The 57,671-nt window shown below is 69.8% G+C and carries 46 protein-coding genes (1 of these 46 running past the window's edge); 28 read left to right on the forward strand and 18 right to left on the reverse strand.

From position 1 onward, the window contains the following. Positions 1-142: 142 nt before the first annotated feature. A complete protein-coding gene (locus IZR01_RS07410) occupies positions 143-1,552 on the reverse strand; it encodes a helix-turn-helix domain-containing protein (protein ID WP_194896413.1) in 1,410 nt (469 codons plus the stop codon). A 206-nt stretch (positions 1,553-1,758) separates the two neighbouring features. Here IZR01_RS07410 and IZR01_RS07415 point away from each other — a divergent pair, with 206 nt between their 5' ends. From IZR01_RS07415 to IZR01_RS07435, 5 genes are all read left to right on the forward strand, one after another. Further along, positions 1,759-3,054, forward strand: coding sequence for an alpha/beta fold hydrolase (locus tag IZR01_RS07415; RefSeq protein WP_194896412.1), 1,296 nt, complete (start codon positions 1,759-1,761; stop codon positions 3,052-3,054). A 133-nt stretch (positions 3,055-3,187) separates the two neighbouring features. Next, positions 3,188-3,991, forward strand: a complete 804-nt coding sequence (locus IZR01_RS07420; protein ID WP_194896411.1) for a neprosin family prolyl endopeptidase — start codon at positions 3,188-3,190, stop codon at positions 3,989-3,991. Then, positions 3,981-4,817, forward strand: coding sequence for a neprosin family prolyl endopeptidase (locus tag IZR01_RS07425; RefSeq protein ID WP_194896410.1), 837 nt, complete (start codon positions 3,981-3,983; stop codon positions 4,815-4,817). Before IZR01_RS07420 ends, IZR01_RS07425 begins: the two co-directional genes overlap by 11 nt. Positions 4,818-4,916: 99 nt before the next feature. Beyond that, positions 4,917-5,831, forward strand: coding sequence for a hypothetical protein (locus IZR01_RS07430; protein ID WP_194923377.1), 915 nt, complete (start codon positions 4,917-4,919; stop codon positions 5,829-5,831). A gap of 115 nt (positions 5,832-5,946) precedes the next feature. After that, positions 5,947-6,420, forward strand: coding sequence for a DUF6884 domain-containing protein (locus tag IZR01_RS07435; RefSeq protein ID WP_194896408.1), 474 nt, complete (start codon positions 5,947-5,949; stop codon positions 6,418-6,420). 43 nt (positions 6,421-6,463) lie between these two features. Here IZR01_RS07435 and IZR01_RS07440 read toward each other — a convergent pair whose 3' ends face one another. Further along, on the reverse strand, positions 6,464-7,216 hold the full coding sequence (locus IZR01_RS07440) for a TetR/AcrR family transcriptional regulator (protein ID WP_194896407.1): 753 nt from the start codon (positions 7,214-7,216) through the stop codon (positions 6,464-6,466). Between the two features lie 160 nt (positions 7,217-7,376). Here IZR01_RS07440 and IZR01_RS07445 point away from each other — a divergent pair, with 160 nt between their 5' ends. The 3 genes from IZR01_RS07445 (at position 7,377) to IZR01_RS07455 (ending at position 12,380) form a co-directional block, all read left to right on the forward strand. Continuing rightward, on the forward strand, positions 7,377-8,897 hold the full coding sequence (locus IZR01_RS07445; RefSeq protein ID WP_194896406.1) for an MFS transporter: 1,521 nt from the start codon (positions 7,377-7,379) through the stop codon (positions 8,895-8,897). Positions 8,898-9,257: 360 nt separating this feature from the next. Next, entirely contained in the window at positions 9,258-11,363 is a 2,106-nt protein-coding gene (locus tag IZR01_RS50120; protein WP_228555160.1) for a glycosyltransferase family protein, read from the forward strand. Positions 11,364-11,516: 153 nt separating this feature from the next. Further along, entirely contained in the window at positions 11,517-12,380 is an 864-nt protein-coding gene (locus tag IZR01_RS07455; protein WP_194896405.1) for a hypothetical protein, read from the forward strand. A gap of 60 nt (positions 12,381-12,440) precedes the next feature. Here IZR01_RS07455 and IZR01_RS07460 read toward each other — a convergent pair whose 3' ends face one another. Both IZR01_RS07460 and IZR01_RS07465 read right to left on the reverse strand, forming a co-directional pair. Next, a complete protein-coding gene (locus tag IZR01_RS07460) occupies positions 12,441-12,887 on the reverse strand; it encodes a nitroreductase family deazaflavin-dependent oxidoreductase (RefSeq protein ID WP_194896404.1) in 447 nt (148 codons plus the stop codon). 243 nt (positions 12,888-13,130) lie between these two features. After that, complete coding sequence (locus IZR01_RS07465) at positions 13,131-14,084, reverse strand: serine hydrolase domain-containing protein (RefSeq protein WP_194896403.1); 954 nt, start codon at positions 14,082-14,084, stop codon at positions 13,131-13,133. Positions 14,085-14,181: 97 nt separating this feature from the next. Between IZR01_RS07465 and IZR01_RS07470 the strand changes: the two genes are divergently transcribed. Further along, positions 14,182-14,646, forward strand: a complete 465-nt coding sequence (locus IZR01_RS07470; RefSeq protein ID WP_194896402.1) for a DUF8821 family protein — start codon at positions 14,182-14,184, stop codon at positions 14,644-14,646. Between the two features lie 116 nt (positions 14,647-14,762). Here IZR01_RS07470 and IZR01_RS07475 read toward each other — a convergent pair whose 3' ends face one another. Genes IZR01_RS07475 through IZR01_RS07485 form a run of 3 tightly spaced genes read right to left on the reverse strand, consistent with a single transcriptional unit; the run spans position 14,763 to position 18,933 of the window. Next, positions 14,763-17,546, reverse strand: a complete 2,784-nt coding sequence (locus IZR01_RS07475; RefSeq protein WP_194923378.1) for an ABC transporter permease — start codon at positions 17,544-17,546, stop codon at positions 14,763-14,765. Beyond that, the gene (locus IZR01_RS07480) at positions 17,543-18,277 is read right to left on the reverse strand and encodes an ABC transporter ATP-binding protein (protein ID WP_194896400.1); all 735 of its coding nucleotides are present in this window, start codon (positions 18,275-18,277) and stop codon (positions 17,543-17,545) included. Before IZR01_RS07480 ends, IZR01_RS07475 begins: the two co-directional genes overlap by 4 nt. Beyond that, positions 18,274-18,933, reverse strand: a complete 660-nt coding sequence (locus IZR01_RS07485; RefSeq protein ID WP_228555159.1) for a PadR family transcriptional regulator — start codon at positions 18,931-18,933, stop codon at positions 18,274-18,276. Before IZR01_RS07485 ends, IZR01_RS07480 begins: the two co-directional genes overlap by 4 nt. 199 nt (positions 18,934-19,132) lie before the next feature. Between IZR01_RS07485 and IZR01_RS07490 the strand changes: the two genes are divergently transcribed. Continuing rightward, a complete protein-coding gene (locus IZR01_RS07490) occupies positions 19,133-19,606 on the forward strand; it encodes a fluoride efflux transporter FluC (protein ID WP_194896399.1) in 474 nt (157 codons plus the stop codon). Positions 19,607-19,611: 5 nt separating this feature from the next. Then, positions 19,612-19,974 carry a fluoride efflux transporter CrcB gene (gene crcB, locus IZR01_RS07495; protein WP_228559017.1) on the forward strand — a complete coding sequence of 121 codons (363 nt, stop codon included), beginning with the start codon at positions 19,612-19,614 and terminating at the stop codon, positions 19,972-19,974. A gap of 319 nt (positions 19,975-20,293) precedes the next feature. Here crcB and IZR01_RS07500 read toward each other — a convergent pair whose 3' ends face one another. Next, complete coding sequence (locus IZR01_RS07500) at positions 20,294-21,091, reverse strand: class I SAM-dependent methyltransferase (RefSeq protein ID WP_194896397.1); 798 nt, start codon at positions 21,089-21,091, stop codon at positions 20,294-20,296. A 390-nt stretch (positions 21,092-21,481) separates the two neighbouring features. On the opposite strand from IZR01_RS07500, the gene IZR01_RS07505 reads away from it, so the two are divergent. Continuing rightward, the gene (locus tag IZR01_RS07505; protein WP_194896396.1) at positions 21,482-21,880 is read left to right on the forward strand and encodes a hypothetical protein; all 399 of its coding nucleotides are present in this window, start codon (positions 21,482-21,484) and stop codon (positions 21,878-21,880) included. Between the two features lie 112 nt (positions 21,881-21,992). Here the strand turns inward: IZR01_RS07505 and IZR01_RS07510 are convergent, their stop codons facing one another. After that, positions 21,993-24,119 (reverse strand): putative Ig domain-containing protein, encoded by a 2,127-nt coding sequence (locus IZR01_RS07510; protein WP_194923379.1) that lies wholly within the window; start codon positions 24,117-24,119, stop codon positions 21,993-21,995. A 272-nt stretch (positions 24,120-24,391) separates the two neighbouring features. Then, the gene (locus IZR01_RS07515) at positions 24,392-24,784 is read right to left on the reverse strand and encodes a BlaI/MecI/CopY family transcriptional regulator (protein ID WP_323746132.1); all 393 of its coding nucleotides are present in this window, start codon (positions 24,782-24,784) and stop codon (positions 24,392-24,394) included. A gap of 102 nt (positions 24,785-24,886) precedes the next feature. On the opposite strand from IZR01_RS07515, the gene IZR01_RS07520 reads away from it, so the two are divergent. Both IZR01_RS07520 and IZR01_RS07525 read left to right on the forward strand, forming a co-directional pair. Next, a complete protein-coding gene (locus IZR01_RS07520) occupies positions 24,887-26,239 on the forward strand; it encodes a recombinase family protein (RefSeq protein WP_228553936.1) in 1,353 nt (450 codons plus the stop codon). Positions 26,240-26,293: 54 nt separating this feature from the next. After that, entirely contained in the window at positions 26,294-27,253 is a 960-nt protein-coding gene (locus IZR01_RS07525) for a hypothetical protein (protein ID WP_194892045.1), read from the forward strand. Between the two features lie 74 nt (positions 27,254-27,327). On the opposite strand, the gene IZR01_RS07530 is transcribed toward IZR01_RS07525, so the two are convergent. Both IZR01_RS07530 and IZR01_RS07535 read right to left on the reverse strand, forming a co-directional pair. Next, positions 27,328-29,469 carry a putative Ig domain-containing protein gene (locus IZR01_RS07530; protein ID WP_194892044.1) on the reverse strand — a complete coding sequence of 714 codons (2,142 nt, stop codon included), beginning with the start codon at positions 29,467-29,469 and terminating at the stop codon, positions 27,328-27,330. Between the two features lie 372 nt (positions 29,470-29,841). Next, on the reverse strand, positions 29,842-30,792 hold the full coding sequence (locus IZR01_RS07535; RefSeq protein WP_323746130.1) for an Lrp/AsnC family transcriptional regulator: 951 nt from the start codon (positions 30,790-30,792) through the stop codon (positions 29,842-29,844). Between the two features lie 140 nt (positions 30,793-30,932). On the opposite strand from IZR01_RS07535, the gene IZR01_RS07540 reads away from it, so the two are divergent. Then, positions 30,933-31,994, forward strand: coding sequence for an MDR family NADP-dependent oxidoreductase (locus IZR01_RS07540; RefSeq protein WP_194923380.1), 1,062 nt, complete (start codon positions 30,933-30,935; stop codon positions 31,992-31,994). Positions 31,995-32,056: 62 nt separating this feature from the next. Here the strand turns inward: IZR01_RS07540 and IZR01_RS07545 are convergent, their stop codons facing one another. Next, positions 32,057-33,100, reverse strand: a complete 1,044-nt coding sequence (locus IZR01_RS07545; protein ID WP_194923381.1) for a TolB-like translocation protein — start codon at positions 33,098-33,100, stop codon at positions 32,057-32,059. A 214-nt stretch (positions 33,101-33,314) separates the two neighbouring features. Here IZR01_RS07545 and efeU point away from each other — a divergent pair, with 214 nt between their 5' ends. Then, positions 33,315-35,465: an iron uptake transporter permease EfeU gene (gene efeU, locus IZR01_RS07550; protein WP_194923382.1), complete on the forward strand. Its 2,151-nt coding sequence runs from the start codon at positions 33,315-33,317 to the stop codon at positions 35,463-35,465. A 53-nt stretch (positions 35,466-35,518) separates the two neighbouring features. Further along, complete coding sequence (efeB, locus tag IZR01_RS07555; protein WP_194892040.1) at positions 35,519-36,769, forward strand: iron uptake transporter deferrochelatase/peroxidase subunit; 1,251 nt, start codon at positions 35,519-35,521, stop codon at positions 36,767-36,769. A gap of 25 nt (positions 36,770-36,794) precedes the next feature. Here efeB and IZR01_RS07560 read toward each other — a convergent pair whose 3' ends face one another. Then, complete coding sequence (locus tag IZR01_RS07560) at positions 36,795-37,007, reverse strand: hypothetical protein (RefSeq protein ID WP_194923383.1); 213 nt, start codon at positions 37,005-37,007, stop codon at positions 36,795-36,797. Between the two features lie 270 nt (positions 37,008-37,277). On the opposite strand from IZR01_RS07560, the gene IZR01_RS07565 reads away from it, so the two are divergent. The 6 genes from IZR01_RS07565 to IZR01_RS07590 all read left to right on the forward strand — a co-directional run bounded on the left by IZR01_RS07565 (position 37,278) and on the right by IZR01_RS07590 (position 45,039). Further along, positions 37,278-38,132, forward strand: a complete 855-nt coding sequence (locus IZR01_RS07565) for a C40 family peptidase (RefSeq protein ID WP_194923384.1) — start codon at positions 37,278-37,280, stop codon at positions 38,130-38,132. A 76-nt stretch (positions 38,133-38,208) separates the two neighbouring features. Next, positions 38,209-38,991, forward strand: coding sequence for a peptidoglycan-binding domain-containing protein (locus IZR01_RS07570; protein WP_194923385.1), 783 nt, complete (start codon positions 38,209-38,211; stop codon positions 38,989-38,991). A gap of 340 nt (positions 38,992-39,331) precedes the next feature. Further along, complete coding sequence (locus tag IZR01_RS07575; protein ID WP_194923386.1) at positions 39,332-40,309, forward strand: hypothetical protein; 978 nt, start codon at positions 39,332-39,334, stop codon at positions 40,307-40,309. 207 nt (positions 40,310-40,516) lie between these two features. Next, the gene (locus IZR01_RS07580; RefSeq protein WP_228559018.1) at positions 40,517-42,277 is read left to right on the forward strand and encodes a ricin-type beta-trefoil lectin domain protein; all 1,761 of its coding nucleotides are present in this window, start codon (positions 40,517-40,519) and stop codon (positions 42,275-42,277) included. A 196-nt stretch (positions 42,278-42,473) separates the two neighbouring features. After that, a complete protein-coding gene (locus IZR01_RS07585) occupies positions 42,474-44,738 on the forward strand; it encodes a hypothetical protein (protein ID WP_194923387.1) in 2,265 nt (754 codons plus the stop codon). Positions 44,739-44,883: 145 nt separating this feature from the next. Then, the gene (locus IZR01_RS07590; protein WP_194892055.1) at positions 44,884-45,039 is read left to right on the forward strand and encodes a hypothetical protein; all 156 of its coding nucleotides are present in this window, start codon (positions 44,884-44,886) and stop codon (positions 45,037-45,039) included. Between the two features lie 184 nt (positions 45,040-45,223). Here the strand turns inward: IZR01_RS07590 and IZR01_RS07595 are convergent, their stop codons facing one another. Then, entirely contained in the window at positions 45,224-46,309 is a 1,086-nt protein-coding gene (locus IZR01_RS07595) for a sugar ABC transporter substrate-binding protein (protein ID WP_194892034.1), read from the reverse strand. Between the two features lie 521 nt (positions 46,310-46,830). On the opposite strand from IZR01_RS07595, the gene IZR01_RS07600 reads away from it, so the two are divergent. Beyond that, positions 46,831-47,835: a hypothetical protein gene (locus tag IZR01_RS07600; RefSeq protein WP_194923388.1), complete on the forward strand. Its 1,005-nt coding sequence runs from the start codon at positions 46,831-46,833 to the stop codon at positions 47,833-47,835. Positions 47,836-47,911: 76 nt separating this feature from the next. Beyond that, positions 47,912-50,287, forward strand: coding sequence for a tetratricopeptide repeat protein (locus IZR01_RS07605; RefSeq protein WP_194923389.1), 2,376 nt, complete (start codon positions 47,912-47,914; stop codon positions 50,285-50,287). A gap of 64 nt (positions 50,288-50,351) precedes the next feature. Here the strand turns inward: IZR01_RS07605 and IZR01_RS07610 are convergent, their stop codons facing one another. After that, complete coding sequence (locus IZR01_RS07610) at positions 50,352-51,479, reverse strand: FAD-dependent oxidoreductase (RefSeq protein ID WP_194923390.1); 1,128 nt, start codon at positions 51,477-51,479, stop codon at positions 50,352-50,354. Positions 51,480-51,576: 97 nt separating this feature from the next. Between IZR01_RS07610 and IZR01_RS07615 the strand changes: the two genes are divergently transcribed. Then, positions 51,577-52,248, forward strand: coding sequence for a TetR/AcrR family transcriptional regulator (locus IZR01_RS07615; protein ID WP_194892030.1), 672 nt, complete (start codon positions 51,577-51,579; stop codon positions 52,246-52,248). Positions 52,249-52,476: 228 nt separating this feature from the next. Beyond that, positions 52,477-53,910 carry a S8/S53 family peptidase gene (locus tag IZR01_RS07620; RefSeq protein WP_194923391.1) on the forward strand — a complete coding sequence of 478 codons (1,434 nt, stop codon included), beginning with the start codon at positions 52,477-52,479 and terminating at the stop codon, positions 53,908-53,910. A gap of 306 nt (positions 53,911-54,216) precedes the next feature. Here the strand turns inward: IZR01_RS07620 and IZR01_RS07625 are convergent, their stop codons facing one another. Then, entirely contained in the window at positions 54,217-54,501 is a 285-nt protein-coding gene (locus tag IZR01_RS07625) for a hypothetical protein (RefSeq protein WP_194923392.1), read from the reverse strand. A 616-nt stretch (positions 54,502-55,117) separates the two neighbouring features. On the opposite strand from IZR01_RS07625, the gene IZR01_RS07630 reads away from it, so the two are divergent. Next, positions 55,118-57,139: a cell wall-binding repeat-containing protein gene (locus tag IZR01_RS07630; protein WP_194923393.1), complete on the forward strand. Its 2,022-nt coding sequence runs from the start codon at positions 55,118-55,120 to the stop codon at positions 57,137-57,139. Between the two features lie 113 nt (positions 57,140-57,252). Here the strand turns inward: IZR01_RS07630 and IZR01_RS07635 are convergent, their stop codons facing one another. Beyond that, on the reverse strand, positions 57,253-57,671 hold the end of the coding sequence (locus IZR01_RS07635; RefSeq protein ID WP_194892026.1) for a hypothetical protein. 1,090 nt of this gene lie beyond the right edge of the window; the window shows 419 of its 1,509 coding nt (coding positions 1,091-1,509); its start codon lies off the right edge, out of view; the stop codon is at positions 57,253-57,255.

The following is a 57,671-nucleotide window of genomic DNA, read 5'->3' on the forward strand; positions in this document are numbered from 1 at the left end:
ATGAGCGCCTTCCGGAGAATCACGAGGCGATGGTCACGATCAGCATGATCATGTTGATGGCGCGTCGCCTCGCCAGGCCACGCACGGTGCTATCACGCGCAGCCTGACGGGATCTCGGACAGCCTCTCAGTCGCTCAACCGCTCAGCCCTGGCTCGTCGCACCGTGCACAGCCCGATGCACCGGATCCAGGGCCGGAATCACCGGCGGCGGAAGCGGCGCGGCGCCGAGCGTCGTCGTACCCGGCCGCGCCGTCCCCATCAGCCCATTGCGATACGCCGCCACCGCCTCGCGCGTCCGCCCCTGCCGGTCGAGCAGATCGCCGAGCAGGCGCGAGGTGTCGGCCAGGTCGCCGGTGACATCGGCATCCTGCTGAAGCTCGATCGCCGTGCGATAGTGCCGCTCCGCCGCCGCCGCGTCCTCGGCGCCCTCGCTGATCAGGCCCAGCAGCCGATGCGCCGCGGCGGCGTGCACCGCGCCGTGCCCCGGACCGAGGTCGGCCACCAGCCGGGTCAGCAGCTCCCCGGCTTCGGCGGCGTGCCCCAGGCGCCAGCGGACGTCCGCTAGCTCGACCTCGACCTGCACGGCGTAGAACGCGGCGTCCGCGGCGCGCAGCATGTTCGCGGCCGTACGCAGCTCGATCTCGGCGTCCGCGAGGCGTTCGTGCTGGGCGTACAGGTAGCCGCGCATCCAATGGCACTGCGCGAGTTCGGCGCGTATCTCCCACTGCTGATACACGTCCTGCGCCTTGACCAGCGCGGCCTCGGCCTCGTCGAACCGGCCGCCGGCGGCCAGGGTCCGGGCGACCGAGCGGTGCAGCGTGGCGACCGCGACCGGATCGGCGACGCGGGCCGCCAGATCCAGGGCGAGCGTCGCGGCCTTCGTGGCCCGCTCCAGCGCGCCCAACTCCAGGTAGGGGCCGATGACCGCGGCGTACAGCAGCACCAGCGAAGCCGGATCCGGCAGCCCGCCGCCGTTCAGCTCGCTGATAGTGCTCTCCAGTAGATAGCAGGAGTAGCGGACGTCGCCTTCGAGGTAGTGCGCGGTCGCGCGGCCGCGGATGGCGCGCACCCGCGACAACAGCGGCTGATCGGCCAACAGCGCCTCGGCCTGCTCGAACTGGTCCCGGCCGGCGGTCAGCTCGCCCCGGCGGAGCAGGAACGAGCCGAGCGTGACGCGTACCTCGGCGACCAGATCGGGGACGTCGTTGCGCGCGGCCCGATCCAGCAGGTCGGCCAACAGCGCCTCGGCTTCGGCGGCACGGCCGTCGTCGGCCGCCGCGTTCGCCTCCACCAAGCCCTCGCGGATCTCCGCCCGCAGCCCCGCGGGTATGCCGGTCGCCAGTTCCTCATAGCTGACCGCCAATCGCTCGGCGAAGTAGCGCAGCGCCGCCTCCGACGCACGGGCCTTGCCGGCTTCCAACGTGGAGACATAGGCCGCGGTGTATCCGGGTTCCGCCAAAGCACGCTGGGTCAGGCCGCGCCGCGTGCGCAGTTCCTGAAGGCGGGTCCCGATCTGGCCTTGCGTCTGTTGGCCGTCGCCGGACAGGGGCATCGTGCCGCTCCCCCTCTTCCTTCTCTCAGATCCTGACGGCTCACCTGACTGCGAACCACTACAAACCCGGCTGCTCAACGGACTCCTACCACGCACTCCCTACCACGAAGCGGTAGCGGGGGTCTTGCGGCATCCGGCTGAGTGCCCTAGCTTAACCATCACTCTAAATGGAGTTACTGCTTCATTTAACTAGGGGGTGAGGCACTATGCCATCGGGGATCCGGCTGACCGACCACCTGTTCACGGTTCCGCTGCACCACGACCGTCCGGGCGGGGAACAGATCGAGGTCTACGCCCGCGAGGTCACCGCGGACGAGACGCGGCCGTGGCTGGTGTATCTCCAGGGCGGGCCCGGGCACCGTTCGCCTCGGCCACTCCCGGCCGACTTGGCGAGCGGCTGGATCAGCCGCGCGCTGAAGGACTACCGGGTGCTGCTGCTCGACCAGCGCGGCACCGGGCGTTCCACGCCGGCCACGCGCCAGACGCTGCCGTCGCGCGGGGACGCACGTCAGCAGGCTGAGTACCTCGCGGCGTTCCGGGCGGACTCGATCGTGCGGGACGCGGAGTTCATCCGGCGGCGGTTGACCGGCGGCGCTCCTTGGAGCGTGCTGGGGCAGAGCTTCGGCGGATTCTGTGCGGTCAGCTATCTTTCGACGGCTCCCGAAGGGCTCGCAGAGGTCTTCATCACCGGCGGACTGCCGACGCTAGAAGGGGACGCGGACGACGTCTACCGCGCCGCCTATCCGCGGATGGAGGACAAGAACGCGTTGTTCTACCACCGGCATCCGGAGGATGTGCAGACGGCGCGCGCGATCGCCGAGCATCTGCGGGAGCACGAGACGGTGCTGCCGGACGGGACGCTGCTGACGGTCGAGGCGTTTCAGTCGCTCGGGATCGTGCTCGGGACCACCGATGGTGTGGAGAAGCTGCACTATCTGCTGGAAGACGCGTTCGTGCGGGCGTCGGCCGCGGCGCACCGGCCGGAGCTTTCGGACCGCTTTCAGCAGCAGGTCCAGACGGCGCTGTCGTTTGCCGAACGGCCTCTGTACGCGGTGATGCACGAGGCCATTTACGCGCAGGGCTCGGTGGCCACGGCTTGGGCCGCAAGCCGGGTGCGTAAGGAGTTCCCGCGCTTCGATGCCGAGAAGGTGCTGGTGGAGACCGCGGCTCCGGTGCTGTTCACCGGCGAGACGATCCACCCTTGGCACTTCCGGACGGATCCGGCGTTGCGGCCGCTGCGGGACGTGGCCGAGGTGATTGCCGGGCGCGAGGATTGGGGGCCGCTATATGACGTCGGCGTGTTGGCGGGGAACAACGTGCCGGTGTTCGCGACGGTCTATACGGACGATCTGTACGTCGACACCAAGCATTCGCTCGCGACCGCCGGCGCGATTCGGGGGCTGACTACCCGCGTGACCGATGAGCACGAGCATGACGGCCTCACGACCAGTGGCACGGATGTGCTCGATCGGTTGCTGGGGATGGCGCGCGAGGCGCGTTGAGCGTTCGCTTCGCGGGCTGACTGTTCGCTGCACGCTTGCACTTCACACTTGCACTTCACACTCGCGCTGCGCAATTCGCCTCATAGCTCGCTTCACACTTCGCTCCCCATCGACTTCGTTTCGAGGTAAACGCATGCCTTCTGGAGCTTTTCGCGGCAATCTCAGAACCCGAATAGGCGCGGTCAGCGCGGCCGCCGCCGTGACCGTGGTGGCTGCTGGCGCTGCTGTCGTGCTGCCCGCCGGCAGTGCTCAGGCGGCGCAGTGTTGGTACGGGTCCTGCTTCAGCTATGTCACCGGTCGGCAGGACACGAATACGACCGGTGCTTCAGTGACGATGGCGCAGGAAGCGCCTGGGGGCGTCGCGGCCGACGGCCATTCCCTACAAGAGCTTGCTCTACAGACCTCTGGCGGTACGGCTTCCGGGGACACCGTCGAGATCGGGTGGAGTGTCGATCCGGAGACCAACGGGGACTATCAGCCGCATCTGTTCGTCTATCACTGGATCAACGGTCAGTCGACTTGTTACAACGGCTGCGGATTCGTACAGGTGTCTTCCACGGTCCGGGCCGGAATGGCTTTGACCCCGGGTACGAGTGGGGCGTTCGCGCTTCGGTACTACGAGGGCAACTGGTGGGCGTACTACAACGACGTCGCCTTCGGCTATTTCCCCGGCTCTGAGTGGGGCGGTTCCTTCACCAGCGCCCAGATCGTGTCGGCGTTCGGCGAGGTGGCCGCGGACAAGGCGCCCAGCTGCACGCAGATGGGCGACGGCGTCTTCGGCAGCCAGGGCGCGGCGGCGTCGTCGATCTCCGGCTACCAGCTCATGGGGTCGGCTGATCAGCCGCAATTCACTGTCACGGCCAGCGATCCGGGCTCGTATGACTACGGGTCGGTGACCGGGACGTCTTTCACTCTTGGAGGTCCTGGTGCTTGCTAAGTTGCGGGTCGGGCTTGTCTCGGCGCTGGCTCTGTTCTCGGTGAGTCTGGTCGGCGCTCCGGCCGGCGCCGTCGCGGGCTCGGGTGTGGCCGGGCCCGCGGTGCCCACGGCGGCGTCGGCCGCGACGAACAGCGGTCCCGTCTGCTGGTACGGCGCGTGTTACGACTACGTCAGCGGACATCAGTGGACGAACACAACCGGCGTCAGCGTCCAGATGAAGGTCGAGGCGCCGATCGTCAACCCCGCGCAGACCGGCGAGCACAGCTTGCAGGAGATCGCGCTCCAGAACACCGCGCGGACCTCGACCGTCGAGATCGGCTGGACCGTCGATCCCGAGCTCAACGGCGACGCACGGCCGCACCTGTTCGTCTACCACTGGGTCGACGGTCAGGAGAGCTGCTACAACGGCTGCGGGTTCGTGCAGGTCTCGCCCTGGATCCGGCCCGGCATGGCGCTGCATCCAAACGAGGCGGCACACTTCGCCATCCGCAACATCGGCGGCGACTGGTGGGTCTTCTTCCGCGACGAGCCGGTCGGGTACTTCCCGGGCGCGTTGTGGAACGGGACGTATCAGAGCGCGCAGTTGGTGTCGGTGTTCGGCGAGGTGGCCGAGAACACCACCGACACCCCGAGCTGCACGCAGATGGGCGACGGCCGGTTCGGGAGCAGCGGCGGCTCGTCCTGGATACGGGACTACCGCATCGCCGGGACGACCGACGCGCCGGACCTGGCGGTCAGCGCCACCAGCCCGAGCCGGTATGACGCCGGTCAGGTGACGGCGACTTCGTTCCGGCTCGGCGGGCCCGGGACCGGTGCTTGCGGCTGAGGCGGTTTTCTAAGACGCCTTTCACGCCGCCCACAGCCGAAGCAAATGAAGGGATCACAGCCTGGAGGGACAGTCAGCTCACGAAGGGGATTGTTCAGTATGAACGACTTCTACCCCAGCGACACGCAGCACGATGGCTCCGAGAGCGGCGGTCCGTCGGGCGGTGCGGCTCCAAGACATGGCTTCTTCTCACGCAGGCGGAACGTGGTCGTCTGCGCGGGCGTCGCAGTGCTCGCGGTGGCCGGGATCGCGACCGGCGTCGCTGTGACCTCCGGGTCGTCGGGCAGTTCGACGGCTGCCTCCAGCGGTCAGAATCAGCCGCCCGGCGGCGGTGCGGGCGGTGCCGGTGGTGCTGGCGGTGCTGGCGGTGCTGGTACTTCCGGCGGCGCTTCCGGCGCTTCCGGCGCTTCCGGCGCTTCCGGCGCTTCCGGCGGTGCCGGCGGTGCCGGCGGCGGCCAAGGATCCAACGCCCGCTCGACCAACGAACCGGGCGGCACCTCCGGCACCGTCAGCAGCGTGTCCGGCTCCGGCTTCACCGTCACCACGACCGTCGGCTCGCAGCTCACCGTCACCGGGAGCCAGACCACCGGCTACCAGGACGCGACGAGCGGTACCAGCACCGCCGCCTCGGCGAACGCCGTCACGGCCGGCGCGGGAGTCCTGGTACTCGGCACCGTCGACGGCACCACGATCACCGCGACCCAGGTCACCGTCGAGCCCAAGGGCAGTCCCTACACCACGGCCTCGTCGGACGTCACCGCGATGCAGCGCGGGCAGCAGAACACGTCGAAGACCTACGGCACGATCCCCACCGACTACACCGAGGGTCAGGGCACGATCGTCGACGCCGCCACGGCCGACCAGGCGGTCGCCGCGGCGCTGGCCAAGTACCCGGGCGGACTGGTGGACCGGGTGGTCAAGCTGCCTGACGGGGACTACGAGGTGCACGACATCGGGACCTCCATGCACCACATCTTCGAGGACTCGAGCTTTCAGGTGATCGGAGCCGACTAATGCCGTGGCAGGCAACGTTCGCCCCGTCCGGCGGGCAGACGTCTCCTGGCTCTGTACTGTCACCCGCGCGCCTCCCCGGTTGGCGCGCCGCGCCGCGATCGTGTAGCTATCTGCCATGCCTACGCGCCCCGGTGTCGGACCCGCGACACCGTTCGCCGAGTCCTCGCCCGCCTCGTCGACCGCAGTGTCCGTCATCCTCGTCGGGGGTGGGAAGGCGCAGCTGAACGAGCCCGCCGCGGCCCGCGACCTGTATGTCAGCCCACAGTTCGCACACCGGCGGGCCCGGGCCGAGGCGAGCGGTGTGCCGTGGTTCGTGGTCAGCGGCCGCTGGGGGCTGCTCGACCCCGACGATCTCCTCGCACCCTATTCCTTCTCCTTCGCGCAGCAGTCGGTGAACTACCGGCGCGCCTGGGGCCGCTTCGTGGCCGAGCAGCTGTGCCTGGTCAGCTCGCTCGGCCGCGGCGACGTCGTGGAGATCTGCGCCGGTGCCGCCTACACCTCCGCGCTCACCTCCCCGATCGGGTACCTCGGCGCCCTGATCCGCGGGGAGACAGCGGGCGCGAGCGATTCAGGGGACGAGTCGCGATAGCCCGAGGCCGGGCCGCCTCATCGTCGATCTCGCGGGTTTTCCCCTACCGCCGCCGAGGTGTCTCCCGCGTCCCGTACTTCCACCCGGTCATGCACACCTCGAGTTGCTCGTCGTCCAGTGCCGCGGGCGTGAGCGCGGCGTTCCCGTCGGCGGGGCGGGCGCGCAGGCCGTCGAGCAGGATGGTGAAGTGGCGGCGCCAGACGTCGGGGTCGGCCGGGGCGGTGAAGTCGACCACGCCGACCGCTGAGATCAGCAGTACGCCCACGTCCGTCGGCACCACGTCGGGGCGGAGGTCGCCTTGCGCCTTGGCCTGGTCGATCAGGGCGTACAGGGCCGGCTCGACGGTTTCGCGGACGACTTCTTCCTTGTCCTGCTCGCACTGGTCGAGGTACTTCTGGCGGGAGAGCATCAGGTCGCGCAGGGCCTTGTCGCGGCCCTGGGACTCCAGCATCGAGCTCATGAAGTGGATCAGGCCGTCCCAGGCGCGGGGCAGGGCGAGGGACTCGGCGACGATGTGCTCGATGGACCGGAGCATGTCGTCGAACAGGGCGTCGATCAGGGCGTCGCGGTTGGGGAAGCGGCGGTAGACGGTGCCGACGCCGAGGCCGGCGGCGTGGGCCACCTCATCGAGTGACGCGTCCAGGCCGCGCTGGGCGAAGACCGCTTTGGCGGTGTCCAAGATGAGCTGCCGGTTACGTTCGGCGTCCCGGCGCAGCGGGCGGGCCGCGGGTCCGGTGGGAGGTGCGGGGGCGGTCGCCACCTGGGGTTCGGCCTCCTCGATCTTCGTTTTCGTCACTGTTCGCTCCTGCCTCGTGCCGCCTCCCGGCGATCCAGGTGAATCTTAGACGCAGTTAAATGGAACACCGGTCTCCATGTGGAGGCAAGTATTCCACTTGGCTGGTACAGTCGTGTCGAGTAAGTGGAAGAGGCTTCTCCGGATGCAGGGGACGAGAACCATGGCAGATGTCGACACGACCGGCGCGGGACCACAGACGGACCTGGCCCCACCCGCCGCTCACACCGACCCGAACCACGCCAAGCGGTGGCTCATCCTGGCGGTCATCGGGCTGGCGCAGCTGATGATCGTGCTGGACGTCACGATCGTGAACATCGCGCTGCCCGACGCGCAGAAGTCGCTGGGCTTCTCCAACGGCGACCGGCAGTGGATCGTCACCGCCTACTCGCTGGCGTTCGGCAGTCTGCTGTTGCTGTTCGGCCGGGTCTCCGACGTCATCGGGCGGCGGATGATGTTCCTGATCGGGCTGGTCGGGTTCGCCGCGGCCTCGGCGCTGGGCGGTGCCGCACCGAACTTCGAGATCCTGGTGCTGGCCCGCGCGTTGCAGGGGGTGGCCGGCGCCATGCTCGCCCCGGCCGCGCTCTCGCTGCTGTCCACGACCTTCACCGAGGCCAAGGAGCGGGCCACCGCGTTCGCCGTGTTCGGCGGCATCGCCGGTTCCGGCGCCGCGATCGGGATGCTGCTCGGCGGGGTGCTGACCGAGTTCCTGAACTGGCGCTGGACGCTGTTCGTCAACGTCGGCATCAGCGTCATCGCGATCGCCGGCGCCGCGGTGCTGATCCCGCGGCACGCGCGCAGCGCCGACCGGCCCTCGCTCGACATCCCCGGCACGGTCCTGGTCTCGGCCGGTCTGTTCGGCATCGTCTACGGCTTCGCCAACGCCGAGTCGCACCCGTGGAGCGCCCCGGGTACCTGGGGCTTCCTGACCGCCGGCGTGGTCCTGCTGGTCGGCTTCATCTGGTGGCAGACCCGCACCAAGCACCCGCTGCTGCCGATGCGCGTCATCCTGGAGCGCAACCGCGGCGGGTCCTACCTGGCGATGTTCCTTACCGGCATCGGTATGTTCGGCGTCTTCCTGTTCCTGAACTACTACCTGCAGGAGATCCTGCGCTACAGCCCGGTCATGACCGGTGTGGCGTTCCTGCCGATGGTCGCCGCCCTGATGGTCACCGCGACCATCAGCACCACCCAGCTCTACCCGCGGATGGGCGCCAAGATCCTGGTCTTCGTCGGCATGCTGGTGGCCGGCGGCGGCATGGTCTGGCTCACCGGCATCGGGCTGCACTCCAGCTACGCCGCGAACATCCTCGGCCCGACCGTGCTCGTCGGCATCGGCATGGGCGCCATCTTCGCCCCGGCGATGAACGCCGCCACCTCCGGGGTGGAGTCCCACGACGCCGGCGTGGCCTCGGCCATGGTCAACACCGCCCAGCAGATCGGCGGCTCGATCGGCACCGCGCTGCTGAACTCGCTGGCGGCCAGCGCGCTGACCGGCTACCTGGTCGGCAAGAACGCGGCCAGCCCGGTGGTGCAGGCCAACGCCGCGATCCACAGCTATGTCGTCGCCTTCTGGTGGGCCGCCGCGATCTTCGGTGTCGGCGCCTTCATCTGCGGCCTCATCCTGCGGGCCGGCAAGCCCGACCCGGCGGATCCGGACGCGGCCCCGGCCATCCACGCGTGATCCGCTGCGCGTGACGGCCACGCGTGGCTCACTAGGCCTGACTCACTAGGCCTGACTCACTGCGCGTGACCGGCCGCGCATAACCAGTCGCCCGCACCGAGTCACCCCCGGCCAATCGGGTGTGACCTGGTGCGGGACCATGTTCTCCGGCCAAGTATGATCAGCGCGGTCAGCGGCGATCCGCCGTCTGGCCGCGCTGATCTCTTCCGCTCTCGGACATTCGCCCACCTCGCGCCACCGCCCGCTCATTCGCGGGCCATGCCTTGCAACCGAATCCGCGTGTTGGTGAGTCAGTGCTTTCGAGACGGCGGTATCGGCGCCGTGCCTCGTCAGCGGTTCGGTGGATCAGGAGTGGACTGGATGAGCACGGACACTGTCGTCCCCGAGATGGCGGAGATTCCATCGGTCTTCGCGGGCGGCCGACCACCACATCGCCGGATTCCGGAGCTGGTCTCGTCCTTCCTGGGACGGGACCTGTTCGGGGTGCGGCTCGGCGTGCTGCTGGTGATCTTCCCGATGATGGCGGCGACGCTGGCCTTGCAGCTGACCAGCCGCCAGGGCTGGAACCACCCGCCGGACAGCCGCTACTACCTGCCGATGATGTCGCGGGATATGGGGTTCTCCTGGTCCCACTCGGTCCAGACCGAGCAGCTGGTCTCGCCGGGCACGCACGTGTCGCCCTGGTACTTCGCGGACAACGATCCGACCTGGCAGATGGTGCGCACCCGGATGCTCTACCCGGTGCTGTCCATCCCGTTCATCTGGATGTGGGGCCTGTCCGGCGGCTCGCTCGCGATCCCCGTGCTGGGCACGGTGCTGTTCGTCTGGGCGATCGCCCGCGTGCTGCAACGGCTCTACGGCCCGGCGGTCGCGGCCCTGGTCGCCGTCGGCTTCAGCATCACGGTCCCGGTCACCGGCTTCACCTGGGCCGGAACCGACACGCTGGCGATGGGGCTGGCCGCGGTGATCGTCGCGAACCTGCCGATCGAACGCCGCACCGGCGCAGCGAACCTGGTGTGGCTGGGCGCGGCCTCGGTGTTCATCGCCCTGACCCGGCAGGTCGGCGTGCTGGCCCCGGCGATGGCCGGCGCCGGATGGCTGTGGGTGCTGGTGCGCGAGCGCGATTGGCGCAACCGCTGGCTGAGCTCGCTGCTGGTGACGGCGGCGACCACGGTGGTGATCCAGGTCCTGTCGATGATGCTGGTGAAGACCGACACCGCCGGTGTCCTCGGCCGCGGCCAGACCACGTACTGGGGCATCCTCCGGCAGTTCATCCACTACCTGAAGATCGTCACGCAGGAAGCGTGCACCTACATGTGGCACACCGACCGCATCCTGTACGCGTTGCTCATCGCGGCCGGGGTCTCGGTGCTGGCCCGCTTCGCCTCCGACGCCACCGCGGTCTTCATCGGGGCGGTCGGGGCGACCTACATCATCACCGCGGGCGTCGGGTTCTCCGGCTACATGCGCTACGAGATGATCATGTTCCCCGCCGCCGCGGTCGCGGCCGGCCAGCTGATTCAGCTGCTGCTCACCAACTATCAGAAGCAGCCGGGCGTAGAGCCAGTGGCTACTGCCGCAGCCACTGGCGTAGCCCTCGCCGACGTGGAAGCCGCTGAGGCCAAGGCCATCGCCGCAGTCGCTGCCATCGATGTAACGACCGGCACCGCGACTGGCACCGCGACTGGCACCGTGACCGGCACCGCGGCTGACAGCACGACCGACGCCGCGACCGACACCGCCACGGACACCGCCACGGACACCGCGACCGATCCCGTGACCGACTTCCTCCGCATCCCGGCGCAGCGCCGGCCCCGAGGCTTCACCGGCGCCATGGCCGCCACCAAGCCCGGCCGGTTCCTGGGCCTGGACCAGCCGCGCCAGGACCGCTGGAAGCCGCAGCTCGCCTTCAACGCCGCGGTCCTGGCGGTCGTCGTCGGCGTCTCGCTGAACGGCTCTTGGTCCTCGACCGCAGCCGTCCCCACCTCGCCCTCCTACGAAGCGGCCCAAGGCGGGACGAGCTACGCGGTCGAACCGCTGGCCGTGCAGCCGGCCGAGCAGACCCTGAAGATCTTCTTCGACCAGGCCGTCGGCCTGGCCCACGACAGCGGCAACCTGCAGGGCGCGGTCGACTGGGTCCACACGATGCGCTACCGGCCGACGGCCCCGGACCAGCCGGGCTGGGCCACCCGGGACAAGGACGGCACCGCGGTGGTCCACCCCAGCTCGATGGGGCAGGACGTGGAGATGTCGGAGGCGTTCGGCCAGGGACTGTCGCTGGACTCGACGGTGCGGTCGGACACCGTCAAGATCCTGAGCCGCCAGGTGAGCCAGTACGGCGAGGACGTGGTGTTCACGGTCCAGGACAAGTCCGGCGTCGTGCACCAGGGCACCGCGACGACGCTCTACCCGATCTGGGACAAGAGGGATCCGGCCACGGTCACCTCGATGGTCTTCGACTCCTGATGCGTTGATCTCGGCCAGAAGGCGAGTACCCGTTGCCCGGCGGCGGCGAGAAAGGCCGTTGCCGGGCAACGGAAAGTCCATTCCCGCGGTGTGCTTTATCCGTGACCTCCGCACTCTTTCCCCGTGACAGTGGCCGGGCGCAGAATGGCGGGCATGGGCGATCTGAGGTTGAGTGTCTGGCGACTCATGCACCGCTATCGGGATCCGGTGCCGGGCACATTGCGGCTGACCGCCAAAGACTGGAACGGTTCGTCGGTGACTTATGTCGGGGTGATCAGCGCCCCCGGCCTGGACCCGACGCCGATCTCGCGCAAGACCTCCGAACCGAGCCGGCGTTTTGTGATGACCGGTATGGACCTGCCGGTGCTCGTCGACCGCTCCCGGCCGTACAAATTCAAGATCCTGTGGAAGCAGGTGCTCACTGGGAAGCAGTACCGCGAGAACCAGCGGTTGCAGGATCTGCAACGGGCCCACGAGACCGCGGCCCGGATGGCGGCCGGTGACACCAATGCCGGGACGAACCCGATGGACGCGTTCTTCAGCGGCGGCACCGGCCTCCTCGGCGGCACCACCTTCTCGGCCGGCACCCGCCGGATGTTCACCAACGGCGGCGGCAACGTGGACCTCACACAGGCCGTCACCTCCGCGATCGCCGAGGCCTTCGGCGGCCACCAGAGCGGGGCGTGGGGCGAGTCCAACGTCCACGTGCAGATCGTGGGCGACGGCGGCGCACCGGTGGTCAACGGCCGGCCCGCCACCGCCGTCGTGCGGGCGGCCAGCGATGTGACGTTGCCCGGCTTCGTCGGCGGTATGGTCCCCGGCGGCGTCGTCGACATGACGCTCGAAGTGACCCCGCCGGACGGCGGCGACCGCTATCCGGCCCAGCTGCGGATGGCCTTCTCGTCGCCGGAACGCCGGGCCCAGGTCGCGACGCCCGGCACCGAGATTCCGGTGTTGGTGGACCCGAACCTGCCGACGCATGTCGTCATCGACAAGGATGCCTTCGGCGCCCTGTAGTGCGGGTCCGGGCTCCCGGCTACGGATCTGTCCCGCCCAGGGATGGGTCCCGCCTAGGGATCAGTCCTGCGGAGTGAGCAGGACGATCGGGATCTCGCGCTCGGTCTTCTCCTTGTACTCGTTGTAGAGCGGGAAGATGCCCGCCATCTGCGTCCACAGCGCCGGGCGCTCCTCAGGGGTCGCGATCCGGGCGCGCGCGGTGAACCGGCGCGGGCCGACCTGGACTCCGACGCTCGGGTCCGCCACGAGGTTGGTGAACCACGACGGATGCTGGTCGGAGCCGCCCTTCGACGCCACGACGACGAAGTCCTCGCCGGACGTGCCGTAGATCAGGCACGTGCGGCGCGCCTCCCCGCTCTTGCGTCCGGTCGTGGCGAGGACCAGCGTGTGGACGCCGTTCCGTTCGTGGCCCTCGGTACCGCCCGAGGCCAGGTACTTGCGGGTGTGCTCGGCGACCCAATCCCACTGCGAGTCGGTGGCGTGGTCGAGATCAGCGGCGACAGCCATGGCCGTGGTCCTTTCTCAGCAAGCTCTGGTCAGTCCTGGTGCGTCATACGGTCGATGATGCCCCGATCGGATGCAGCCCGCAGCCCGCGGCCCGGCTTCAGCGGCCGGCAAAGCCATTCCGGCAGCTATCTGTCGACATCTGTCGGCATAAATGCCGTCCCGCTCGGCGCTGAAAGCCTTATTCCTTATGCTTTCGCAGAAAGTTTCGCAGAACATTGAGATGTAGCGGCTGAGAAGGCGGGCTCAGGCGGCGAAGGCGTCGATCGCCACGGCCAGGTCGTCTCCGGTGAACTCTTGTTGCCACTCGCTGAGGCGCTTGGCGATCTGCGGCAGCAGCCCGGTCTGGTTGCCCAACGCGACGCTCGCGTAGCCGTGCTCCGGCGCGAGGAGGACGGCGGTCCGGTAGCCGTCCAGACGGCCGTTCAGGTACATCTGGCCGGACGGACCGAGGGCCCAGGCCAGGCCGTACCGCATCGGGTCTTCGGGGCGGGTGCGGGGGCGCCGGATCTGCGCCAACAGCGCCGGGTCGGCCAGCAGCTGCTCGGCGAAGGAGAGGTAGTCGGCCACGCATGACCACAGGCCGCCGCTGGGGCGTCGGCCGCGCGGGTAGGCCTCGACGGGGAGCGGGGTCTGCTCGTCCCAGCCGGTGACCGGCGCGGGCGGGGTGTCGAAGCCGGTGCGGGTCAGGTGCCACGGGCTCAGGAGTATCGCGTCGAGGGCCTGCTCGTAGCTGGTGCCGGCATCGTCATCAGCGAGGGCCGCGAGGATGCAGCCGGCCAGGAAGTAGTTGCCGTTGTAGTACGACCAGGCCTCGCCCGGTGTGCGCTCGTTGCCCGCCCGTACCACCAGCCGCGCGGCCTCCTGGAGCACCTCGGGTCCCTGACCGAGGGCGGCCACGGTCGCGCCGTCGACCGACTCCCGCAGCCCGGAGACCTGGCCGAGCAGCTGCTCGACGGTGATCGTCCGGTCGGCCCGCCAGTCCGCGGCCAGGTCCGGCAGCAGCTCGATCGCCGGAGTCGCCAGCGCGATCCCGCGATCCACCAGCGCCCGGACGGTCGCCACGGCGGTCAACGGCTTGGTCAGCGAGGCGACCCGGAAGACCGAGGTCTCGTCGGCCTGGAGCGGCCCCAGCCTCTCGATCGTGCGCCGGCCATCCCGCGACACGCCTATGACGACGCCCCCACCTGCCGTTTCCATCCGCCACCCTTCCTGTCGACGCCCCAGTGGACCACGCGAAAGATCACTGTCGCCAATTACACTGCGAAAGACAGCCCAACCCTCACCGGGAGTGCGCATGCCCTACGTCGTCGACTTCGTGAACGTGTCCACCACCGGCCTGGAATCCTCCCCGGTCGCGCCGGCCCTGGCCGGTCTGCGGGCCAACGAGGCGCGCTACTACAAGAACAAGTACGACCACGTCTTCACCGTCACCCCCGCCGACGAGGCCCCGAAGACCCTGGAACGGGTGACCCACATCCTCGCCCAGGAGCGCGACATCGTGATCGCGGCCAAGCCGCTGGAGGTCACCGAGTTCGAGGTGGAGGGCTTCCGGATGGCGTACGTGTTCTACGAATCCGGTCTGGCGATCAACGTGATGTACGGGATCGAGGACGGGGGGAAGCGCGCGGTCGGCTTCAAGCTCTCGGAGGGGATGGAAGTCCCCGAGGAGTTGGCGGAGCGGTTCAAGTTCGCGCGCCAGAAGTCGAAGCTGGCCGGGGAGATCCGCGGGTCGTTCTTCGTGATCAAGGGCGAGTACTGAGCGGTTCGGCATGAGTCGGATTCAGGCATGAGCCGGGCTCGGACACGAGTCGGGGCCCGTATCAGCCAGCTGATACGAGCCCCGCTCGCCGACCCGGCCGTGCGGCCGAGTCGGCCCTATCCGCGCCGTCTGCGCATCTCGATCCGCGACCGGGTGACCGCCGCGGCGCCGATCGCGGCCAGCACCGGCAGCGCCACGACCACCACGCCGAGGTAGAGCCAGGGCGGGGCGAACTGTGTCTGTTGGGCCGACGACATGCTCTCGGGGGCGATCTGCTGCGCCTTGGCCTCGATCAGGCCGACGGCCGGCAGCAGCCCGAACGCGGCTCCCAGCACCGCGCCGAGCCCGGCGGTGACAGCGGCCTGAGACGCGGCCAGCGTCCGCCGGACCCGCGGCCGGGCCCCGACCGCGGCCAGTGTCTCCAGATCGTTCTGCGCATCGGTGATCGCCAGGCCGGTGGCCACGGCCGCCGCCCCGAGCATCACCACCCCGGCGACGGCCCCGAGGGCGAGCATCCCGGCCCAGGTCTGGCTCTGGTAGCCGCGCTCGACATAGAAGCTCTCGCTGATGCCGGTGGCCGCGACCAGGTCGTCGGCCCGCTGTTCCTCGTCGGTGGTCGGCATGCGCGTGGTGTCGAACAGCGCGGCCATCGGAGCGAACTTCACGCCGAACTTGTCCAGGGCGCCGGGCGCCACGATGGCCGACACGTCCGCGCGCGGGCTGTCGACCAGCGCGGCGGGCAGGGTGGCCTGCTTGTCGTCCTGAGGAGGACACGTCGCCGGTTGGCCGCAGGTTCCTGAGATGGCCAGGTGGACGGTCGACCGGGCCCCGGTGGTCGCCAGGTCGTACTTGTCGAAGACCACGGCGCCGCCGGTCTTCAGCATGGCCTCGGCGGCCGGATCGTCGCGGCCGAGCAGCGCCCGCACCAGTTCCGGACCGCCCGACACCACCGACGTGGAACCGGTCAGGAACTGGATCCGGCCGCTTTGGCCCAGGCCGCACCGCGGATCCTTGGCCTGCGCGGCGGCGTTGAGGTGGTCCGGGCACATGTTCCCCGGTGCGCGCACGATGTCCGGCGCCGGGACGGGGGGCTGGCCGTTCCCGAAGCCGATGCCTTGCAAGATCGCGACCATGCTCGTCGGCAGCACGTCGACGATCTGTTTGACCAGGCGGTCCGCCACGGCCCCCGCGACGCCGGAGTTGCCGTCGTCGAGCTGCGCCACAGCCTGCCCCATGCGCAGCTGGCTCTGGTAGTAGCGCCGGCTCTGCGCGTCGTCGGAGTTGATGACCATGGCCACCGCCGAGGCCCCGGCCACCGCCGCCATGATCGCGGCCAGCGCCGGAGCGGTCCGGCCGCGGTTGCGGGCGCCGTCGCGCAGCGCCAGCCGCCCGGTCAGCGGCAGCACCCGGGCCAGCCGGCCCGACCACGTCACGATCAGCGGCGTGCAGGCCACCATGCCCAGCTCGGCCAGCACGATGCCGCTGATGACCGTGATGGTGACCTCCTGGCCGCCGTGCCAGGCGCCGAACACGATCAGGACACTGCCGGCCAGCACACCGGCCAGCCCGATCAGCGGCAGCTTCCACGGCGTGCTCACCGCGCCGCGCCGCCCGGTCAACGCGGTCAGCACGTCCTGCCGCGCGGTCGTGATCGCCGGGGCCACCGCCGCCGCCACGCCGGTGCCGACGCCGACCAGCGCCGAGCCCGCCAGCTCCAGCGGCCTGAGCCGGAATCCGCCCAGCGCCTGTTGCGTGTAGTGGCCGAACCACGGCAGGGCGGCCGCCGAGGCCACGATCCCGACGACGGCGCCGAGCACTCCGCCCGCGGCACCGAGCACCACACCGTCGGCCAACACGATGCGCCGCAATCGCCGGCCGTCGGCCCCGGCCGCGCCGAGCAGCCCGAAGTCCCGGCGCCGCCGGCGCGCGCTCACCGCGAACGCCGGCCCGGCCAGCAGCACGACTTCCAGCAGGATCATCGACAGCGCGATCGCCACCACGGCCAGCTGCGCGTTGTTGCTGGCGTCGGTGTACCCCGCATAGAACTGGTAGTAAGGGACCTGAGACCGCGGCGGCGGATCGGCGAGCAGCCGTTTGGACTGCACGGTGAAGCCCTGCGCGTTGAGCTGCTTGGTCAGGGTCCAGTCGACGCCGCCGTGCACGGAGATCGGGAACGTGGCTTGGCTGGGAGCGCCCGCGCCACCAGTCTGTTGCGGGCCGAAGATTCCCGGCCGGACGAACAAGACGTCGCCGTAGGGGTCCGACTTGCTGTCGTAGATCCCGCTCACGTGCACGGTCAGGACCGGCGAGACGGCACCGGTGACGGGGTCGGTCGTGCGCAGTCCGACAGTGTCGCCGGCCTTCTTGTGCAGCCGCCCGGCCAGCGCGCTGCTCAGCGTGACCTGGTCGGGCGCGGCCGGGACGGTGCCGGAGACCCGGTCGGCGGTGCCCGCCAGCAGCGGGTCGCCGAGATCGGTGTCCCGGACCAGCCCCCACCCCCGGCTGGTGCCGTTGGTCACCTGCACCTGCGTGTGGCCCAGGGTTTCCGGCTGGCCGACATGCGAACCGGCGGGCAGCAGCGCGGCCAGGCCGGCCACGGTCGCCGGTGCCGTGCGCACCGGCGCCGGGGAGTTCCCGGCGGGATCCCGTACCGGCCCGGCCCCGGACATATCCGGGGTCTGATACATCGGAGTGCCGGTGTCGGTGACGAGCGCGTCGTAGCGGCCCATGTTCCAGGCAGCCTTCTGCTCGGCTGTGACCTGCGAACTGCGCCACAGCGTGTCGGCCGCCGCGGCGCCGGCGACCGGCAGCGCGAGCATCGCCACGACCAGGACCGAGCGCTTCTTGTTCCGCCACGCCTCCCGGCGCGCCACCCGCAGCGCGAGTCCCCAGCCGCTCACGGTTGCGCCTCGTCCCCGACCAGCAGGTCCTCGGCGTGCTGCAAGGGGGCGGACTCGTCCAGGACCAGGCCGTCGCGGATGAAGACGATGCGGTCGGCCCACGCCGCGTGCCGGGACTCGTGCGTCACCAGCACCCCGGCGGCGCCCTCGTCACAGCGCCGGCGCAGCAGCCGCAACACCGCCTCCCCGGTCTCGGTGTCCAGCGCCCCGGTCGGCTCGTCGGTCAGGATCAGCCGGCGCTCGCCGATCAGCGCCCGGGCGATCGCCACCCGCTGCTGCTGCCCGCCGGACATCTCATCGGGGAACCGGTCGGCCTCGGCCCGCAACCCCACCTCGGCCAGCGCGGCCAGCGCCGCCACCCGCGCCTTGCGCGCCGACAGGCCGTCCAACTCCTGCGGCAGGGACACGTTCTCGGCCGCGGTCAGCGCCGGGATCAGGTTGTAGTCCTGGAACACATAGCCCACCGAACGCCGCCGGATCGCCGCCAACTGCGCCTTCGACTGGCTGGCCAGCGTCGTCCCCTCGATCACCACCTCCCCACCGGACGGCGAGTCGAGGCCCCCGGCCAGCGACAGCAGCGTGGACTTGCCCGACCCGGACGGTCCCATCACGGCGACCAACTCCCCGGCGCGCACGACCAGGTCCACCCCGCGCAGCGCGTGCACCTCGGCCGCGCCCTTTCCGTGCGTCCGCGTGACGCCGCGGAGCTCGAGGATCGTCTTGCCGCTCATATGGTTTTCCCCTTCCTGGCAGTGGCGGTGGTGCGCGGGGTGCGCGTGGCTGTGTCGGTGTCGCCGTCGGTCGGCGCGGCGCCTCTGCCGCCCTTCGCAGAGCCCGGATCCGCGGGCCGCTCGACACGCGTGGTCTGGCTCTCGCGCGCATGCCGCAGCACCCGCGCCTCCACGTGATCCAGCCACCGGATCTCGGCCTCGGACTGGAAGATCATCGACTCCAGCACCAGCGAAGCGGCCAACTCGGCGGGATCCAGCCTCGCCTTGACCCGCGTGTAGTCCTGGAGCGCGGCCAACGCGTGCTTGCGCTGCGCGTGCACGATCGCGGCGACATCCACGCCGCCCACCGTCACCGCCAGCGCCAACTTCACGGCCAGCTCATCGCGCGGCCGCTCCGCCCGCGTCACCGGCCGCGCGAACCACGAGAACAACTCGTCCCGCCCGGCATCGGTGATCCGATAGAAGACGTGGTTCGCGGCGTCCTGCCCGGCCGGCTCGACCAGGCCGTCCCGCTCCAGCCGGTTCAGCGTCGTGTACACCTGCCCGATGTTCAGCGGCCAGGTGGCCCCGGTGCGCTCCTCGAACTCGGCGCGGAGCTGGTAGCCGTAGCGCTCGCCGTCGGCGAGGACGGCCAGCAGGGAGTGTTTGACGGACATGTCAGCGGCTCCGTGCATACTCGGTATGGTTGCGGGTCACGGGTATATAGATACCGGGTATGCATGGTGGTCGGCAAGTACACTCGTGGCTGAATCCCGGCGGTGGGGCCCGCCGTATAACCGCCGTCGCCTTGACAGCCAACGGTCCCTACTCATAGCGATGACGCATGTCATCGTCCGACGAGTAGGAGATGGACCGATGGTTTCGAGCACCGACTCGCACCCCGGGCGGGTGTTGGCGGCGATCGCGGTGGGCGGCGCCTTGGGCGGGCCGGCCCGGTACGGCCTGGGGCTGGCGTTCCCGACCGCGCCGCACACGTTTCCCGCCACGACGTTCGCGATCAACGTGAGCGGGTCGTTCCTGCTGGCGTTGCTGGTGGTGCTGATCCTGGAGGTGTGGCCGCCGACTACCTACGTGCGGCCGTTTCTGTGCGTCGGGTTCCTTGGCGCCTATACGACGTTCTCCACGTGGATGGTGGACACGGACCGGCTGATCTCCGCCGGGGCCTGGGGCACGGCCGCCGCGAATCTGGTGCTGAGCCTGGTCGCTGGGCTGGGGGCGACGGCATTGGGGCTGAGTGTGGGGCAGGGGATTGTCACGCGCCGCAGTTCGCGCGAAGGGGTTTCCGCCGAAGCAGGCGCCGAATCCGAGACGATCGGCGGACGGCGATGATCCTGATGCTCGCGGTCTCCGTCGCCGCCGCGCTCGGCGCCCCGGCCCGCTACCTGCTGGACAAGGCGATCGTCGGCCGCCGGGCGAGCGTGCTGCCGACCGGCACCATGGCGATCAACGTCACCGGCGCCTTCGTGCTCGGGCTGCTGACCGGCCTGGCCCTGCACGACGGCATGCCCAAGAACGTGGTGACGATCGCCGGGACCGGCTTCTGCGGCGCCTACACCACCTTCTCCACGTTCAGCCACGACACGATGCGCCTGGTCGAGGACGGCTCGATCATCGAGGCCTCATGGAACGTCGCTATCAGCCTGGCCGCCGGGATGGCGGCCGCGGCGGCCGGACTCGGGCTGGCGCTCATGGTGTGACGTCGGGTGGCCTGGAGTCATTCCAGGCCGGGTACGTCGTGAACCGCGCTGCCGTGCGGCTCCGGCGGAAGCCGCGCGGCGCGCGCGGTGAAGCTGATGGCGCGGTACCGGCCGCACAGCATCAGCAGATCGAGGAGCCGAGCTTCCTCGAACTCTGCGATGGGCCGGTTCCACAGCGCGTTGTCAGTCGATGACGAGCTCGCGGTCGCGCAGGGCGAGGCTGAGGCGGCAGGCCGAGTTGCCGGAGAGCTCGCTCGTCGAGCGTGACGAGAGCGGCGCCTACCGGCTCACTGAGCTGGCGTACTCGACGTCCGTCCCCTCAGGGCCGTCGCCCCCACGCATAGACCGTGATGGTCCGAAGCTCGAAGAAATCCGGATCGGCCAACTGGTTGAGCACTCCCCGCATCTCGTCGGCGGTGAGCAGCCCGCGCTCGATGAGGTAGTCGCAGTGCTGCCGGGTGTTGACGAGGGTGAACCGGTCGTAGGCGCTGCCGTCGCCGACGCTGTTGGCCAGCGCGCGGGTGCCGATGTCCCGCAGCCCGGCCTGGGCCATGCGGGAGGGCATCGTCGGCGCCCAGTTCATGTCAGTGCCCTGTGCCTCCCACAGCTTGGCGATGCCGCCGAGGAACCTGCGCCGCAGTTCGTAGGTGGAGAACTCCTCGGGGAGGCTGAAGTGGTCGCCGATGACCAGCCAGCCGCCGGGCGCCAGCCACTGCACCGCCCGCGCCAGGATCTCGTTGCGGTTGGGGAGGTGGCAGAAGGTGAGGCGGGCGTGGATCAGGTCGAAGGACTTCGGGGCGAATTCCAGTTCGCCGATGTCGCCGCGCAGCACCCGCAGGTTCGGACGTTCCAGTTCTTGCAGGAAGCGGGTGTCGATGTCGACCGCGGTGACCGTGCCCTCGGCGCACTGGTCGGAGAGCCAATCGGCCACCGAGCCGGCGCCGGCGCCGATCTCCAGGCAACGCCAGTCCGGGACCACGCCGATCTGCGAGAGCACCGCACGGGTCTCCGGGTCGATCCAGTCCTGGAGCAAATTGATCCGCTCGAACTCGGTGGGGCGGTCCTTGCTCAGGACGCCGGTCGAATAGTCGGAGGCCAGCGTGACGTCTTGCCCCATTATTACCCTCCGTACCAAAGGTCAGCCTGCTGACAAGTGGGAATAGTAAGGGAACTGATTTTCGAGCGACAAGAGGTGCCCGCGGGCTACGTGGGCGGCGGCATCCGTGCGAGCCACGATGCCGGATTATGGCGTTGAGGTTGGTTAAGGAAGGTGGCCCACGGCGTTGAGGGCACCTTCGCGGGCCGCGAGTCTCGCTCGCGGTCGACGACCTCGCGTTGCGCGTTGCCTACATCTGCGGCGAGCAGTGAGCACGGCGCTGCGGTGCAGGCAGCCGGGCTGGCCATCGTGATCCTCAAGACCGCGACGGCACTTGTGCCGTCCCCTGACACCGCCGCGTGCCGAATCCTCCGAAGGACTTGAGGTGACGGTTCACAGGAGGCAAGTCGGATGGCACGTCGGCCGGCGCTCGTCGCGCTCGCGACCGTGATGGTGATCGTCGGGGCCGCCGGGTGCGGCGGAGGATCAAAGAACTACAAGAGCCAGGTGTCGATCCAGCAGCTGGTGGCGACCGACCAGGTCGACATCATGGTCACCGGCCAGTTCACCAACCCCGACCCCGGCAAGGGGGTGACTGCGAAGGTCACCCTCAACCTCCACATCCAGGCGGGCGGCGAATGCACCGGCGGGGCCGGCGACGAGATCGGCGGGCAACAGAGCCCGCTCGACTTCGTCGCGCCGGGGGCGACGGTGATGTTCCAGATGCGGTGCAGCGGATACCTGCCCTCGGACCCGTCGCCGTCGCTGGCCGAGGTCGAGAAGGTGACGATCGGCGACCCGGATTCATAAAGCGCGGACAACGCCGGAGGCGGTGCACCGGACAAAGTGTCCGGTGCACCGCCTCACTTTTTAGACCTACCTGTTCCTACCTCTAGCGCACGTTCGACTAACGCACCTTCGACTAACGCACGTTCAGAGCGGTGTCGTCGATGACGAACGACGTCTGAAGCTCGTAGTCCTCGCTACCGGTGAACTTCAGCGTGACGTTCTGCCCGAGGTAGCTGGCCAGGCTGAAGGAGTGCTGGGTGTAGCCGCTATTGGCGTTCAGGTTGCTGTACGTCGCCAGCGTCCCCAGCACGCTCCCGGCGGAGTTGAGCACCTGCACCTGAAGCGTGTCGTACGCCTTCGTGGTGCTGGTCTCGGCGGTGTCGACGTGCAGCCAGAACGAGAAGTCCGCCGACGTGCAGGTGGCCGGGATGCTGACGCTCTGCGCAAGCGTGTCGGTGTGGGCGGTGCCGTAGCCGTCGAGCCAGGCGTCGTAGCTCCCCGAGTGCGAGGGCTCAGAGGCGGTGTCGCTGTTGACGACGCTGGCCGACGTGGCCCACGGGGACGCGCTGCCGGTCTCGAACCCGGAGTTGCCGAGCAGCTGCGCGGCCGTGCAGCCGCCACCGCCGGAGGAGCTGACCGTCCACGTGAATGAGGTCGAGCCGGAAGCCGAACCAGACGACGCGGTCACCGTCACGGTCGACGAACCGGCAGCGGACGGCGTACCGGTGACGGCGCCGGAGGAGCTGATCGACAGCCCGGCCGGAAGGCCGGTCGCCGAGTAAGTCAGAGCTTTGCTGGCCGAGTCCGTGCCCGAGATCTGGAGAGTGCTGATCGCGGTACCGACAGTCGAGCTCTGGTTGCCGGGGTTGGTGACCGAGACGGTTTCGGTGCCACCGCTGCCGCCGGTCGACAGGCCGGCGATGCCGTTGGGGGTGCCGATGCCGGTCGGGCCGTCGTAGCCGGTTCCGGCAGTGCACACGTAGGACGGCGTGCAGGTGCCGTCATTGCCGGAGGTGACGTCGTTGAAGTTGCTGGTGTGCTGGTAGATGTCCTGCGCCGGAGTCGCACCTGCGTTACCGGCGAGCGCGAACATCGCAGCCACCATCGGCGAGGACGCCGACGTACCGCCGACCTCCTGCCAACCGCTGTTGCCGTTCGACGTGTCGTAGACGGCGACACCGGTGGCCGGGTCGGCGTCCGCCGCGACGTCGTTGTCGACGCGCTTGGAGCAGCCGGACGGCAGGTTCAGTGCGGTCTGCCAAGCAGGCTGCGCCTCGTAGGCCGAGCAACCGGAACCGGTGCCCTCAGAGCCCGGCGTGGTGTTCCACACCGACTCGGTCCAGCCGCGCGAGTTGGACGACGTGGTCAGGTTGGTACCGCCGACCGACACCACGTTCGGCGAGGTGGCCGGGTACGAGGCCCCGTAGTCGGAGTCACCGGCGGAGACCGTGGTCACGATCCCGGAGGCGTGGGTGAAGTACTGGCTGTCCTGCGAGGTCTCGGTGGAGGACTCGCTGCCGCCCCAGGAGTTCGATATGTACCCGGCCAGGCTCGCCGCGGCGGTCTGCGCGACGTAGAGCCCGTCGCTGGAGTCGTCGTTCGCCTCGACCAGCACGATCTTGCACAGCGGGCAGATCGCGGAGGCCATGTCCAGGTCCAGGGACTCCTCCACGGTCCAGTCGTCGCCGGACGGCGGCGCGGACGGAAGCGGGGACGTCTGGCCGTTCTGGTTCACCTTGGTGAAGTTCGCCGCGGGCAGCCCGGCGGCCGACCGGTACGCCGCCAGGTCCGACGCCGCGTTCGCGTCGTCATAAGCGTCGACGATCGCGATGGTGCGACCGGCCCCGTTCGCCGCCGAAGCCGAGGTCAGGTTGTATGCCGACTGCAACTGCGAGGGCCCGTACCCGACACCGGAGGGAATCGCGTCCGGGGAAGCCGAGGCCGCGGTGGGGCGAACCCCGTTCCGCTTCAACGCGAAGCAGGACTGGTGGCCGACGACGATCACCGCCGAGCACGCGTGGCTGGACCCCTGGTTCTCGCCCGTGACAGCGGGCTGCGAAGCGTGGGCGGAGCCCGTCGCCTCCGTGCTGATCAGGTTCGCGGTCACGTTCGCGGTCACCGCCGCGGCGTTCGCGGCCGGGGCGGCGGCGGACGTGCCGGGGCTCGTGGCCCCCGACGCCGCGCCGACCGACAGCGCGCCGCTGACGGCGGCCGCCGTTGCCAGACACGCGAGTGCGCGCAGGCGTGAGCTGATTCTCACTGAGGTGTGTCCCTCTCGGTGTGGGGAGGTGGCGAGACCCCTGGTGCGGCCACCCGAAGTGTGGAGCCGTCACGGAGAATCAGAAGACCGCGGTGACCTGACCCCGGAGTCGTGCAGTGTGGTGCGGGGCAGGGCACCGCAGCGGTGGGCCCTGATCCCCCGTGCGGTGGTGCTGTGCCGTGCAGTTGATGTTGCTTCAGGCCTCGAGTGGGGAAATTAGCGGCGCGAAGTTGATCGGTCAACGGGCACTTATGTAAACACGCGGAGAAGAATCAGCCATCCTCATCGGTCGCGTCGTCGGCGAGGAGCTGACGGACCTCCAGCGCGGCCCGCAACGCCTGGTTCTCCTCGGTCGAGAGCTGCTCCAGGAAGTGGACGAACGACACCGTCTGGTTGCTGCTGGTGGCCAGCGCGTCGCACATCAGCTGCGCGGTGTAGTGCTCGCGCGAGGCGACGGCCTCGTAGGCGTGCGCCCGGCCCTGGCGCTGCCGGCGCAGCCAGCCTTTGCGGCACAGCCGTTCCATGACGGTCAGCACCGTTGTGTAGGCGAGCTTCCGGTCGGTGTTCACGTCATAGAGGATGTCGCGGACCAGCACCGGGCGATTGTGCCGCCACACGCGGTCCATCACCTGGGCTTCCAGTTCGCCGAACTGCCGCAGAGCCACGGTGGCAGCGTAAACGAGTCACCGGCGATTGTCGTCGGTCTTGCGCGGACGAACTGGGAACCAGGACTCTACATCTACTAGTTAGGCTAGTAGATTGAGTTCATGGCTGTGCTGGGCGAAGCAGGTGCCGTAGGGGCGCTCTACTGTTGCGTTCCTAGGCGGGGCGACGGCGACCAAACGCCGGTTGACGTGCAGGAACGACAGGGTCGTAAGTACGCCGCGGGGATCGGGATCATGGTGCCGGCGCACCTGGTGTTCGCCGATGAGCGGCGCTCCGTATGGAATGCGGGGAGCGAGCGGCCGGGGTGGGCCAGGCTGCTTACGGCGGTGCGTAGTGGTCGGGTGCCGGCCGTGCTGTTGCTCAAGCCGTTGATGCTGGTCCGGCACCGCCCGGCCGACGCGGTCGAGTTGTTGATCGCGGCGCAGGAGCACGGGATCGACCTGTATTCGATGGGTGACACGCTGGACCTCACGGATCCGAAGGGCCGCGAGACGGCGTTGTCCCAAGCCCGCCAGTTCGCCGGCAAGGCCGCCTCGTTGTCGAAGACCGTCCAGAAGCTGCGCCGCCAGAACGCCGACGACGGCCGGCCGCACGGCGGCGGTCGCCGGGCCTACGGCTACGGGCCGGGAATGCACCCGCTGATCGAGGAAGAGGCGCAGACCGTCCGGGAGATCTACGCACGATTCCTGGCCGGGGACAGCCTGCGCGCCATCGCCGGCGGTCTCAACACCCGCGGCATCCCGACCGTGACCGGCGCCACCTGGACCACCGGCGGCGTCAGCCGCATCCTGGACGCCCCGCGCTACGCGGGTCTGCGCGTCTTCCAAGGCGGCGTCGAATCCATCGACGGTCTGCGGCGCGCCGTCTGGGAGCCGTGCGTCGACATCGAGGACTGGAAACGCGCCCAGGCCGAGCGCGCCGCGCGCAGCGCCGCCGCCGACAACCGGCCGCGCGCGGACTATCTGTTGACCGGCCTGGTGGTGTGCGAACGGTGCCGCGACCACATGGTCGGCTCGATCGTCGGCGACTACCGGATGTACGCCTGCGCTTCGAAGAACAAGCCGGCGCCCGAGCGGTGCAACCGCCACATCGGCGCGAAGTCGCTGGAGGAGTACGTCCAGCAGGCGGCCGTCGAGGTCCTCCAGCACAGCAGCACGGTCCCGGCCCCCTCCGACCTCCCGGTCACGGTGCGCCGAGGCCCGGTCGGCAGCCCCGATCGCACGGACCAGTTCCGCACCGGCCACGGCCGCGTGGAGACGCAGAGTGCTTATGTCCTGGACGGCGTCGTCACCGGCCCCGAGGCCCCCAGCGCCTGGTGGCGCCTGCCCGAGCCGCGACGCCGCGACGTACTGCGCTTCTTGTTCGCCTCGATCGAGATAGGGGACAAGACCACCAGCCGGAGCGTCTTCGACACCAGCCGGATCAAGATCCTGCCGGGGCTGTCGCTGGACTAGCGGCTAGCGCCTTTTTCCTGCCACCACGTGCGGGTTTGACAGTACCCTGAGAGGATGGACGCGCCGTGGTCGCGGTGGCCGCCCTACGTGGAGACCGAGTTCCGCGTCGAGGCGCTCAAAGCCGTGCGCAAGGCAGGCCTCGATGAGCGTGACGGCCTGCAATCTCTGGAAGAAGAGCGCAGGACTATAAACAGGGTGGTGGCGCCGGAGTACTTGCGGTGGCGCGTTGCTCATAGTGGTGAGCGTAGGGCTGCCCGCCGGGCCGGGCGGCGGGCTCACTGGTACGAGTCATGGGGGTACGGCCTCTGGGTCGTGGTTCTCATAGTGATCTGGGCGTGCACCACCGGTGCGGTGTTCGCGGAGGCCGCCGGCGACGCAGTTTCTCTGGCCGACGTCCTCGCGGGACAGCAGTCGACGTCGTTTCCCGGGGGAATGTTGTGCGAGGGCGGCCCCGCAGGGCTGCGTGCCTTGGCCGCGGCGGGGCGCGACACCGGGATCATGCTCGCAGCCCTGATCCTGCTCGCAGCCGTTTTCGCGCTGCGCCTGCACCCGATCGGCAAGGCCGGCGACGAATTCTTTCCGTCGCTGCGCACCGCGCGGACGCGCCGAGCGCGCCAGGCACTCGAAGCACGCGACCTGGCTCACGCGGCCTGGGGTAACGCGCTGCGGGCGGAAAGCATGACGCCGTTTCTCCGTGCAGCACCAGGTGAACGCGCAACGGCAATGCGGGTCCGCACGCGGGCCAGGCGCCGCGGCTTTGCGGCCCGCCTAGCGACTCGCACCCTGGGCTGCATCGCGGTCGTCCTGTCCGTTCTCGGGACCCTCGTCGCTTTCTTCGCCGCCTGCTTTGGGGCGGTCCAAGCATTCGAATGGCTCACCGACCTCACCGGTGGCCGCCCTACTCTCTGTTTGAGTACGTCACCGGGTGTCCACGCACTGTCGAGCCTGATTGTCGTAGCTGTGACCGCCTCCCCGCTCCTGGTCTGGCTGCGCCGTGACCGTGGCAATAGCTGAGCACGGGTGGCAGACCGGCGCCGGTCTGCCACCCGCAGCTCAAAGTGGTGCGGTTTGGCTCCTAGCCCCAGTTACTAGTCCACGTTGAGGGCGTTGTCGTCGTTGACGAACGAGGTGTACCCGTCGCCGATCTCGGTGCCGGTGAAGTTGATGGTGATCGTCTGGCCGATGTAAGGGGCCAGGTTGTAGGAGAACTGCGAATAGCCGTTGTTGGCGTCCAGGTTCGAGAACGTGTGCAGGGTCGACAGGACCGTGCCGGAGGAGTTCAGGACCTGGACGGCCAGGGTGTCCTCGGCCGAGCCCGAGACGTTGCCGGTGTCGATGTGCAGCCAGAAGGACAGGTTGGCGCTCGTGCAGGTGGCCGGGATGCTGACGCTCTGCGCGAGGGTGTCGGTGTGGTTGGTGCCGTAGCCGTCGAGCCAGGCGTCGTAGCTGCCGGAGTGGGCCGGTTCGTCGGTGGTGTCGCTGTTGATGACGCCGGAGGACGCGGTCCAGGGCGACGCGCTACCAGTCTCGAAGCCGGGGTTGCCGAGCAGCTGCGCCGCGGTGCAGCCGCCGCCACCGCCGGAGGTGTTGACGGTCCAGGTGAAGGAGGTCGAGCCGGAGGCGGTGCCCGAGGACGCCGTGACCGTCACGCTGGAGGTGCCGGTGCCGGTCGGGGTGCCGGTGATGGCGCCGGAGCTGCTGATCGACAGGCCGGCCGGGAGCCCGGTGGCCGAGTAGGTCAGCGACTTGCCCGCCGAGTCCGAACCCGAGACCTGCAAAGTCGAGATCGCGGTGCCCTGAGTGGAGGTCTGGTTGCCGGGGTTGGTGACCGAGACGGTTTCGGTGCCGCTGCCGCCGGTCGACAGGCCGGTGACGCCGTTGGGGGTGCCGATGCCGGTCGGGCCGTCGTAGCCGGTTCCGGCGGTGCACAGGTAGGACGGGGTGCAGGTGCCGTCGTTGCCGGAGGTGATGTCGTAGAAGTTGCTGGTGTGCTGGTAGATGTCCTGCGCCGGGGTGGCGCCGGCGTTGCCGGCGAGGGCGAACATGGCGGCGACCATGGGGGAGGAGGCTGACGTGCCGCCGACTTCGTTCCACCCGGTGTTGCCGTTGGAGGTGTCGTAGACGGCGACACCGGTGGCCGGGTCGGCGTCCGCCGCCACGTCGTTGTCGATCCGCTTGGAGCAGCCGGACGGCAGGTTCAGTGCGGTCTGCCAGGACGGCTCGGTCTCGTAGGACGAGCAACCGGAGCCGGTGCCTTCAGAGCCTTGTGAGGTGTTCCACACCGACTCGGTCCAGCCGCGAGAGTTGGACGACGTGGTCAGGTTGGTGCCGCCGACTGAGACGACGTTGGGCGAGGTCGCCGGGTAGCTGGCGCCGTAGTCGGAGTCACCGGCGGACACGGTGGTCACGATGCCGGAGGCGTGGGTGAAGTACTGGCTGTCCTGCGTGCTCTCGGTGGAGGATTCGCTGCCGCCCCAGGAGTTGGATATGTAGCCGGCCAGGCTCGCGGCGGTGTTCTGCGCGATGTAGAGGCCGTCGCTGGAGTCGTCGGCGGCTTCGACCAGCACGATGCTGCACAGCGGGCAGATCGCGGAGGCCATGTCCAGGTCCAGGGACTCCTCAAGGGTCCAGTCGTCGCCGGCCGGTGGGGCCGAGGGCAGTGGCGAGGTCTGGCCGGTCTGGTTGACCTTCTTGAAGTTCCCCGCGGGCAGGCCCGCAGCGGACCGGTACGCCGCCAGGTCGGACGCGGCGTTCGCGTCGTCGTAGGCGTCGACCAGTGCGATGGTCTTGCCGGACCCGTTGGCGGCCGAGGTGGAGGTGAGGTTATAGGCCGACTGCAACTGCGAGGGCCCGTACCCGACACCGGACGGGATGGCGTTCGGGGAGGTCCCCGCGGTCGAGGCGTGGACCGCGTTCCGCTTCAGGGCGAAGCAGGACTCGTGGCCGACCACGATCACCGCCGGGCAGGCGTGGGACGAACCCTGATTCGCCGGGGTGAGGGCGGGCTGGGAGGCGTGGGCCGAGCCGGCCGCCTCGGCGGCGATCACGGCGGTGGCCGCCGACGTGGCCGTGCCGGAGGACTGCGCGGTAGCTGCGGAAGCGCCGGTCGCGCTGCCGATCGCCAGCGCGCCGCCCATGGCGACGGCTGTTGCCAGGCACGCGAAAGCGCGCAGGCGTGAGGTGATTCTCACTGGGGTGGTTCCCCTCTCGATACGTGGGGATGGTGGCATGACCTGTGTGTGGTGCGGCCACCTTGCGGTAGGGGTGTGCCTGTCCCGGATCCGGCTGTGCCGTGGAGCTACGCAGTGCTCTGTTTCGCGGGAGCCGCCCAAAACCACTGACCGAACGGTCGGTTCCCTGAGGCCTCGACTAGGGAAGTTAGCGCTGCCGGGTAGGGAGGTCAACGGCGATTCGGACATATTCTCGAAGCCGCGACCGGTCGTCCGACGAACGTCGACAGTCGCTGGTAGTGACGCTGAATGACGACAGGGTGCCGATGTGCTGCTCCTCGAACCGACAGTCGTTCATCAAGGCTTGACAGACATACTGGTTTTGGGTCATGCGGACGTATATCAGCGGCCCGACAAACTGTTAGTCCATCCTTAAGCACCAGCGCGCTTGACCGTGCGCAGCAGCGGCGCGCTCTGGATCTCCCGGACCCCGGGCAGCGCGCCGATGGCCTCGGTGAGGAACAGGTAGAAAGCCGTGCCGCTCGTCGTCACGATGGACGCCACCACATCGGTCGGACCCGTGGTGGCACCGGCGAACGCCACCTCCGCGAACCCGGCCAGTGCCCGCCCGACCGCCGACAGCCGGGCCGGTTCGACGGACAGCCATAGCAGGGCACTGAATCCGTAGCCGAAAGCCCGGCTGTCGACGTCGAGATCGAAGTACAGCGTCCCGTCGGCCTGGAGCGCGGCCAGTCGGCGGCGGACCGACGACTCGTCCAGGCCGGTCGCGGCGGCGAGCTCGGTGAACGGGGTGCGGCCGTCGCGGGCCAGTTCCGCGGCGAGGATCCGGTCAGCGGGGTCCAGGACGATCGCCGACTCGGGCCGGGGGCCGGCGGGCGGATCGGGAGTGAGCGCCGCGACCTGTTCGGCGTTCAGCGCCGTCGCCACCGGCTGCCAACCGTCCTCGTTGCCGGTGAAGGTGTGCACGACGCAGTAGGTGCTGATCGCGATGATCGGCTTGGTGGCCGGAAGCTGTTCCAGGAGCAGGGCCTCGCGGTCGTCATCCGGAGTCAGGATGCTGCACAACACCTCGGTGCCGCCGGAGGCGATGCGCACCCAGGACGTGTCCGCGCGCTTGGCCAGCGCCTGGGCGATCGCCACAGAGGAGCCGGGCGCGCACTGCAATCGGATCATCCAGGTGGTCAGCCCGATGCGGCCGGCCGACAGCCCGCCGACGACTTTGACGGTCCCGGCCTGACGCAGTGCCCGGTAGCGGCGCGCGACCGTCTGGTCCGAGACGCCGAGGACGGCGGCGATGCGGCTGAACGACGCCCGGCCGTCGAGGCGCAGCGCGTGCGCGAGCTGGCGGTCGAGGAGATCCACGCGGCTGATCGTATGTCGAGAAGCGGCATCGGAATCACACTCACGTCGCTTTTCGGTGCGACAGGGCCGATCGATAGTGCGGGACGGTACGGCGGCTCAGGGTGGATTCCAGTAATCGCACCGATCTCCGGGAGATCCGCATGAGCACCGCCCTGCCCGCCACCGGCTACGAAGTCCGCCTCGTCACCCGGCCGAAAGGCCTGCCGACCGTCGAGAACTTCGCCGTCGTCGAGGCCCCGTCGCCGACTCCTGCCGAGGCCGAGGTCCTGGTCCGCAACCTCGCGTTCCGGGTGTCCGCCTCGATCCGCATGATGATCAGCGAGGGCGCCGAGGCCGTCGAAGGTGTTCCGTTCCCGGCTCTGGGACCGGGTGACACGCTGGCCGAACAGGCTGTGGGAGAGGTCGTCATGGCCGGTCGGGACAGTGGCTTGAAGCCGGGTGATCTCGTGTCCCATCACCTCGGCTATCGCGAATACGCTGCCGTCCCGCTGACCGGGCTCACCCGGCTTTCAGGCGATCCGACCGATCCAACCCATCCAACCCATCCGACCGATCCGATCGTCCATCTCGGCCACGGCTGGACTGCCTACGCCGCGCTGACCCGGGGCGTCCAGATCCGGCCCGGCGACACGGTCTTCGTCTCCGGCGCCTCCGGGGCGATCGGCTCGATGGCCGGCCAGATCGCCTGCCTGCTCGGCGCCGCACGCGTCATCGGCAGCGCCGGCTCCCCGGCGAAGGCCGATCGGCTGATCAGCGGCCTCGGTTACGACGCCGTCGTGCTTCGCGGCGGCGGCTCCATGGCCGATCAGCTCAGGGCGGCCGCGCCCGAGGGGATCGACGTAGTGCTCGACGCCGTCGGCGGCGAGCAGCTCGCAGCCGCGATCGAGGTCGCCAACCCCGGAGCCCGGATCCTGGTGATCGGCGCGCTGTCCGGCCAGTTGGCGACGAGCGGTACGGGCCGTACCGCACCGGTCGAGTTGGACTCCGTCCAGCTGTTGCTGAAGAAGATCACGGTGCGCGGCTACAGCGCCGACGACGACCCCGACGCGCTCGCGGAGTGGAACGAGAAGTCCGCGCAATGGCTGCGGGCCGGGGAGATCGTGTTCCCCCACGCGCGGATCAAGGGCATCGGGAACGCCCCGCAGGCGATCGTCGACACCATCGGCGGCCGCCATCTCGGTACGGTCGTCGTCGAGATCTGAGCGGCGGGCCGGCCCAGTCGGACCCGGCCGGCGGCTCCGTCAGCCAGACCCGGGCCGACTGCTCAGCCGGAAGTGACCGACGGCGAGAACGCGTCCCGGGCCAGCAACGACGGCTGTCCCGAGCCGTCCGCGGGCGTGGACCACACGTCGTAGCCCGAACCCGAGGTCTGCGGGACCGCGTACATCACCGTGTGGTCGTCGAGCCAGGCGGCCTGGTCGTCGACGCTGCGCGTCTCGGCCAGCGGGGTCTCGGCCATCGTCGTCAGGTTCAGCACCTCCAGGCGCCACATCTTCCAGGCGTCGTCGGACACCCGCTTCTTGAAGACGATGCTCTTGCCGTCCGGCGACAGCGACGGGCACTCGACGTTGTCCGTCACCGTCGTCAAGGTCCGGGCGGCGACGTCACCGCGTACCAGCCAGGTCCGGCCGCCGGTGCCCAGCGTGGCGTAGAAGGTGTTGTCGTCGGCGGCGAAGGTCACGCCCCAGACGTTCTCGTCGACCGCGTGGTACGGCCTGCCCTGCAACGTGACGGCGAAGGACTCGATGGAATCGCTCAGTGCCCCGGTCTTCAGGTCCAGGACCGATGTGCGGGTGGAGAAGGCGGGCCCGTTGTAGGCGTCGCCGGCCACGAAGGTGGTCCAGGCGGCCATCCGACCGTCCGCGGACAGCCGCGCCCGGTTCGGGATGCCGGCCGCCTGGAGCTTCTTGATCGGCTTCAGGTTCCGGTCGTACACCTCGACGTCGGCGACCCGGACCAGATTGCCGTCGGCGCGCAGACACAACAGGATCCCGGCCGCTGTGTAGGACCGGTCGCACTGGATGCTGGACAGAGTGGGTGCTCCGGTGACGGTGGTCGCGGCCCCGGACAGGCGCCGTTCGGCCAGCGTGCCGAAGTCGGGGCCGGCGACCGTGGTCTTGTAGACCAGGTACCCCGAGCCGGTGTTCAAGGGGCTGGACGCGTCGAGGACCACTGTGCCCTTGATGCCTGCCCGCGCCGTAGGCCGGCCCTGGTACGCCACGATCACCGCGACGACGGCGATGGTCAGGAGTACCGAGACGGACGCGATGAAGATCTTGGTGCGGTGCGGGGACTCGGTTATCGGCATCGGCGTGTTCCCCTCCACGTCGGCCCCAAGGACCGCACATTGCCCGGACCGGTCGGCAGACGATATCGCGGTGGGTGTCCGCCTTGGGCGGAATCTGGCGGGAAGTCGAGATATCCCTGTACCGATGGTGGGAAAACGTCTTGCGGACACGCGACGGTGATTCCGCGCACGCCCCCTTGCGCGCCGGTATTAGGTATGCCTTACCTTGTTACCCATGACTTGGGCTGACGCCGCACCGAACCTGCTGATCGGTTTGCGCGAGGGACTGGAAGCGGGACTGGTGGTCAGCATCCTGCTCGCCGCCCTGCGCAAGGCCGGGAGCGAGCGCGACGGTGAAGACCGGCCGATCTCGACGGCGCCGGTGTGGCTGGGCGTGCTCGGCGCGGTGATGCTGTCCGGCGCCTTCGCCGCGGTGCTGACGTACTCGACCAGCGTGCTGTCCTCCAAGGCGCAGCAGGCGGTCGGCGGCGTGCTCAGCGTGCTGGCCGTGGCCCTGGTGACCGGCATGGTCTTCTGGATGCGGCGGACGGCGGCCACGCTGTCCTCACACCTGCGCGGCGAGGTCCAGCGCGCGGCGATCCTCGGCGCGGGCGCGCTGACGCTGACCGCGTTCCTCGCGGTCGGCCGGGAGGGCCTGGAGACCACGCTGTTCATGTGGACGGCCGTGAAGGCGTCGGGTTCGACCGTCTCGCCGCTGGTCGGCGCCGGGCTCGGGCTGGCCGCCGCGATCGTGTTGTGCTGGCTGCTGTATCGCCGCGCGGTGAAGATCAACGTCGGCGTCTTCTTCAACCGCACGGCCATCGCGCTCATCGTCATCGCGGCCGGCGTGCTCAGCTACGGCCTCGGCGATCTCCAGGAGGCCGGGTGGCTGCCCGGTCAGCAGTGGGTCTCCTTCGACCTGACCGCCCATGTCGACCCCAACTCGTGGTGGGTCTCGATCCTCACCGGGATCACCGATCTCGCGCCGAAGTTGACGGTGCTGCAAGTGGTCGCGTGGGTCGCCTACCTCGCCGTGGTCATCCCGGCGTTCGTCTACGCGGGGCGGGTCGCCACGGCGGCGATGGCCGCCTCCAAGGCGAAGGCGGCTGCTGCGCAATCGCAAGAGCCGCAGGAGCCGCAGGCACCGTCCGCGCCGCAGGGGACACCGGAGCCGGAGCCGGTGACGGCGCGTGGCTGGGAGCGCCTGGCCGGTAACCGTCCGTGGTCCGTGGCCGGCGTGCTCATCGTGATCCCGGCGCTCGCCGCGGGCATCACCATCGCGGCGCTCCCGGCGGCCGAGGCGGCGACCACCACGGCGGTGAAGGTCACCGGTTCGGCCTGCGCGCCCGGCTGGAGCTCGGCGACGACCGGCAAGCAGACCTTCGACATCGACAACAAGTCCAGCAAGGCCGGGGAGATCACGCTGCTCGACTCCTCGGGCGCGATCGTCGGCGAGATCGAGACCCTAGGCCCGGCCACCACCGCGCCGATGACCGCGACGCTCGGCTCCGGCTCCTACACCTTCCACTGCCTGATGTCCGGGGCCGGCGCGCTGAGCTCCAGCGCGGTGCAGGTCTCCGGTTCCGCCCAGCAGGGCTCGCCGCTCGCGGTCAAGCCGGTGACGTTGGACGACCTGACGGGGCCGAACAAGCAGTACCAGCAGTACGCGGCCGGGGATCTGACCACTTTGCAGAGCCAGATCACCACGCTGCGCGCCGCGATCGCCGCCGGGAACGTCCCGGCCGCCCAGGCCGACTGGCTCGCCGCTCAGCTCACCTGGGAGCAGGTCGGTGCCTCCTACGACAGCTTCGGTGACGCGGGCGTGGCCGTGGACGGTCTGCCCGACGGGCTTCCGGACGGCGTGAACGACCCCGGCTTCACCGGTCTGCACCGCATCGAATACGGGCTCTACCACGGCCAGAGCGCCGCACAGCTGCTGCCGGTCGTGGACGGCCTGGCCGGTGAGATCGGCGAGGTGCAGAAGAACCTCACGACCGACGACATCGCCGGCGATCCGACCAACCTGCCGCTGCGCGCGCACGAGATCATCGAGGACGCGATCCGCGACCACCTGTCCGGGATGGACGACGAGGGCGCGGGCGCCGCGTACGCCATGACCTACGCGGACACCCAGGTGGACCAGGTCGTGCTGGGCGAGCTCGGCTCGCTCATCGACGCCCGCTCGCCCGGTCTGGTGGCCCGGGCCGATGCCCAGCTGACCGCGCTGGACCAGGCACTGGACGCCGCGAAGGTCAACGGCGCCTGGCCGGCCCCGAGCGCGACCCCGCTGGCCGCGCGGCAGAAGGTGAACGCCGCGACCGGCACGCTGCTCGAAACGCTGGCCTCGGTGCCCGACCTGCTTGAGATTCCGCCGACCGCTCAGTAAGCGCACCCGCCTGCCCGACCCACTCACCCCGGATATCGAAGGCTCCTGACGACATGACCGAGCACGAAGCGAAGGATTTCAGCCGCCGCAGGTTCCTGTGGGGCACCGCGGCCGGCGCCGCCACCACCGCCGTGACCGGTGGCGTCCTGATCGGCGGCGCCCACGCCGACGCCGACGCCTCGGACTCCGGGCACGTCACGACCGCCGACTCCTATCCGTTCCACGGCGCGCACCAGGCCGGGATCCTCACCCCGACGCCGGGCGGGAAGCAGCCCTTCTCCTGCCTCGCGGCCTTCGACGTCACCGGTGCGTCCAAGGCGGATCTCATAGCCCTGATGAAGACGCTCACCGAGCGGGCCCGCTACCTGACCTCCGGCGGTGCTCCGACGGACCTCGGCGTGGGCCAGCCGCCCGCGGACAGCGACGTGCTCGGCCCGGACGTGCCGGCCGACGGCCTGACCGTGACCCTGGGCGTCGGTTCGAGTCTGTTCGACGACCGCTTCGGCCTGAGCGCGCACAAGCCGGCCAAGCTCAAGCCGATGACCATCTTCCCGAACGACTCGCCCGAGGCGGCCTGGATGCACGGCGACCTGTCGCTGCAACTGTGCGCCAACCACCCGGACACCATCCACCACGCAATCCGCGACATCGCCAAGCACACCCGCGGCGCGATGCAGCCGCGCTGGAAGATCGAGGGCTACAACTCCCCGCCCCGGCCCTCCGGCACCCCGCGCAACCTGCTCGGCTTCAAGGACGGCACCGCCAACCCCACCGGCGGCCTGGCCTCCGACCTGGTCTGGTCCGCCGCGGGTGAGCCGGCCTGGGCCCAGGGCGGCACGTACCAGGTGGTCCGGCTGATCCGGATGCTGGTCGAGTTCTGGGACCGGGTGTCCATCAGCGAGCAGGAGAACATGTTCGGCCGCCGCCGCGACTCCGGAGCCCCGCTGGACGGCAACAACGAGAACGACAACCCGAACTTCGCCGCCGACCCGCAGGGCAACGTCATCCCGCTCACGTCGCACATCCGGCTGGCCAACCCGCGGACGACGCAGACCTCGGACCAGCGCCTGATCCGGCGGTCGTACAACTACGATCTCGGGCTGGACCAGAACGGCGACATCCAGGCCGGGCACATCTTCCTGGCGTACAACCAGGACCTGGAGCGGCAGTTCGAGACGGTGCAGAAGCGGTTGGTCGGCGAGCCGCTGATCGACTATGTGCAGCCGTTCGGTGGCGGGTACTTCTACGTGCTGCCCGGTGTCGCGAACGCCAGCGATTGGTACGCGAGCAAGCTGCTGGCGTAGCGCATCGCGGGCAGCGGGGCCGTAGCTACGCGTTTTCCGCCCGCAAACCGTCAACATAGATCGCCAAGAATCGCCGCCACTCGTCCGACCCGGCGTCGAGCGGGTCACGGATCACCCGCGCCATCGTGCGGGTCAGCGTGGCCAGGTCGGCCATCGTGAAGTCCGCGCGGAGCCGGGCGTGGGCGCGCTCGATCAGCTCGGCCGCGAAGCCCGCGCCCTGCCGGCATGAGCGCACCACCCCGGCGGCGTTCGGGAGATCGCGCGCCCGGCGTGAGCGCGTGAGCGCGTGACCGCGTGAGCGCGTGACGCCGTGACAACTCGGCCCTCGCACCAGCTCGGAACAGTGGAACGTTCCGAGTCCGGCTCCGGCCTGCCCAAACTGTTGTGCGCAGCTCAGCTCCCCCGTGATGATTTGGCCCGGTTCACCTCGACCCCGGAGTAACGCCGGACTTCACCGGCAGGGGTTGTCCATGTCCGGAACCACTGTCAATCCACGGAGGGTCCCGCTATGAAGCTGCGCCGCCGAATAGCTCGTCTCGAAATCATCGCCGCGACAGCCGTGGCGCTCGCCGGCGTCGGTCTGGCCGCCGGCACCGCGAACGCCGCCAGTGCGCCGGCGCCGATCAAGCTCACGTCCGCACAGTGCCCGGCCGACATCTCTTCCGGGCAGCACAGCGGCTGTGTGACCGAGTTGCAGGAGCTGCTGAACAAGAACGGCGCGCACATCGCCGTGGACGGCGACTTCGGCCCGGCGACGTTGGCGGCGGTCAAGAGCTACCAGTCCGGCCACGGTCTGTCGGTGGACGGCATCGTCGGCCCGGACACCAAGGCCGCGCTGGACGGCACCGGCACCCCGCCGCCGCCGACCGGCGGCGGGCAGTCCAAGGTCGTCGACTTCGCGCGCGCCATCGAGTCCGGGAAGGCCGAGCGGGGCTGGGGCGGCGGCCGGGTGCCGTACGGCTGGGACGGCGGCCACACCGCCAGTCCCGGCCCGAGCCCGGCGGACTGCGCCGCCGACGGCGGGGACCAGGCCTGCTTCAACGCCACCGCGCACCACACCCTGGGCCACAACGGCCAGATCTCGGTCGACTGCTCGGGCTTCGTGCGCTGGGTCTACTCGCTGGCCTACGGCCGTGACGTCTTCGGCCCGGACGGCACCTCGGGGCAGATCGCCAAGACCCACCGGGTCTCCAGCCCGGCCGCCGGCGACCTGGTCTTCTTCGGCACCAACGCCGGCAGCCCCGAGCACGTCGGCATCTACATCGGCGGTGGCAAGATGATCGACGCCCTGGACACCGGCACCTATGTGGAGACCGACTCGGTCTCCACCGGCGGCCGCCTCATCGGGTACTACCGCTACTGATGTGGGCGCATCAGCTTCCTTAGATCCGGCCTTGTAGGCCCGCTCCCATGCACTTCACCCAACGAAAGGCCCTGCCATGAAACTGCGCAGCCGCATGCCCCGCGTCGGCCTGGCCGTCGCCGCGTCCGCCGCGGCGATCGCCGGAGTCGCCTTCACCGCCGGCACCGCGAACGCCGCCACCGCCGCGAGCGCCCCGGCCCCGATCAAGCTCACCTCCTCGCAGTGCCCGGCCGACATCTCCGACGGCCAGAAGAGCGGTTGTGTCACCGAGCTTCAGGAACTGCTGAACAAGAACGGCGCCCGAATAGCCGTCGACGGCGACTTCGGCCCGGCGACGCTGACCGCGGTCAAGAACTACCAGTCCGGCCACGGCCTGTCGGTGGACGGCATCGTCGGCCCGGCGACCAAGGCGGCGCTGGAGGGCGGCAGCACCCCGCCCCCGCCGTCCACGGGCCGCTCGACCAACTACGACTTCGCCCGGCTGGTCCTGGCCGACGGCGGCTGGCCGCAGAGCTCGAACAACATCACCACGATGGTGCAGTGGATGGCCAGCGAGGAGCCGCCCTCGAACTGGTTCGACCGCGACAACCCGTTGAACAACGGGCTGGGCTCCGGTGGCGGTGCCGGTCTGGGCGCGTACCCGAACCTGGTGGTGGCCGCGCACTACGTGGCCGCGAACCTGAACGGCGGCCCGGGCGACTACGGCCACATCACCGCCGACCTGCGCGCGTCCGACACGCCGCTGGTGACCGAGAAGGCGATCTGGAGCTCGCCGTGGGCCGGGTCCCACTACGGCTGGGGCAAGGACTTCTACCGCGGCCACGTCGCGACCGTCGCGGCCCCGGCGCGCGACTGGTGACGTAGCCCGTAGCCCGTAGCCCGTAGCCCGTAGCCCGAAGCCCGAAGCAGGTGGCGCGTAGCCCGTAAACGCGAAGCGCCAAGCACGAAAGCCCCCGATGCCGAACGAGGCATCGGGGGCTCACCCATGCCACCGGACAGTCCGTTCATCCCGGCTGCCCGAAGAGTTCGCAAACCGGACGCCCAGCCAGGTATTGCCCCCGCCAGCCCAACGTATTGTTACGCAAATTGCCAATACCCGGCGTCCCCGATTCCCTGATTCCGGCCGTATGCGTGGAACCCTTCGGGTATGTTGGCGCGGGGGTTGCTGACGCGCACTGTTTGATACGGGATGGGATGACATGGCCGCGCGCGCTTTGAAGGATCTTGATGCCGCTGTACCACCGCTGACCAGGTCGTTGACGTTGGAGATCCGGACGGCGCACCAAAGCGCCGGATCCCCGTCCTTCACGCACCTGGACAGCCGCAACGTCCGCGCCGGTCGGGGGACCCTGGCGAAGGCGACGTTGTCCCGGATCCTCACGCCCGACCCGGCGGCCAAGGATCAGAGCCTGCCGGGCTGGTCGTACTACGAAGGCCTGCTGTGCGCGCTGGACGTCGATCCGGCTCCGTTCCAGCCGCGCTGGCAAGCCGCGCAGGAGGAATGGCAGGCCAGGGCGCGCGGGGAGTCCTCGACCCTGCCCGCGGTCCGGGAGCAGGTCTCGGCGGTGCCGGCGGTGTTGCCGTCGGCCGCGGAACTGGAGCCCAGGACGGAATCCGGTCTGGTGACGCAGCATCAGCCCGCGGTCGAGGTACGGCCCATGCCGGTGCCCGCGCCGCGCCGCCGCCGTCGCTCACTCCTGGTGCTGGCCTCGATCGTGGGGACCGCGGCCGTCGTCATCCCCGTCGGCGCGTTCGCCTTCGTCGGCCGGTCGCCTTCCCAGCCGCCGCGGCAGCAGACCCAAGCCCAAGCGATGAAGCCGATGCAGAGCCCGGTGACCGCGGTCCTGGTCACCAACGCGCCGCCCAAGACGCTCGCCGGCAAGATAGTGCGCACCTGGAATCAGGACGCGAACAACGGACACGGCGGCTCGATCGGCGTCCTGGTGTTCCCGACTCCCTTCGCCCTCAACGGATCCGAGGGTCCCCGGCACGACGGTGACGTCGTCGAGGTGGTGTGCCACACCACCCAAGGGCGGCTGACGCACGAACGGTTGGACGCCGGGCACGAGAACTCCACCGGCTGGTTCCAGATCTACTACCAGGACCGGTTGTGGTGGGTCGCAGACCACTACATCAGCCTCCCGCACGGGGTCCAGGCGCCGGACTGCGCCAGCTGACCGGCGGCGGCGTTCTCGGCATCTCAGTCGGCCGCACCCCCGGGGCCGGCGCGCGAGCTTTCGCTTCCCACCCCACGTCTCTTGACGCTCCCGCCGATGCTGCCTACTCTCCTGAATCAAGTTAGGAAACGTTACTAACAAAAAGCCGCACCGCGGTACCGCGGCCCCGGCGCACCCGCAGCCCTTCAGTCGAAAGGGGAACCGGCAATGAAGACTTCCATGCGGCGCCTGGCCACGGCGTTCGCAGCCCTCTGTCTGGGCATCGGCGCGGCCCTCGGCCTGGTCGCCGTCGCCGCCCCGGCCCAGGCGGCCGGATCGGGCACCACCGAGCAGACCTTCCTCACCTTCTACGGCTGGTGGGACAACACGCCGCCGGGCGGCGTGATCTCCTACCCGCAGATCCACCAGACCGCCGGCGGGACCGGTACCTACTCCGACCCGATCACCTTCGCCACCGACTCCAGCGAGCAGCCGCCGGGGACGATCGTCTACGTCCCGCGCGTCGGCAAGTACTTCATCATGGAGGACAGCTGCGAGGAGTGCAGCGCGGACTGGACCGGGAACGGCCCCAACGGCGGTCCCGGTCTGCGGCACCTCGACCTGTGGCTGGGCGGACAGGGCGGCAGCGCGTTCGCCGCGATCGAGTGCGAGGACGCGCTGACCAACTACAACAACGACGGCACGCCGTCCATGGAGTCGGTGATCGTCAACCCGCCGTCGAACGAGACGGTGACCTCCGAGCCGATCTTCAACACCAGCACCGGCGCGTGTTACGGCGGCGCGAAGCCGACGATCACCGTCGGGCAGTACAAGAACGTCTCGACCGGCAAGTGCATGACCGATCCGAACGACAGCTCGACGGCCGGCGCGCTGCTCGTGACAGCAGCCTGCGACAGCACGGCAGCCGGCCAGCGCTTCACGTTCGACGGAACGTTCCTACAGATCAACAAGCTCTGCGCGGACTACTCGACGTCGCAGATCTCGATGCAGAAGTGCACAGCGGGACCGAGTCAACAGTGGTCGTACAACACCGACCTGACCTTCACCGACATCCAGTCCGGGAAGAAGTACATCAACGACTCCTCGGGCAAGGTCAAGGCGGGCAGCAGTTCCAGCAGTACGAAGACCTGGACGTTCGTCCCGGCCTCGACGACGGCGAACGACTTCGCGGTGTCGGCCAGCCCGGCGTCGGCCTCCGTCACCGCCGGCGGCACCGCGACGACGACCGTCTCCACCTCGGTCACGGCCGGCAGCGCCGAATCCGTCGCCCTCAGCGCCACCGGCGGCTCCACCGGTTCCACGGTCACCTTCAACCCGGCCTCGGTCACCGCCGGCGGCACCTCGACCCTGAGCGTCGCCACCGGTTCCTCGACCGCCGCCGGGACCTACACCATCACCGTCACCGGCACGGCCGCGTCCGGCACTCACACCGCCACCTACGCGCTGACCGTGACCCCGACGTCCGGCGGCGGCTGCACCGCGGCCCAACTGCTGGTCAACCCGGGCTTCGAGAGCGGCGGCGGCAGCGGCTGGACCGGTAAGTCAACCCTCGGATTCAACCCGATCACCAACAGCACCAGCGGCGAGCCCCCGCACTCCGGTTCCTGGGAGGCGTGGTTCAACGGCAACGGCAGCGCCGACACGGACACCGTCTCGCAGCCGGTGACCATCCCGTCCGGCTGCACCGCGACCGCTTCCTACTGGCTGCACGTCGACTCGACGGAGAGCACGTCGACCGCCAAGCCGGACACGTTCACCGTGCAGCTGCTCAACGCCTCGGGCACGGTGCTCGCGACGCTGGCCAGCTACAGCAACCTGGACAAGGGGAGTGGCTACACGCAGCACAGCACCGACGTCTCGGCCTACGCGGGGCAGAGCGTGACGCTGCGCTTCACCGGTACCGAGACCGACAAGAACGCGGGGACCACCAGCTTCGTCCTCGACGACACGGCGTTGACCACGAAGTAGGGCCTCGTTTCTCGTCGGCGTCTGGTGGGTGTGCCCTCCCGGAATCCGGGAGGGCACACCCTCTTCTGCACGCCTTGGACAGCTCCCAGGTTTCACCGTGTCCCTGGCGGCTTCTCACCACCTCAAAGTACTGACAGCCCGCGGTTCCCTTCGGTTGATTGGGTGCGTCCGATCACCCGCTACGGAGGGAAACAGGGTGCGAAATCACAGAACCGGGGCCGCTCGTGCCGCGGCCGTTTGCGCGTCGGCGGCAGCCGTCGCGGCCTTCATCGTTCCGGGGGCGAGCGCTGTCAGCGCGCAGCCACGGGCGACGCCGACGGCATCGAGTTCGGGCGCCGTCGCGAGCGCGTCCGCGGGCGCCGACAGCCGCGTCGTCCTGCCCACCGGCGACACCGTCGTCCTGTCCGCGGCCGGGGCGCGGGTGCTGCCCGGCGGGCCGAGCCAGGCCTTCAGTACCTACAGCGACACCAGCGGTGACAGTTACCTGATCCCGGCCGAGGCGGTGCCGTTCGCCGGCCGGCTGCTCGACCTGTCCCTGTTCGACGTCACGCGGCTCGCGCGGACCGCGCAGAGCACCGCGGACGGCCGGATCCCGGTCTCGCTCACGTTCGGCGCCGGGGTCACGCCGAGCGCGCCGGCCGGGGTCACCCTGACCGCCGTCTCCGGGCAGACCGCCACCGGCTACCTGACCCCGGCCTCCGGGGCCGCGTTCGCCGCCGCGCTGCGCCGGCAGATCGCCGCGGACAAGGCCGCGGGCCGGACCGTCGGCAGCGGCGGACTGGGCGGCCTGTCCTGGATGCGGGTGGTCGGCGCCGGGACGCCGGTCACGCCGGTCACGCCGGACTATCCGATGCGGATCCTGCAGATCAACGCGGTCGGCACCGACGGCAAGCCGCTCGACGGTGTCGTCAACCTGGTCAACACCGACGACTCGCGGAAGCTGACGCTGATCGAGCCGATCGACGACGGCGTCGCCCGGCTGGCACTGCCGGCCGGGAACTACGCCGCCTACATGAGCGCTTACGCCTTCGACTCCCAGGGCGTGCCCAGCGCGAGCGTGCTGGTCGCGGTCAACGACTTCGCGGTGCCGGCCGCCGGCGACGTTCCGGCGCTGACCCTGGACGCGCGGACCGCGACCGCGCCGGTCTCGGTGACCACGCCGCAGCCCGCGACCTCGCAGGACGCGGTGCTGCAGATGGTCCGGACGCCGACCGCGGGCCCGACGGTCGCCGCCGGGGGGCTCGTGATCGACGGTCCGTTGCCGATCACGATGTCGCCGGGGCCGGCGGCGAAGGTCGGCAGGTTCCTGATGGACACGTACCTTGCCTCAGCGGGTCCGACCACCGCGAGCGAGGGCACGTATCAGTACCAGTACTTCACCGACTTCGAATCAGATCACATCGACGCGAACCAGACCCACCACCTGGCGAGCGGGGACCTGGCGGCCGAGACCGAGGACATCGACTCCGATCCGGCTCTGGCAGGCCTCGCGCACGCCGTCGGCGGCACGCCGGTAGTGCCGGGCATCGGGGCCACGTTCCAGTCCGGCGAGCTGATGCCGTCGACGTCGACGTCCTACTTCACCCCCGGGCCCTGGCGCACCGCGGTCTGGGGCCTGTTGCCGAGTGGGCCCGGAAAGCCGCAGGCGCCGAGCCTGCTGGCCGGCGCCAGGATCTTCCACGCCGGTCAGACCTCGGAGCGCACCTGGGGCCGGGCACCCTCCGCTCCCGGCTTCGGCCGGTACCCCGAGGCCGCGGCCTCGATGGACTGTCAGGCCTGCGTCGGCGCCGGGAACATGGACCTGGAGCTCGACGACGCCGGTGACAGCCACCCCGACACGGTCGGCGCCGACGCTGACGCCGTCGACACCGCCGCCGTCTACTGGAATGGCCGACAGGTGCCGCCGCCGCCGTTCGGGCCGGTCATCGTGCGGAACGTCGGCACCGGCCCGGCGACGGTGCGCGCGGTCCTGGACAGCGACCATCCGGCGGGGGAGAAGCAGTCCACGAACACGCATACCGATGTGACGTTCCGGTACACCGGGCAGACCGATCCGTCGGCCACACTCCCGGCCGGGAACGGCTGTTCGGCGGCCGTCGCGGCCGGACAGCCGTCGGCGCCGTGCCAGATCATGCCGATCCTGACCATCGGCTACCAGTACGGCGCGCTGTCGCGGACCAACGTCGCGCTGAGCCCCGTGCAGTCGCTGGTGCTGGACATCGGCCACCACTCCTTCGGCGGGCACGGCTCGCACGCCCCGATCACCTCGGCGCAGGCATCAGTGTCCTTCGACGGCGGCAGCACCTGGCAGAACGTGCCGACGCTCGGCGCCGACGGCCACTACGCCGCGCTGTGGCGCAACCCGGCGCCCGGGACGTCGGTCACGGTGCGCGTCACCGCCACCGACTCGATCGGCGGCACGATCACCCAGACCGTCGCCAACCCGTACACGGTCGGCTGACCGGCGAGCACACGAGGGGATCACAGAGAACGATGAAAGCCCGAATAAGAATCCTGACAGCGCTGGCCGCGGGTGCGACCGCGGTGATCCGCCAGCGGCCCGCTCCACGGCGGCCGGCGGCCTCGGTTTCCCGGCGGCGGCCACCATGCCGAACGGCCTGAGCCCCACCGACCTGCGCTTCGCCTACAACCTCCCGGCCACCGGCGGCATGGACTGCGGCGGCGACTACCAGTGCGACGCCGTGGCCGGGTACGACGGGCCGACCGGGTTGGGGACGCCGAACGGATTGGCGGCGTTCTGAGGCCTGAATCCGCATCCTGATTCGGATGCACGCGGTGCCGGCCGCGGTGGGCAGTGAAGCAGCTGCCCGCCGCGGCCGGTCCGGCGTTGTGGCCGAGCTGATTGCGGATGCCGGTTACCGGTCTTGTCCGGCTACCGGAGCCCGTCCGGCTACCGGCTACCGGCTCTTCGTGCGCCGCGGCCCGTCACTTGATCCCGTCCGCCGCGCAGGCCGCGGCGTACTGCGGGGTGCACACCTGGGCCTTGGTGGCCGCGCCGGCGGCGATGACGTCGCCCACGTTCGCCTTGACGATGGCCTCCGGGGTCAGCAGTACGGACTTGACCAGCTTGCCGGTGACGGTGTCGGCGACCATCGCCACGGCCGAGGTCGGCGGCGCGCCGGTGGCCAGGTCGATGGCCAGTTCGGCACCGGCCTGTGCTTCTTTCGCGGGATCCTTGAACACGGTCATGCACTGGTCGCCGACCAGGATCGACTGGAGCCCGACGATGGTCGCGTCCTGGCCGGTGACCGGAACCCTGCCGTTGAGACGGTGCTTCTTCAGGACCGCGATGACCGACTGGGCCATGCCGTCGTTGGCCGCCAGCACCCCGCCGATGTTCGGCGCGGCGGTGAGCATCTGCTCGAAGTCCTTGCCGGCGGTGGCGTTGTCCCAGCCGGGGATGGACTGGTTCGGGCCCTTGATGAAGGTGCCGTCGGTGTAGCGCTGGCTGAGCACCGAGTTGTAGCCCTGCGCGAACAGCGTCGCGTTGTTGTCGGTCGGCGCGCCGTTCACCTCGGCGATCACCGGCTTCTGCACCCCTTGCAGGCACTGCACCAGGCCCTGCCCCTGGAGCTCGCCGACGTCCACGTTGTCGAAGCTGACGTAGTAGTCGGCCCCGCCGCCCAGCGTGAGCCGGTCGTAGTCGATGGTGGCCACTCCCTGCTGCCGGGCCTGGGCCAGCACAGCGGAGCCCGAGGCCGCGTCCAGGTCGACGATGACCAGCACGTTGACGCCCTCTTTGAGCATCTGGTCGGCGATCGCCTGGAATTTGGCCTTATCGCCCAGAGCATTCTGGATGTCGTACTTGACGCCCTTGGCCTGGAAGGCCGCCGCGAGCGCGGGCTGGTCCTGGCTCTGCCAGCGCGCGGAGGACGTGGTGTCGGGGAGGATCACGCCGACATAGGGCTTGCGCCCCTTCGCCGAACCGTCGGAGGAGTTGGAGCTGCACGCTCCCAGGGTGAGGGCCGCCACGGTGCCGGCCACCGTGGCGCGCATGATCAGTTTCTTCATCGTTGGATTCCTTCATGGTGCCGAATGCGCACACCGTCGGGCCTAGGTGCGGTTTCGGATCTGCGGGGCTGGCGCGGCGATCCAGGCGGCAAGCGGCTCTTTTGGAGGAATGAAAAACTATTTCCCACGGGACGGTGAGCGCCAGTCGAAATCTCGGGGTAGGCGGTAACGATTGGGACACGCGGGTTTCGCCGGTCCACCGAGTGTGGTGGCCGCGTCACTGTGACCGGCCTGACCTCGGTGGCGACTCTCCAGCTCTTGCGGTGAGCCGAGTCATTCATGAACGCTGGGTTTCCGCCCGGGCGGGGTGCCGGCGCCGGGAGCGGTGCGCGCCGCGGTCCGCCAGCGCGCGATATCGGTCGATCGCGGTAGTGCTTATGTTGCGCACCGCAACAGTGAGGGAGCGTAAGCGATCATCCCGAGATATATTCGAGCATTTATCTTCGAGTATTGATAGGTGGTTATCCCCGCCCCCCCGGCGCTGTTTAATGGTCCGACGTATCCATAAGGAGGGCATGGCCATGTTCGACGACGACCGCGTCACCGGGTTACTCTCCGCGCTCTCCCCGCGCCAGTGCGCAGTGGTCGCGACCCGAGCCGCGCGGCGGGTCGCGGTGGTCGCCGACCTGCCGGGCGCCGACGCGTACTTCGACGATTACGCACCGGGCTACGCGCTGCTCGTCTCGGACGCGTCAGCCCTGCTCGCGGACTGCGCCGCCGCGGCCGCGATCGACTCGGCCGGTGTGGCCGTGATGCGGCAACGCCTCGAAGCGCTCCTCGGGCCGGAGGGCGAGGAGGAGGAAGAGCCCGGCGAGATCGTGGCCGATCTGCTGTTCAACGCGGCCTCGATCCTGAACCTCGTGTTGCGTTCCTGGGCCGAGCCCGAGCGGAGTCGGCACTGGGCCTTCACCACGTTGAGCGAGTGCTACGCGTTCGCCCACCAGCTCGACCACACCAGGCTCGGGGTACTCGAGGAAGACCCGCTCGACCTCGATATCAATAGCCTGATCCTGGCGAAGGTCCGGACGATCGCCGACGCCGCCGACGCCGCCCCGCGACGTCACGTCTATGCGAACGGGTACGTAGCGCCGGTACGCGTCATGATGTACCGCGACGCGCTGGCCACGAAGGGCATGCCCGCGCACACCCTGCTCTTCCACGCCGCCGAGCCGGACCGGGACGGTCCGCAGACCGCCGACAGCCAGCGCCTGCTGACCATCGGCACCGGCGGCCCGCGGGACCGGACGGGTCGCTTCCGCATCGACTGCGACAGCGGCTGGGTCTACTTCGTGGACGGGACCGCGTCGGGCGCACTGCGGGTCTCCGGCATGCCGTCCGCCTTCGCCGACCTGCTGGAAGCGTTCGACCGCGTCGTCGCCGACAGCGCCGTGGAGGCCGGGCCGGCCACGGCTGAGCGGCTGATGGCGTCGGTCAACAAGATCGATCCGACCGTGGAGCGCATCGACCCGGCCTTCTGGACCGGCCTCGCCACGGCTGTCGCATCCGGGGCTTACGCTCAGAGCTGACCGGCGATGGCGGCAGCCGCCTTCTTCTCGGCCGGTGCCGATCGCCGACGGGGTCTGGCGACTCGTGGGGAGACGAGTGAACGACATCGAGAGCGGTGACATCGAGAGCAGTGCCATCCAGAGCGATGCCATCGAGGGCGGTGCCGTCCCGGATCCGGCCGGCGCCGGCGACCTGCCTGAATACATCCGGCTCCTGGACCGACTGCGCCGGCAGTCCGGCGACCTGTCCTACCGGACCCTCGCCCGCCGCGTCGGACCGATGCTGCGTCCGCCGCGAGTGGTTCCGCACACCACGGTCGGCGACCTGTTCCAGCCCCATCGGCGCCGTCTGGACCTCGACCTGGTGGTCGCGATCGTCAGGATCCTGACGGACAGTGAGTCGGCGGCCGACCGCTGGCGTGCGGCCTACGTGCGGGTCCAGCGCGAGGCCAGGCTCGGCGACCCGCCCGGTGTGTTCCGGCAGCTGCCGGCCGATCTGGCGACGTTCACCGGCCGGGAGCCCGAGCTCCGGCAGCTGGTGACGGCCGCGACCCGCGGGGGCGGGCCGGGCCGGGCGGCCACCGTCGTGGTGACCGCCATCGAGGGCATGGCCGGGGTGGGCAAGACCCAGCTGGCCGTGCACGCCGCGCACCGGCTGGTCCGGGCCGGCTGGTTCGGCGACGTGCAGATGTACGCGAACCTGCGCGGCTTCGATCCGGACCGGCCGCCGGCCGAGCCCGCGGCCGTCCTGGACTCGTTCCTGCGGCAGTTGCGGGTGCCGGCCGAGCAGATCCCCGACGACGTCGAGGAGCGTTCCGCCCTGTTCCGGGACCGGATCCACGGCAAGGACGCCCTGGTGCTCCTGGACAACGCCGCGGGCGAGGACCAAGTTCGCAGCCTGATTCCGGCCTCGTCCTCGTGCCTGGTGCTGATCACCAGCCGGCGCAGCCTGGCCGGGCTCGACGACGCGCTCTGGCACCGGCTCGGCGTCTTCAGCGAGGATGAGGCGCTGGCGCTGCTGGCCAAGTTCGCCGGTCCCGAACGGGTCGGCGCCGAACCCGAGGCGGCGCGGCGGATCGTGCACCGGTGCGGGCTGCTGCCGCTGGCCGTCTCGATCGCCGCGACCAGGCTCCGGGCCCGGCCGGTGTGGCGGCTGGCGGACCTCGCGGAGCGTCTGGAACGCGACGAGGCCACCAGTTCCGACATCGGCGGCGCGGCCTTCGACCTCTCCTATCGGGACCTGCCCGACCGGGCCAAACACGTCTTCCGGCTGCTCGGCATCCACCCGGGGCTGGACGTCACGGCCGCCTCGGTCGCCGCGCCGGCCGGGCTGACCCCGGCCGAGGCCGAGCGGACCCTGGAACTGTTGCTGGATGAGAACCTGGTCCAGGAACGGATCGCGGGCCGTTACGAGATGCACGACCTGATCCGTGCCTACGCGGGCGAACGCGCCGAAGCGGAGATGACCGAAGCCGAGCGCCGGGCCGCCGTCCGGACCGCGCTGGGCTGGCACATCGCGGTCGTGACGCTGACCGCTGTGGCCATCAGCCCGGACCGCGCCATGCCGTCGATCGACCCCGCGCTGGTCGGCAAATCCGCTCCGCAGGCCGACAACACCGCCGAGGCGGTGCTCTGGTACGGCCGGGAGCGTGCGAACCTCATGCGAGCCGTGACAGTGGCCGGGGAAGCGGGCTTCCCGTCGCCGGCGTGGCGGCTGCCCATCGCGATGGCCTACTTCGAAGAGCTCGCGCAGAACTACCGCGAGTTGGAACGCCTCATGTCCACGGCGCTCCAGCACGCCCGCGAAGACGACGACCCCGACGGCGAGACGGAAGTCGTCCGCTGGCTGGCCTTCGCACTCAGCGCCCAGGGCCGCGTCGGCGAGGCCATCGGGCCGCTGAACCGCGTGCTGCAGGCCCGGCGCGCCGCCGGCGACGCGGTCCGCGCCGGTCGCATCCTGGGCTCGCTGGCCCACGTCCATGACGGTACCGGCGATCCCGGCACCGGGATCGAGCTGGCGCGCGAGGCGATCCGGGTGATCGAGGGGGCCGGCGGGCGGGTTCCGAGCAGCATCCTGACCATCGCCTCGATGTGTCTGGGACGTCTGGGCCGGCACGACGAGGCCCAGGAGTACTCACTGCTCTTCGTCGAGCGGGCGCGCAAGACGGACGATCTGCGGGCCCTGGGCCTCGGGCTGCGCAACGTGGGCGACAGGTACCTGCGGCTCGGGCGGACGCGGGACGCCATCGAGACCTTCCAGGAGGCCATCGCCGTCGCCGCCGAGGTCGGTGACCGGTACGTCCGGGCCGACTGCCTCAACGGCCTGGCCCTGAGCCTGAAGATCAGTGGCCTGATAGAGCAGGCCCGGGCCAGGCATCGTGAGGCGGTGGCGGTCTTCGACGATCTGCCCGAGCAGGAGGCCGCGCGCTACCTCGCTCGGCTCGAGACGTCGGGGCTGCGGTACGTGGACTGAGACGTTGCCTGGCCGGGCTCCGTGCGGGGCGGTGCTGGGGGCCGTGCTTGTCGCGACCGGCGGTCTACTCGGCGAGTTCCTGGCCGGCGAGGAGTTTGAGCAGACCGTCGGGGGTGTCGTCGCCGAAGATGAGGCGGTGGTTGTGGTCGGATTCGGCGGCGAACTGCGCACTGCGGGGGAAGAGTGCCTGCTCGTATTCGGCCAAGGCGGCTTCGGTGTCGTCGGGGTGGGCGGCGATGGCTTTGCCGAGTTCGGAGCCGTCGAACATGGCCAGGTTGGCGCCCTCCCCGGCGAACGGCGACATCACGTGGGCGGCGTCGCCCAGGAGGGTCACGCCTGGCATCCGGTCCCACCGGTGGCCGATGGGCAGGGCGTAGATGGCGCGCAGGACGGGGGTGGTTTCCGTGTCGGTGATCAGCGCGGTCAATTCCGGGGCCCATCCGGCGAACTCCGCCGCGACCCGGTCGCTCGCCGTGGCGGGGTCCATCTCTTCCAACCATTGCGACGGCTTGGAGAGCGCGACGTAGGCGTGCAGGACGCCGTCGGGCTCCCGGTGGCCGAGGATTCCCTTGCCCGGCGCCACGGCGAACAGCGCGCCGTCGCCGACCGCTCGGGCCGACGCGGGGTGCTTCTCGTCGGCGTTGTAGAGGTAGGTCTCGATGAACGTCGTGCCGATGTATCCGGGTTCGGCGGCGGACAGCAGCGGGCGGATCTTCGACCAGGCTCCGTCCGCGCCGACCAGCAGGCTCGTGGTCAGGGCCGGCCCGTCGGCGAAGCTCAGTTCGTGCCGGCCCTCGCCCAGGGGGCGGACGGCGGTGACCTTGCGGCCCCAGTGGATGGTCCCCTCGGGCAGTGAGTCGAGCAGGATCCGGCGCAGTTCTGGGCGCAGCACCTCGGGGCGTCCGCCACTGCCGTCGTCCGGCTTGTCGAGCAGCACCGTGCCGTACCGGTCCAGGACGTGTGTCGCCTCGCCGCCCTCGTGGATGATCGCGCGGAACTGCTCGGTCAGGCCGGCCGCTTCGAGGGCGAGCTGCCCGTTGTACTCGTGGATGTCGAGCTGGCCGCCCTGGGTCCGGGCCCGGGCCGACGGCTCGGCCTCGTAGATCGTGGCCGGGATGCCGTTCAGGTGCAGCACGCGGGCCAGCGTCAGGCCGCCGAGCCCGGCGCCGATGATGGTGACAGGGGCGGTCATGGGGTCCTCCCGGTTCGGCGGGCGCTCGGCGGACTGTCGCCTGGTACGGCGTACCAGTAGCGCTTGGTACAACGTACCATCCGTGCCAAGATGAGGCATGGCGACAACGGCGCACGGTACGCAGCGGCGGGCGGACGTGCTCACCCGCGAGCGGATAGTCGACGCGGCGATCGAGTTGCTGGACGCCCAAGGGGAGAACGGACTCACGTTCCGTGCCCTGGCCGCGCGGCTGGCGACCGGACACGGCGCCATCCAGTGGCATATCGCGACCAAGAACGATCTGCTCAAGGCCGCTACCGCCGCCGCGGTCGCCCGCGCCGTCGAGGAACCGGCCCCAGGCGTCTCGCCCCGCGAGGCGATCCACGCCATCGCCCTGGAGGTGTTCGACGCGATCGACGCGCACCCCTGGGTCGCCGGCCGACTGGCCCGCCCTCCGTGGCGGTCCACGATGCTTCAGATCTTCGAGCGCATCGGCCGGCAAGTGCAGGCGCTCGCAGCTCCCGCGGCCGCACAGTTCACCTCGACGTCGGCGCTGCTGAACTACATCGTCGGCGCGGCGGGCCAGAACGCGACGAACTCCCGGTCTCCGGCAGCGCTCGTCGGCCGGCGACAACTCCTCGCCGCCGAAGCAGAGTACTGGGAAGGACTCGACCCCGAGCAGTACGCGTTCACCCGCACGATGACAAAGCCGTTGCGCGAGCATGACGACCGCGCCGAGTTCCTTGCCGGGATCGACCTCATCCTCAACGGCATGCCGACATCCCGATAGCCGAGCGAGGATCTTCCTCGACACGGCCATGGCCGCACCGTACTGGCCGGATCCGAGGACCCCTCTTCTTTGAATTCGCGCCGACAAGTGAGCCAGGGCCCTGATAGCGACCCGATATCGATGCCACCCCTGGAAGCTTCCAGGACCGTTCCCGGGCGCCGCTCTCTAGGCTCGCCGACACACCTGGCTTTCGGCCGGATTTAATCCAAGGGAGCGGTGAGGGGCTCAATGAAGAGTATTGCGAGAGCGATGCTGGGGGTGGCGGTGGCGGCGACCACGCTGGCCGCGGCTGTCGAATTGCTGCCCGTGGGCGTCGCCCAGGCAGCGCCGTCGGTGTCCGGTCCGGACAACCCGGCGGTGGTCCACCAGGCGGCGCTCGACGGGAGCCTGGCCAAGACCCACCGCCTGATCAGTCTGTGTTCCGGCGGCAGCGGGAACGGTGCCGCCAAGTACCTTCCGGCCGACTGCGACCTGTCGGTGGTCGCGTCATCGTCGGACGGGGCCAAGCCGCTGGCGGCGTCCGGGCCGGTCGGGCTGGGGCCGGCGGACTTCGCCCGGGCGTTCCACCTCCCGGACACCCCGGGGAAGGCCGGCACGGTCGGGATCCTCGCGTTCGGCGCGACCCCGACGCTGGCCTCCGACCTGGCCGCCTACCGCAGCCAGTACGGCCTGCCGGCCTGCACCGAGGCCAGCGGCTGCCTGAAGATCGTCGGCAAGGACGGCGGCGCGCCCCCGGCCCCGCTGGGGCTGCCCATCCTCAACCAGGCCGACGAGTTCCTGGCCATGGAGTCGGCGCTGGACGTCGAGATGGTCTCGGCGTCCTGCCCGGAGTGCCAGATCCGGGTCGTGGAGCTGTCGCCGCTGCTGGTCATCCCGCAGTACGCCTACCTTCCGGCGGTGACCGCCGACGCCATGGACGACGGCGTGGACACCGCGATCGGCCTGGGCGCCAACGCCGTGTCGATCAGCTACGACATCGCCAACGGCATCCAGCCGGGCATCGCCACGGGCACTCAGGCGCAGCGGCTGCACCACCCCGGCGTGGCCATCGTCGCCGCGGCCGGCGACCACGGAGTGCAGCAGGGCACGATGAACCAGGTCTGGCCGCAGGAAGTGCCGTGGGTGATTGCGGCCGGCGGTGTCAAGATCACCTCGACCGACGGCGGCCAGACCTTCACCAAGTCGGTGTGGGACGACGGCAACGGCGAAGGCAACATGTACTGGTCGGCGGCCAGCAGCTGCTCCGACTACATCCCCCCGGCGGTCGGCCAGCCCGCCAGCGTCGCAGCGTACTGCGGCGGCCACCGGGCCAGCACCGACGCCTCCGCGGTCGCCACCAACGTCTCCATCTACGACACCTACCTGCCGGCCAGCGGCGGTCCCGGCGGCTGGGGCATCGCCATGGGCACCAGCGCCGCCTCCCCGTACCTGGCCGGCCTCTACGCGCGCGCCGGCACCGCCGGCGTCGACGGCCCGAACACGCTCTACGCCGCCTCCACGGCCGGCACCGGCTCGATCGAGAACGTGACTACGGGCACGAACATGCCCAACGGCGCCGCCGACTGCACGAAGGCGAACCTGCCGACCGTGCTGTGCGTGGCCGGTCCGGGGTGGAACGGCCCGACCGGGGTCGGCGTGCCCGACGGTCTGGGCGCTTTCTGACCCAGCTTTCTGACCCACCACGAGGGTCGGGCAACCGCTACCGCAACCGCTACCGGCACGGCGTCGCAGACGCGCCGTGCCGGTAGCGCGCTGCTCGGGCGGTCTAGGGCGTGTTTGAGAAGTCGGGCGGGGCGCGACGCCTGATCGTCCGGCGCCTGGCTGCGCCGGACGACCAGCCACGGCCAACCAGGATGAGGCAGGCCGTCCGTCTTGCCATGCTTGCCGCTGAGCCGTCGCGCTCGACCTGCTCATCACCTGCGGGACACTACCCACCCGACTTCTCAAACACGCCCTAGTCGTCACGGTCTATCCGTCAAGCTCCGGGCTATCGGAGCCCAGAGGTTGCGGATTCAGCGGCGCCAGCAGTCCGGCCAAATTCCCGTACAACCGGCGGGAGTACATGGCGTAGTCCCGGCCCCGATTACGGTGAAAGCTGACGGTCAATGTCCCCATAATCGGCGCCGCGACTACCCCGATCACCAATGGTGGCCACACATCGGTCAGCGCCCCGAGCGCGATCAGCGCGAGCATCAGCAGCGTCACGAAGCCGTATATCAGCGGCATCAGCGCGGCTGAGAGGGTTTCCTTCATGACGCCGGTGAATTCCAGCCCTCCGTCGGCTCTCTGTTGGAGGCGGCCGTGGAATGTGGAGCTCTGATACCGGCTAGGCACATACAACACCACTACACCGTTGGGGCGGACTCGACCGGCGGATCCTGTTGTGCGGGATTTACGTCGGCTGCGCATATCTTCGACGGCTTCCTCGAAGCCGATACCCGCCGCCGGTTCCAGCCGCCAGCGGCCGTGTTCGCACCGCCGCCGGAGCAACCCGGTACGCCGCATACCGCACCCCCCATCCGCGTGACGGTACGCGACAGTATCAGTACGTGGCGGAAGCGTGCGCAACAAAACCGACCCAAAGGGACTTGGAAGTCGAGCTTTCTGATCCGAGGGCGGCCGATATTAAGGCTTTGTGACCCTGTTGTAAGCCAGAGCATTCCGCTTCACGTCATCTGACCAGGGTCTTCCGCGCCGATAAAGTCAACCTGTACCGCGTCGAAGCGCCTACCGCGTATCCGTTGCCGACGGCCGGAAAAGGAAGTGTGGACGTGCGGTGAAACCTGGTGCGGAGCGCGCCCGCCGTGGTTGTATTCTGCGGCTCTCTGGTGTCGAACGCAGTGTCGACATCCATTTCCGGGAGGGTCATTTGTCCAGCAAGTTCAGTCGGAAGCCGGTCGCGGTCGCCGCGCTCTTCGCTTCCTCCATCGGTTCCGTCCTCATCGCCGGTGGCGCGGCGCACGCGACCACCTTCGGCGGCGCCGGGACGAACCCGGTGACGATCACCGCCGGTGGGACGATCAACGTCGTGGGTGGGGGAACGGTCGCGCTTCCGGCCGGCGCCCACGACGTGTCCTGGGCCGGGCAGGGCGGCCGGTTCGCGTACATCGGCGCCGACAACGCGATCTACACCGCCGACTACGACGGCACCCACAGCATCAAGGTCGCGCAGGGCGTCGCGCCGTCGCACACCGTCTGGGACGTCAGCAGCGAGGCCGTGTACTGGACCGAGGGCACCGGCACCACGGCCAAGGTGGTCGGCGCGCTGGCCAACGGCGGCTCGCTCGGCTCCCAGAGTCCGACCTTCGACCTGGTCTCGGCGCCGGTCGCGCCGGCCGGCCTGGGCTTGAGCAACCCGGACGTGGCCAGCGACCAGGTCGGCAGCGTCGTGGTGCAGACCAACGGTCAGGCCGGCGGCGCGGCGACCACCGGCGTCGCCCTGGTGTCCTACGGCACGAACGGCCAACCGACCTTCACCACGGTCGTCGCCCCGGACGTCGCCGCCAAGGGCGGCTCGCAGCCGACGATCTCGGCGGACGGCAAGACAGTGGTCTTCGTCCGTACCGACGCCAACGGCGACGCCCAGCTGTTCGCGACGTCCCTGCAGAACAGCGCCTGGTCCGCGCCGAAGCAGATCACCTGGATGACCGGCAACCACGCCACGCCGATCTTCGAGGCCGACAACCAGTCCACCGCCGACCAGACCGTCGCCTTCGAGTTCGCCAACCGCGCGGTCCCGGCCGGCACCGACGCCAACGGCACCTACCAGGTGGACGTCTCGCAGGCCCTGGCCGCCGCGGCACCCGCGCCGCAGCTGGAGAAGAACGTTTCCGCGCTGAGCGGCGCTCTGGCCGTCCGCACCGACAACCCGGGTCACGTCTACCGGATCGCCGGCTCCGATCGCATCGACACCGCGGTCGTGGCCTCGCGGCAGTCCTGGCGGACCAACGGCGCGGGTCAGAACGACCCGCGTTCGCAGGCGAAGTCGGTCGTGCTGAGCCGTTCCGACGTCTTCGCCGACGCCCTCGGCGGCGCCGCGCTGGCCGCGCACAAGGACGGCCCGCTGCTGCTCACCGACAGCAAGACGCTGAACGCCGAGACGCTGGCCGAGATCCGGCGGGTCCTGCCGACCTCCGGCACGGTCTACATCCTCGGCGGCACCGCGGCGATCTCGCCGGCCGTCCAGAGCACGCTGGCCAAGCTGGGCTACCACATCGACCGGATCGCGGGCCAGGACCGCTACGAGACCGCGGTCCAGATCGCCAACGCGGTCGACCCCAACGCCTCGGACGTCCTGCTCGCCACCGGCACCAACTACCCGGACGCGCTGTCCGCGGGCGCGGCGGCCGGTTCCTACAACGGCATGGTCGTGCTCCTGACCAACGGCAACGCCATGCCGGCCTCGACCGACGCCTACCTGCAGGCCAAGTCGAACAGCGGCCAGCTCCACTACCTCGCCGCCGTCGGCGGTGCGGCGAACACGGCCCTGAAGGGGGCCAAGTGGCACGGCTACGACGCCCTGGTCGGTGCCGACCGATATCAGACGTCGTACATGGTGGCGCACGAGATCTTCGGCGCCTTCGGCCAGATCGGCATCGCCACCGGCGCCAACTGGCCGGACTCCCTGTCCGGCGGCGCCATGATGGGCGTGCGCCAGGGTCCGCTCCTGCTGGTGAACCCGGTGACCGGCCTGAGCGCCGCCGACAATGCCCTGATCGACGCCAACCGCGGCGCCTCGAACTGGGCCTTCGTCTTCGGCGGACCCAACGCTCTCCCGCTGCGCGTCGACCAGCAGCTGGCCTCGGACATCGCCACCTCCGCCGGCTCTTCGGTGGGCGCCGGTGCCGCCGCGGCCCCGCGGCTGGCGACGCCGAACGTCGCCAAGGGCTGACGCGTCGCGAACGGCTGAGTCATCGCAAAGGCCTGAGTCATCACAAAGGCCTGAGATGAGGGAGCCCGGCTTACTCCTGGGGGGAGTAAGCCGGGCTCAGCCGCGCTGAAGACTCAGCCCTTCGCGGTGAACCGCGTCGCGACCTTCGTGGCCAGGCCGGTGAGCCACTGCTTGTCGGCGGACGTGAAGGCGGAGGAGCTCTCCGGGCTGTTGACGTTGACCTGGATCACGACGTCGCCGAACCGGACGAACACGTTCCACGGTTGGGAAGGCAGCCCGGGGATGTTCTCGACGAAACCGCCGTCCCCGATCCCGCTCGGCAGCGAGGTCACCGTCGCGCCCGCGCACCCGGTCTGTGCCTGCTGGCGCAGGTCGGCGAGTTTCTGGGCGCCGGCCCCGGACTTCACTGTCAGCCGCAGGACATCCGCGCGCACGTTCAACCCGCTGGGCGTCGGGCCGGAGAACGTGTAGTCCGGCACGGTCGGGCCGATCAGACCGGACTGCTCGGTCGCGCAGGCGTCGGTCACCAAGG

The sequence above is a fragment of the Catenulispora pinisilvae genome, from assembly GCF_015356865.1.
Lineage (GTDB): Bacteria > Actinomycetota > Actinomycetes > Streptomycetales > Catenulisporaceae > Catenulispora > Catenulispora pinisilvae.

What these genes read in the sequence shown, in the direction of transcription:
- IZR01_RS07500 (WP_194896397.1), bottom strand. Translation starts at nt 21,091, where the DNA reads ATGGGGCAAGACGTCACGCTGGCCTCCGACTATTCGACCGGCGTCCTG.
- IZR01_RS07420 (WP_194896411.1), top strand. Translation starts at nt 3,188, where the DNA reads ATGCCTTCTGGAGCTTTTCGCGGCAATCTCAGAACCCGAATAGGCGCG.
- IZR01_RS07525 (WP_194892045.1), top strand. Translation starts at nt 26,294, where the DNA reads ATGGACGCGCCGTGGTCGCGGTGGCCGCCCTACGTGGAGACCGAGTTC.
- IZR01_RS07505 (WP_194896396.1), top strand. Translation starts at nt 21,482, where the DNA reads ATGGCACGTCGGCCGGCGCTCGTCGCGCTCGCGACCGTGATGGTGATC.
- IZR01_RS07445 (WP_194896406.1), top strand. Translation starts at nt 7,377, where the DNA reads ATGGCAGATGTCGACACGACCGGCGCGGGACCACAGACGGACCTGGCC.
- IZR01_RS07570 (WP_194923385.1), top strand. Translation starts at nt 38,209, where the DNA reads ATGAAACTGCGCAGCCGCATGCCCCGCGTCGGCCTGGCCGTCGCCGCG.
- IZR01_RS50120 (WP_228555160.1), top strand. Translation starts at nt 9,258, where the DNA reads ATGAGCACGGACACTGTCGTCCCCGAGATGGCGGAGATTCCATCGGTC.
- IZR01_RS07540 (WP_194923380.1), top strand. Translation starts at nt 30,933, where the DNA reads ATGAGCACCGCCCTGCCCGCCACCGGCTACGAAGTCCGCCTCGTCACC.
- IZR01_RS07615 (WP_194892030.1), top strand. Translation starts at nt 51,577, where the DNA reads ATGGCGACAACGGCGCACGGTACGCAGCGGCGGGCGGACGTGCTCACC.
- IZR01_RS07455 (WP_194896405.1), top strand. Translation starts at nt 11,517, where the DNA reads ATGGGCGATCTGAGGTTGAGTGTCTGGCGACTCATGCACCGCTATCGG.
- IZR01_RS07625 (WP_194923392.1), bottom strand. Translation starts at nt 54,501, where the DNA reads ATGAAGGAAACCCTCTCAGCCGCGCTGATGCCGCTGATATACGGCTTC.
- IZR01_RS07520 (WP_228553936.1), top strand. Translation starts at nt 24,887, where the DNA reads ATGGCTGTGCTGGGCGAAGCAGGTGCCGTAGGGGCGCTCTACTGTTGC.
- IZR01_RS07580 (WP_228559018.1), top strand. Translation starts at nt 40,517, where the DNA reads ATGAAGACTTCCATGCGGCGCCTGGCCACGGCGTTCGCAGCCCTCTGT.
- IZR01_RS07460 (WP_194896404.1), bottom strand. Translation starts at nt 12,887, where the DNA reads ATGGCTGTCGCCGCTGATCTCGACCACGCCACCGACTCGCAGTGGGAT.
- IZR01_RS07415 (WP_194896412.1), top strand. Translation starts at nt 1,759, where the DNA reads ATGCCATCGGGGATCCGGCTGACCGACCACCTGTTCACGGTTCCGCTG.
- IZR01_RS07595 (WP_194892034.1), bottom strand. Translation starts at nt 46,309, where the DNA reads ATGAAGAAACTGATCATGCGCGCCACGGTGGCCGGCACCGTGGCGGCC.
- IZR01_RS07545 (WP_194923381.1), bottom strand. Translation starts at nt 33,100, where the DNA reads ATGCCGATAACCGAGTCCCCGCACCGCACCAAGATCTTCATCGCGTCC.
- IZR01_RS07530 (WP_194892044.1), bottom strand. Translation starts at nt 29,469, where the DNA reads ATGCCACCATCCCCACGTATCGAGAGGGGAACCACCCCAGTGAGAATC.
- IZR01_RS07435 (WP_194896408.1), top strand. Translation starts at nt 5,947, where the DNA reads ATGCCTACGCGCCCCGGTGTCGGACCCGCGACACCGTTCGCCGAGTCC.
- IZR01_RS07610 (WP_194923390.1), bottom strand. Translation starts at nt 51,479, where the DNA reads ATGACCGCCCCTGTCACCATCATCGGCGCCGGGCTCGGCGGCCTGACG.
- IZR01_RS07590 (WP_194892055.1), top strand. Translation starts at nt 44,884, where the DNA reads ATGCCGAACGGCCTGAGCCCCACCGACCTGCGCTTCGCCTACAACCTC.
- IZR01_RS07410 (WP_194896413.1), bottom strand. Translation starts at nt 1,552, where the DNA reads ATGCCCCTGTCCGGCGACGGCCAACAGACGCAAGGCCAGATCGGGACC.
- IZR01_RS07600 (WP_194923388.1), top strand. Translation starts at nt 46,831, where the DNA reads ATGTTCGACGACGACCGCGTCACCGGGTTACTCTCCGCGCTCTCCCCG.
- IZR01_RS07565 (WP_194923384.1), top strand. Translation starts at nt 37,278, where the DNA reads ATGAAGCTGCGCCGCCGAATAGCTCGTCTCGAAATCATCGCCGCGACA.
- IZR01_RS07465 (WP_194896403.1), bottom strand. Translation starts at nt 14,084, where the DNA reads ATGGAAACGGCAGGTGGGGGCGTCGTCATAGGCGTGTCGCGGGATGGC.
- IZR01_RS07620 (WP_194923391.1), top strand. Translation starts at nt 52,477, where the DNA reads ATGAAGAGTATTGCGAGAGCGATGCTGGGGGTGGCGGTGGCGGCGACC.
- IZR01_RS07490 (WP_194896399.1), top strand. Translation starts at nt 19,133, where the DNA reads ATGGTTTCGAGCACCGACTCGCACCCCGGGCGGGTGTTGGCGGCGATC.
- IZR01_RS07480 (WP_194896400.1), bottom strand. Translation starts at nt 18,277, where the DNA reads ATGAGCGGCAAGACGATCCTCGAGCTCCGCGGCGTCACGCGGACGCAC.
- IZR01_RS07485 (WP_228555159.1), bottom strand. Translation starts at nt 18,933, where the DNA reads ATGTCCGTCAAACACTCCCTGCTGGCCGTCCTCGCCGACGGCGAGCGC.
- crcB (WP_228559017.1), top strand. Translation starts at nt 19,612, where the DNA reads ATGCTCGCGGTCTCCGTCGCCGCCGCGCTCGGCGCCCCGGCCCGCTAC.
- IZR01_RS07470 (WP_194896402.1), top strand. Translation starts at nt 14,182, where the DNA reads ATGCCCTACGTCGTCGACTTCGTGAACGTGTCCACCACCGGCCTGGAA.
- efeU (WP_194923382.1), top strand. Translation starts at nt 33,315, where the DNA reads ATGACTTGGGCTGACGCCGCACCGAACCTGCTGATCGGTTTGCGCGAG.
- IZR01_RS07430 (WP_194923377.1), top strand. Translation starts at nt 4,917, where the DNA reads ATGAACGACTTCTACCCCAGCGACACGCAGCACGATGGCTCCGAGAGC.
- efeB (WP_194892040.1), top strand. Translation starts at nt 35,519, where the DNA reads ATGACCGAGCACGAAGCGAAGGATTTCAGCCGCCGCAGGTTCCTGTGG.
- IZR01_RS07575 (WP_194923386.1), top strand. Translation starts at nt 39,332, where the DNA reads ATGGCCGCGCGCGCTTTGAAGGATCTTGATGCCGCTGTACCACCGCTG.